The 56,580-nt window shown below is 53.4% G+C and carries 55 protein-coding genes and 3 pseudogenes (2 of these 58 only partly in view); 32 read left to right on the top strand and 26 right to left on the bottom strand.

All coding sequences use genetic code 11. The features are described 5' to 3' along the window. Positions 1-876, bottom strand: partial view of an HTH-type transcriptional repressor PurR gene (gene purR, locus ACETPC_RS08975; protein WP_380180547.1) — the 5' portion only. The gene continues 150 nt to the left of window position 1, outside the view; only the first 876 of its 1,026 coding nucleotides appear in the window; it begins with the start codon at positions 874-876; the stop codon falls past the left edge of the window. A gap of 312 nt (positions 877-1,188) precedes the next feature. After that, positions 1,189-1,986 carry a C40 family peptidase gene (locus ACETPC_RS08970; protein WP_380180546.1) on the bottom strand — a complete coding sequence of 266 codons (798 nt, stop codon included), beginning with the start codon at positions 1,984-1,986 and terminating at the stop codon, positions 1,189-1,191. Between the two features lie 360 nt (positions 1,987-2,346). Here ACETPC_RS08970 and ACETPC_RS08965 point away from each other — a divergent pair, with 360 nt between their 5' ends. Next, positions 2,347-2,685 (top strand): Grx4 family monothiol glutaredoxin, encoded by a 339-nt coding sequence (locus ACETPC_RS08965; protein WP_125289787.1) that lies wholly within the window; start codon positions 2,347-2,349, stop codon positions 2,683-2,685. 69 nt (positions 2,686-2,754) lie between these two features. On the opposite strand, the gene ACETPC_RS08960 is transcribed toward ACETPC_RS08965, so the two are convergent. From ACETPC_RS08960 to eptA, 5 genes are all read right to left on the bottom strand, one after another. Further along, positions 2,755-3,261 carry a DUF6622 family protein gene (locus tag ACETPC_RS08960; RefSeq protein WP_380180545.1) on the bottom strand — a complete coding sequence of 169 codons (507 nt, stop codon included), beginning with the start codon at positions 3,259-3,261 and terminating at the stop codon, positions 2,755-2,757. Between the two features lie 116 nt (positions 3,262-3,377). Next, positions 3,378-4,034 carry a ribonuclease T gene (gene rnt, locus ACETPC_RS08955; RefSeq protein WP_380180544.1) on the bottom strand — a complete coding sequence of 219 codons (657 nt, stop codon included), beginning with the start codon at positions 4,032-4,034 and terminating at the stop codon, positions 3,378-3,380. A 103-nt stretch (positions 4,035-4,137) separates the two neighbouring features. Next, complete coding sequence (gloA, locus tag ACETPC_RS08950) at positions 4,138-4,545, bottom strand: lactoylglutathione lyase (RefSeq protein ID WP_380180543.1); 408 nt, start codon at positions 4,543-4,545, stop codon at positions 4,138-4,140. A 167-nt stretch (positions 4,546-4,712) separates the two neighbouring features. Then, positions 4,713-5,813: an alkene reductase gene (locus ACETPC_RS08945; protein ID WP_380180542.1), complete on the bottom strand. Its 1,101-nt coding sequence runs from the start codon at positions 5,811-5,813 to the stop codon at positions 4,713-4,715. A 42-nt stretch (positions 5,814-5,855) separates the two neighbouring features. Continuing rightward, entirely contained in the window at positions 5,856-7,526 is a 1,671-nt protein-coding gene (eptA, locus tag ACETPC_RS08940; RefSeq protein ID WP_380180540.1) for a phosphoethanolamine transferase EptA, read from the bottom strand. Positions 7,527-7,659: 133 nt separating this feature from the next. On the opposite strand from eptA, the gene ACETPC_RS08935 reads away from it, so the two are divergent. Continuing rightward, entirely contained in the window at positions 7,660-7,899 is a 240-nt protein-coding gene (locus ACETPC_RS08935) for a DUF1289 domain-containing protein (RefSeq protein ID WP_380180538.1), read from the top strand. Between the two features lie 70 nt (positions 7,900-7,969). After that, complete coding sequence (gene sodC / locus ACETPC_RS08930; protein ID WP_380180537.1) at positions 7,970-8,488, top strand: superoxide dismutase [Cu-Zn] SodC; 519 nt, start codon at positions 7,970-7,972, stop codon at positions 8,486-8,488. 51 nt (positions 8,489-8,539) lie between these two features. Here sodC and ACETPC_RS08925 read toward each other — a convergent pair whose 3' ends face one another. The 4 genes from ACETPC_RS08925 to ACETPC_RS08910 form a co-directional block, all read right to left on the bottom strand. Continuing rightward, positions 8,540-8,869 carry a NirD/YgiW/YdeI family stress tolerance protein gene (locus ACETPC_RS08925; RefSeq protein ID WP_380180536.1) on the bottom strand — a complete coding sequence of 110 codons (330 nt, stop codon included), beginning with the start codon at positions 8,867-8,869 and terminating at the stop codon, positions 8,540-8,542. A 72-nt stretch (positions 8,870-8,941) separates the two neighbouring features. Beyond that, the gene (locus ACETPC_RS08920) at positions 8,942-10,939 is read right to left on the bottom strand and encodes an FUSC family protein (protein WP_380180534.1); all 1,998 of its coding nucleotides are present in this window, start codon (positions 10,937-10,939) and stop codon (positions 8,942-8,944) included. After that, positions 10,936-11,793, bottom strand: coding sequence for an efflux RND transporter periplasmic adaptor subunit (locus ACETPC_RS08915; RefSeq protein WP_380180533.1), 858 nt, complete (start codon positions 11,791-11,793; stop codon positions 10,936-10,938). The genes ACETPC_RS08920 and ACETPC_RS08915 overlap by 4 nt, the downstream gene beginning before the upstream one ends. Continuing rightward, positions 11,790-12,029, bottom strand: a complete 240-nt coding sequence (locus tag ACETPC_RS08910) for a DUF1656 domain-containing protein (RefSeq protein WP_380180532.1) — start codon at positions 12,027-12,029, stop codon at positions 11,790-11,792. The genes ACETPC_RS08915 and ACETPC_RS08910 overlap by 4 nt, the downstream gene beginning before the upstream one ends. 315 nt (positions 12,030-12,344) lie before the next feature. On the opposite strand from ACETPC_RS08910, the gene slyA reads away from it, so the two are divergent. Then, positions 12,345-12,782 (top strand): transcriptional regulator SlyA, encoded by a 438-nt coding sequence (gene slyA / locus ACETPC_RS08905; protein WP_380180531.1) that lies wholly within the window; start codon positions 12,345-12,347, stop codon positions 12,780-12,782. Between the two features lie 29 nt (positions 12,783-12,811). Here the strand turns inward: slyA and slyB are convergent, their stop codons facing one another. Continuing rightward, positions 12,812-13,279 (bottom strand): outer membrane lipoprotein SlyB, encoded by a 468-nt coding sequence (slyB, locus tag ACETPC_RS08900; protein WP_380181055.1) that lies wholly within the window; start codon positions 13,277-13,279, stop codon positions 12,812-12,814. Between the two features lie 272 nt (positions 13,280-13,551). Here slyB and anmK point away from each other — a divergent pair, with 272 nt between their 5' ends. The 5 genes from anmK to pdxY all read left to right on the top strand — a co-directional run bounded on the left by anmK (position 13,552) and on the right by pdxY (position 18,085). Beyond that, complete coding sequence (gene anmK, locus ACETPC_RS08895; RefSeq protein ID WP_380180530.1) at positions 13,552-14,673, top strand: anhydro-N-acetylmuramic acid kinase; 1,122 nt, start codon at positions 13,552-13,554, stop codon at positions 14,671-14,673. 19 nt (positions 14,674-14,692) lie between these two features. Then, entirely contained in the window at positions 14,693-14,998 is a 306-nt protein-coding gene (locus tag ACETPC_RS08890; RefSeq protein WP_380180529.1) for an MliC family protein, read from the top strand. A gap of 62 nt (positions 14,999-15,060) precedes the next feature. Beyond that, positions 15,061-15,714 carry a pyridoxamine 5'-phosphate oxidase gene (pdxH, locus tag ACETPC_RS08885; RefSeq protein ID WP_380180528.1) on the top strand — a complete coding sequence of 218 codons (654 nt, stop codon included), beginning with the start codon at positions 15,061-15,063 and terminating at the stop codon, positions 15,712-15,714. A gap of 134 nt (positions 15,715-15,848) precedes the next feature. Beyond that, entirely contained in the window at positions 15,849-17,123 is a 1,275-nt protein-coding gene (gene tyrS, locus ACETPC_RS08880) for a tyrosine--tRNA ligase (protein ID WP_380180527.1), read from the top strand. Positions 17,124-17,224: 101 nt separating this feature from the next. Then, positions 17,225-18,085 (top strand): pyridoxal kinase PdxY, encoded by an 861-nt coding sequence (gene pdxY / locus ACETPC_RS08875; RefSeq protein WP_380180526.1) that lies wholly within the window; start codon positions 17,225-17,227, stop codon positions 18,083-18,085. Between the two features lie 37 nt (positions 18,086-18,122). Here pdxY and ACETPC_RS08870 read toward each other — a convergent pair whose 3' ends face one another. The 4 genes from ACETPC_RS08870 to ACETPC_RS08855 all read right to left on the bottom strand — a co-directional run bounded on the left by ACETPC_RS08870 (position 18,123) and on the right by ACETPC_RS08855 (position 24,880). Then, entirely contained in the window at positions 18,123-18,863 is a 741-nt protein-coding gene (locus ACETPC_RS08870) for an NADPH-dependent oxidoreductase (RefSeq protein WP_380180525.1), read from the bottom strand. Between the two features lie 562 nt (positions 18,864-19,425). Further along, a complete protein-coding gene (locus ACETPC_RS08865; protein ID WP_380180524.1) occupies positions 19,426-22,827 on the bottom strand; it encodes an autotransporter outer membrane beta-barrel domain-containing protein in 3,402 nt (1,133 codons plus the stop codon). Between the two features lie 461 nt (positions 22,828-23,288). Then, positions 23,289-23,894: a glutathione transferase GstA gene (gstA, locus tag ACETPC_RS08860; RefSeq protein ID WP_380180523.1), complete on the bottom strand. Its 606-nt coding sequence runs from the start codon at positions 23,892-23,894 to the stop codon at positions 23,289-23,291. Between the two features lie 89 nt (positions 23,895-23,983). Then, on the bottom strand, positions 23,984-24,880 hold the full coding sequence (locus tag ACETPC_RS08855) for a LysR family transcriptional regulator (protein ID WP_380181053.1): 897 nt from the start codon (positions 24,878-24,880) through the stop codon (positions 23,984-23,986). A gap of 95 nt (positions 24,881-24,975) precedes the next feature. On the opposite strand from ACETPC_RS08855, the gene ACETPC_RS08850 reads away from it, so the two are divergent. After that, positions 24,976-25,593 (top strand): glutathione S-transferase, encoded by a 618-nt coding sequence (locus tag ACETPC_RS08850; RefSeq protein WP_380180522.1) that lies wholly within the window; start codon positions 24,976-24,978, stop codon positions 25,591-25,593. 2 nt (positions 25,594-25,595) lie between these two features. Further along, a complete protein-coding gene (locus ACETPC_RS08845) occupies positions 25,596-26,462 on the top strand; it encodes a pyridoxamine 5'-phosphate oxidase family protein (RefSeq protein WP_380180521.1) in 867 nt (288 codons plus the stop codon). Between the two features lie 275 nt (positions 26,463-26,737). Here ACETPC_RS08845 and dtpA read toward each other — a convergent pair whose 3' ends face one another. Continuing rightward, positions 26,738-28,201: a dipeptide/tripeptide permease DtpA gene (dtpA, locus tag ACETPC_RS08840; RefSeq protein ID WP_380180520.1), complete on the bottom strand. Its 1,464-nt coding sequence runs from the start codon at positions 28,199-28,201 to the stop codon at positions 26,738-26,740. A gap of 616 nt (positions 28,202-28,817) precedes the next feature. Here dtpA and ACETPC_RS08835 point away from each other — a divergent pair. The 4 genes from ACETPC_RS08835 to betA all read left to right on the top strand — a co-directional run bounded on the left by ACETPC_RS08835 (position 28,818) and on the right by betA (position 34,409). After that, complete coding sequence (locus ACETPC_RS08835; protein ID WP_380180519.1) at positions 28,818-30,269, top strand: flagellin; 1,452 nt, start codon at positions 28,818-28,820, stop codon at positions 30,267-30,269. A 310-nt stretch (positions 30,270-30,579) separates the two neighbouring features. Beyond that, the gene (gene betI / locus ACETPC_RS08830; RefSeq protein ID WP_380180518.1) at positions 30,580-31,176 is read left to right on the top strand and encodes a transcriptional regulator BetI; all 597 of its coding nucleotides are present in this window, start codon (positions 30,580-30,582) and stop codon (positions 31,174-31,176) included. 26 nt (positions 31,177-31,202) lie between these two features. Next, entirely contained in the window at positions 31,203-32,660 is a 1,458-nt protein-coding gene (betB, locus tag ACETPC_RS08825; RefSeq protein WP_380181051.1) for a betaine-aldehyde dehydrogenase, read from the top strand. 60 nt (positions 32,661-32,720) lie between these two features. Continuing rightward, entirely contained in the window at positions 32,721-34,409 is a 1,689-nt protein-coding gene (gene betA, locus ACETPC_RS08820) for a choline dehydrogenase (RefSeq protein WP_380180517.1), read from the top strand. A 71-nt stretch (positions 34,410-34,480) separates the two neighbouring features. On the opposite strand, the gene ACETPC_RS08815 is transcribed toward betA, so the two are convergent. Next, the gene (locus ACETPC_RS08815) at positions 34,481-34,702 is read right to left on the bottom strand and encodes a hypothetical protein (protein WP_380180516.1); all 222 of its coding nucleotides are present in this window, start codon (positions 34,700-34,702) and stop codon (positions 34,481-34,483) included. 275 nt (positions 34,703-34,977) lie between these two features. Between ACETPC_RS08815 and ACETPC_RS08810 the strand changes: the two genes are divergently transcribed. The 6 genes from ACETPC_RS08810 (at position 34,978) to ACETPC_RS08785 (ending at position 40,767) form a co-directional block, all read left to right on the top strand. Continuing rightward, positions 34,978-35,985, top strand: a complete 1,008-nt coding sequence (locus ACETPC_RS08810; protein WP_380180515.1) for an ABC transporter substrate-binding protein — start codon at positions 34,978-34,980, stop codon at positions 35,983-35,985. Beyond that, positions 35,982-37,010, top strand: coding sequence for a FecCD family ABC transporter permease (locus tag ACETPC_RS08805; RefSeq protein WP_380180514.1), 1,029 nt, complete (start codon positions 35,982-35,984; stop codon positions 37,008-37,010). Before ACETPC_RS08810 ends, ACETPC_RS08805 begins: the two co-directional genes overlap by 4 nt. A 2-nt stretch (positions 37,011-37,012) precedes the next feature. Then, positions 37,013-37,768 carry an ABC transporter ATP-binding protein gene (locus ACETPC_RS08800; RefSeq protein ID WP_380180513.1) on the top strand — a complete coding sequence of 252 codons (756 nt, stop codon included), beginning with the start codon at positions 37,013-37,015 and terminating at the stop codon, positions 37,766-37,768. Positions 37,769-37,870: 102 nt separating this feature from the next. Continuing rightward, positions 37,871-38,500, top strand: a complete 630-nt coding sequence (locus ACETPC_RS08795) for an NUDIX hydrolase (protein ID WP_380180512.1) — start codon at positions 37,871-37,873, stop codon at positions 38,498-38,500. A gap of 224 nt (positions 38,501-38,724) precedes the next feature. Next, complete coding sequence (locus ACETPC_RS08790) at positions 38,725-39,708, top strand: DUF1852 domain-containing protein (RefSeq protein WP_380180511.1); 984 nt, start codon at positions 38,725-38,727, stop codon at positions 39,706-39,708. Positions 39,709-39,735: 27 nt separating this feature from the next. After that, positions 39,736-40,767 carry a methionine synthase gene (locus tag ACETPC_RS08785; protein ID WP_380180510.1) on the top strand — a complete coding sequence of 344 codons (1,032 nt, stop codon included), beginning with the start codon at positions 39,736-39,738 and terminating at the stop codon, positions 40,765-40,767. Positions 40,768-41,289: 522 nt separating this feature from the next. On the opposite strand, the pseudogene ACETPC_RS08780 reads toward ACETPC_RS08785, so the two are convergent. After that, a pseudogene (locus ACETPC_RS08780) lies at positions 41,290-41,808 on the bottom strand (DUF2778 domain-containing protein). 584 nt (positions 41,809-42,392) lie between these two features. Here ACETPC_RS08780 and ACETPC_RS08775 point away from each other — a divergent pair. The 5 genes and pseudogenes from ACETPC_RS08775 to yajD form a co-directional block, all read left to right on the top strand. Further along, positions 42,393-42,613: pseudogene (locus ACETPC_RS08775) on the top strand (hypothetical protein); the annotation flags it as partial. A gap of 523 nt (positions 42,614-43,136) precedes the next feature. After that, positions 43,137-43,433 carry a hypothetical protein gene (locus tag ACETPC_RS08770; RefSeq protein ID WP_380180509.1) on the top strand — a complete coding sequence of 99 codons (297 nt, stop codon included), beginning with the start codon at positions 43,137-43,139 and terminating at the stop codon, positions 43,431-43,433. Positions 43,434-43,686: 253 nt separating this feature from the next. Beyond that, positions 43,687-44,886 carry a macrolide family glycosyltransferase gene (locus tag ACETPC_RS08765; protein ID WP_380180507.1) on the top strand — a complete coding sequence of 400 codons (1,200 nt, stop codon included), beginning with the start codon at positions 43,687-43,689 and terminating at the stop codon, positions 44,884-44,886. Between the two features lie 186 nt (positions 44,887-45,072). Next, positions 45,073-45,408, top strand: coding sequence for a cupin domain-containing protein (locus tag ACETPC_RS08760; RefSeq protein WP_380180506.1), 336 nt, complete (start codon positions 45,073-45,075; stop codon positions 45,406-45,408). Between the two features lie 138 nt (positions 45,409-45,546). Continuing rightward, on the top strand, positions 45,547-45,894 hold the full coding sequence (gene yajD / locus ACETPC_RS08755) for an HNH nuclease YajD (protein WP_336140667.1): 348 nt from the start codon (positions 45,547-45,549) through the stop codon (positions 45,892-45,894). Positions 45,895-46,005: 111 nt separating this feature from the next. Here yajD and ACETPC_RS08750 read toward each other — a convergent pair whose 3' ends face one another. Together ACETPC_RS08750 and ACETPC_RS08745 are read right to left on the bottom strand one after the other, a co-directional pair. Next, a complete protein-coding gene (locus ACETPC_RS08750) occupies positions 46,006-46,500 on the bottom strand; it encodes a glutathione peroxidase (RefSeq protein WP_380180505.1) in 495 nt (164 codons plus the stop codon). 249 nt (positions 46,501-46,749) lie between these two features. After that, positions 46,750-46,824: pseudogene (locus ACETPC_RS08745) on the bottom strand (LysR family transcriptional regulator); the annotation flags it as partial. A gap of 36 nt (positions 46,825-46,860) precedes the next feature. Here ACETPC_RS08745 and ACETPC_RS08740 point away from each other — a divergent pair. After that, on the top strand, positions 46,861-47,202 hold the full coding sequence (locus ACETPC_RS08740; protein WP_380180503.1) for a DHCW motif cupin fold protein: 342 nt from the start codon (positions 46,861-46,863) through the stop codon (positions 47,200-47,202). A 123-nt stretch (positions 47,203-47,325) separates the two neighbouring features. Here ACETPC_RS08740 and ACETPC_RS08735 read toward each other — a convergent pair whose 3' ends face one another. Beyond that, on the bottom strand, positions 47,326-47,682 hold the full coding sequence (locus ACETPC_RS08735; protein ID WP_380181049.1) for an ArsR/SmtB family transcription factor: 357 nt from the start codon (positions 47,680-47,682) through the stop codon (positions 47,326-47,328). 135 nt (positions 47,683-47,817) lie between these two features. Here ACETPC_RS08735 and ACETPC_RS08730 point away from each other — a divergent pair, with 135 nt between their 5' ends. The 3 genes from ACETPC_RS08730 (at position 47,818) to ACETPC_RS08720 (ending at position 51,900) form a co-directional block, all read left to right on the top strand. Further along, entirely contained in the window at positions 47,818-49,251 is a 1,434-nt protein-coding gene (locus ACETPC_RS08730) for an MFS transporter (RefSeq protein ID WP_380180502.1), read from the top strand. An 854-nt stretch (positions 49,252-50,105) separates the two neighbouring features. Next, positions 50,106-51,032 (top strand): hypothetical protein, encoded by a 927-nt coding sequence (locus ACETPC_RS08725; protein ID WP_380180501.1) that lies wholly within the window; start codon positions 50,106-50,108, stop codon positions 51,030-51,032. Positions 51,033-51,630: 598 nt separating this feature from the next. After that, positions 51,631-51,900 carry a hypothetical protein gene (locus tag ACETPC_RS08720; RefSeq protein WP_380180499.1) on the top strand — a complete coding sequence of 90 codons (270 nt, stop codon included), beginning with the start codon at positions 51,631-51,633 and terminating at the stop codon, positions 51,898-51,900. A 346-nt stretch (positions 51,901-52,246) separates the two neighbouring features. On the opposite strand, the gene ACETPC_RS08715 is transcribed toward ACETPC_RS08720, so the two are convergent. Then, on the bottom strand, positions 52,247-53,434 hold the full coding sequence (locus tag ACETPC_RS08715) for an MFS transporter (RefSeq protein ID WP_380180498.1): 1,188 nt from the start codon (positions 53,432-53,434) through the stop codon (positions 52,247-52,249). Between the two features lie 378 nt (positions 53,435-53,812). Further along, positions 53,813-54,088, bottom strand: a complete 276-nt coding sequence (locus ACETPC_RS08710) for a metal/formaldehyde-sensitive transcriptional repressor (RefSeq protein ID WP_380180496.1) — start codon at positions 54,086-54,088, stop codon at positions 53,813-53,815. Positions 54,089-54,191: 103 nt separating this feature from the next. On the opposite strand from ACETPC_RS08710, the gene ACETPC_RS08705 reads away from it, so the two are divergent. Together ACETPC_RS08705 and ACETPC_RS08700 are read left to right on the top strand one after the other, a co-directional pair. Next, positions 54,192-55,298, top strand: a complete 1,107-nt coding sequence (locus ACETPC_RS08705; protein WP_380180494.1) for a nickel/cobalt efflux protein RcnA — start codon at positions 54,192-54,194, stop codon at positions 55,296-55,298. An 11-nt stretch (positions 55,299-55,309) separates the two neighbouring features. Beyond that, entirely contained in the window at positions 55,310-55,489 is a 180-nt protein-coding gene (locus tag ACETPC_RS08700; protein WP_380180492.1) for a DUF1289 domain-containing protein, read from the top strand. Between the two features lie 327 nt (positions 55,490-55,816). On the opposite strand, the gene ACETPC_RS08695 is transcribed toward ACETPC_RS08700, so the two are convergent. Together ACETPC_RS08695 and ACETPC_RS08690 are read right to left on the bottom strand one after the other, a co-directional pair. Continuing rightward, entirely contained in the window at positions 55,817-56,434 is a 618-nt protein-coding gene (locus ACETPC_RS08695) for a LysE/ArgO family amino acid transporter (protein ID WP_380180490.1), read from the bottom strand. Positions 56,435-56,526: 92 nt separating this feature from the next. Next, a protein-coding gene (locus tag ACETPC_RS08690) for a B3/4 domain-containing protein (RefSeq protein ID WP_380180488.1) crosses the window boundary here: on the bottom strand, positions 56,527-56,580 show its end. Its footprint extends 636 nt past the window's final position; the window shows 54 of its 690 coding nt (coding positions 637-690); its start codon lies beyond the right edge, outside the window; the stop codon is at positions 56,527-56,529.

Raw genomic sequence — 56,580 nt, 5'->3', positions numbered from 1 at the left:
CTGATGCACGGTGGTCAACGCAGGCGTAAAGTAGCGCGAGTTGCGCACGTTATCATACCCGATCACCGAAATATCCTGCGGTACGCGCAGGCCCATCTCGTCGGCAGCGCAAATAGCACCCATCGCCATGACATCGCCGCCGCAAAATACGGCGGTTGGCCGCTGTTTTTGCGCAAGCAGCTGCTGCATGGCGCGATAGCCCGATTCCGGTTCAAAATCGCCCTGAACCAGCCACTCTTCGCGCAGGGTAATGCCCGCTTCCGCCAGCGCTTTCAGAAAACCTGCGTGACGGCCGCCGCCGGTGTTGCGCTCCATATGGCCGGGGATCACGCCAATATCACGGTGGCCACGGTCAATCAGGTAGCGGCCAGCCAGATAGCCGCCCTCAAAAGCGTTATCCAGGATAGTGTCGGTAAAGTCACCGCGCGATTCCCCCCAGTCCATCACTACCATAGGGATATTGCGGTGCTCTTCCAGCATGGTGATCAATTCATCAGGATATTCCGCGCACATCACCAGCAAGCCATCCACGCGCTTTTGCGCCATCATCGACAGATAGGCTTTCTGCTTTTCCAGTTCATTATGCGCGTTGCCAAGGATCAGGGTATAGCCCTTGGCGAAACAGCTGTGTTCCACGGCCTCGATGATTTCGGCAAAGTAGGGCGCTTCGCTGGAGGTCGCCAGCAGGCCGATAGTTTTGGTGTTATTGACCTTCAGGCTGCGGGCCACGGCGCTGGGCGAATAGTGCAGCGCTTTAATCGCTGCCCAGACGGCTTCCCGCGTCTCTTCGGCGACGAAGCGGGTTTTATTGATGACGTGGGACACGGTGGTCGTGGAGACACCGGCGCGTTTGGCCACATCTTTAATGGTTGCCATGGAAAAAGACTCCTGCGCTGTTCAGTAAGTCACTGAAAAGCGGTTTGTTAAACGTTTGCCTGGAATTATAAAAACCCTGATGTATTTGCGCATTTATTGTTGCGGAATGGTTACATCAGGAGGGGGTTCAGGGTAGCGTAACCGACCTGACGCCTGCGTAATACCGGCATAAGGGCCTGTTGCGCAACAAACCGTGGATTCTAACAAGAGCGGCGGCAGAAAACGAGAATTTTACCCGTTACGCAGGGAAAAAACCTTTACGGAAGGCGAAAAACAACGGCCCGTTGCGCCTGATGCGCAACGGGCTGTAATTCAGCGAATAGTTTTCGGCGTCATTACGCGGCGGGCGCCGACATAATGCTGCTCCCAATAATCTTCGCTTAGCGCGCTGACCTGAATATCCTTCCCGGTGCGCGGCGACTGGATAAATTTGCCGTCGCCCAGATAGACGCCCACGTGGTCAGCGGCGCCACGGCCGTTGATGCGGAAGAAGACCAGGTCGCCTTTTTCCAGTTCGCCGCGTTTTATGGAGGCAGCGTCTCGCAGGTGATACATCTCGTTGGCCGTACGGGGGATTTTAAATTTCACCAGATCTTTATAGGCGTACCAGACAAGGCCGCTACAGTCGAAACCGGTTTTAGGCGAAGTGCCGCCCCACAGATAGGGTTTGCCCAGCTGGCTCATCAATTTGTTCATCGCGGTTTCGCGTGCTTTCTGATAGCGCGCGCGGTGTGCCTTGCTGAGCTTAAGTGGCGAAGATGCCGAGCCGCTGGTCAGGGCTTCCGTTTCTTCGTTGCGCAAACGGTGACGGCCATAGCGTTTTTTAGGCGGCAGAGCGGCGGCGGCCACAGACTCTTTTTTGCGTAATTTATATTTGGGCGTGCGGCTTTTTTTGGTGGCAACTTCTTTGGCTTTACGGCTGCTGGTTTCTTTGACTTTGCGGGTGGTGGTTTTAACCGGGCGGCGCTTACGGCGATCGTCTTCGCGGGCGGGTGTAGCGCTGTCCGCCTTGTGGTGATCCGCTTTAACGGCAGCGTGAGGCGATGCGTGCGCCATGGACATAAACAGCTGGGCGAAGGCCAGCATGAACAGCGTGATGAGTAAACGCATCTTTACCATTAACAGTTTGTGCTCCCGCCAGAGGCAAGAGCATGGCTAAATAAGGAGAGCTGCGGCTGGGCAGTCAGTTAGGACAATTCTAATCGAACTCTTTACTAAAAAGTAAGGCCTTTTTTGTTTCAATCCTTACGAAGCGGTAAAAGCTGTAAAAATCAGCCAGTTCAACCGTTTATCTGCGCAAAATTAGCGCTGAAATTTGCAGTTAACGCAGCGTAAGCAGGCGGAAAATGGTATTTTAGCGTTTTGTTTTATAACCGTAGCGGCAGCGGGCGGCTGAAAATGAGATTTTCATCGCACGGGCAGACTCGCTACACTATACAGACACGTAGTAGCCGATTGAGGAAGGCATTTATGAGCACCATTGAGAAAATTGAGCGCCAGATCGCAGAAAACCCGATCCTGCTGTATATGAAAGGCTCCCCAAAACTGCCAAGCTGCGGCTTCTCCGCGCAGGCCGTTCAGGCGCTCTCCGCCTGCGGCGAGCGTTTTGCCTATGTGGATATCCTGCAGAATCCGGAAATCCGTGCCGAACTGCCTAAATATGCCAACTGGCCGACTTTCCCACAGCTGTGGGTTGATGGCGAGCTGGTCGGCGGCTGCGACATCATTATTCAGATGTTCCAGGCTGGCGAACTGCAGCAGCTGATCAAAGAAACGGCGCAGAAATACCCAAGCGACGCGGCTGAATAAGCCAGCGCGGCGTCTGCCATTGCGCAGGTTTAAACAAGCTGCACCTGAATCAATCAGGTGCAGCTTTTTTTATGGCGCGACTGCGCGGCTCAGCAGATTATAATTTTTTAACAGCAGCCAGGCGCGGCAAATAAAGAAACCGGTAATAAAGCCTGCTGAGGAAAACATCAGCAGCAGCTGCGGTAAGGGTACCGCCTGCTTATCGGCCCGTAGCGCCTCCTGATAACCCAAATAATAGCGTAAGAGAAAATAAGCCAGGGTAATAACCAGGATAACGGGCGTGCCGGGCGCAACCAGAGTGAGCTTATTTTTCCCCAGCCTGAAGCGTTGCGACTGCAACAGAGAATAGGATAACGCGGCACCGATCATAGCGCCCGCCAGCCAGGCCGCCATATCAGACACCAGATGCGGATATTGCATAAAGGTGTGCAGAGATAGTGCCAAAAACGCCAGCGGGGAAATTAACGCCCGTCGCGGGTTAACTTCGCGCGGGAAACAAGATTTGATGCTGAGCCAAAGTAATAAAATAAATAAAAGAAAAACCCACTTTGGGGTATGCGCTGCTATTTCCAACATAATCGCTTCCTGGCCGATCGGTGTTCCATTGATCGACAAGCATGCCACGTTGTTAGTTAAATAGTTTGAGCTACCACAAAGAAGCCCGGATTGACTGAATCCGGGCCGGGCAGGGTTTAGCTTTCGCTTTCTGTCTGCATCTCCGGCAGCGGCCAGCCGCCAAGGCGCTTCCAGCGGTTAACCAGCTCGCAAAACAGATCCGCGGTCTGCACGGTGTCATACAGCGCCGAGTGGGCTTGCGAGCTGTCAAAAGGCATCCCGGCTGCGGTACAGGCTTTCGCCAGCACCGTTTGTCCCAGCACCAGTCCGCTCAGCGCGGCGGTATCAAAGGTAACAAACGGATGAAAAGGGTTACGTTTCAGTCCGGCTCGCTCCGCTGCGGCGTTCATAAAATTCAGATCGAAGGTGGCGTTATGCGCCACCATCACGGCACGGTTGCAGCCCTGGTCTTTAATGCCCTTACGCACGGCTTTAAAAATAGCGTGCAGCGCTTCATATTCACTGACCGCGCCGCGCAGCGGATTTGACGGATCTATCCCGTTAAACGCCAGGGCTTCCGGCTGCAGAACAGAACCTTCGAACGGCTCAACGTGGAAATGAAGCGTTTCGTCTTTTTCCAGCCAGCCGTCGGCGTTCATTTTCAGGGTGACGGCCGCCACTTCCAGTAAAGCGTTGGTTTTGGCGTCAAAACCCGCGGTTTCAACATCGATTACCACCGGATAAAAACCGCGAAAACGGCTGCTGAGGGCGTTAAGTTCGTTCGATTCGGACATCAGGATCTCACAGGCGAAAATTGAGGGCGCATTATGGCAAATTTCGCTACGGGTTGCAGCAGAAGAAGGGGAAAGAAGGGTGCCTGAACGGCACCCTGACGCGTTACGCGCCCAGGCCGTGGCCCGCGTGTTTGTTTTCGATCAGTTCGATTTTATAACCGTCCGGATCTTCTACAAAAGCGATAACGGTAGTGCCGCCTTTAACCGGGCCGGCTTCACGGGTGACATTGCCGCCTTCGCTGCGAATGCGCTCGCAGGTGGCCGCTACATCGTCCACGCCCAGCGCGATATGGCCATAGGCGTCGCCCAGCTCATATTTATCCACGCCCCAGTTATAGGTCAGCTCAATCACCGCGCCTTCGCTCTCTTCGGTGTAGCCAACAAAAGCCAGCGTATATTTATATTCGGTGTTTTCGCTGGTGCGCAGCAGGCGCATGCCCAGCACTTTAGTATAAAAATCAACGGAGCGTTGCAGATCGCCAACGCGCAGCATGGTGTGAAGTAAGCGCATAACATCCTCTTTTAAACAAACGTTATCATCCGATAACAAGCATAGCCTGAATTCCTCCTCGCCCTGACGGCGGGAGAAATTCACAGCGTTACAGGATAGCAGCTATGGCTTAACGGAAACCAGGAAATGCGTGCTTTGTCCTGTCGCCCGGCGAGAAAACCTTCAGCTTACTTCAGCGTCGGATAGTCGGTATAGCCTTCCGCGCCGCCGCCGTAGAACAGCTCGGGACGCTGTTCATTCAACGGCGCGTTTTGCCGCAGGCGCTCAACCAGATCCGGATTGGCGATATAGTCGCGGCCAAAAGCTACCGCATCAATCAGGCCCTGTTCAATCAGCGCCGCCGCTTTTTCCGCCGTGTAGCCGCCTGCGCCGACGATAACGCCGGGGTAAGCCGCGCGAATCGCCTGGCGGAAGGCGTCGCTGTAAGGTTTGCCGCCAGCCCAGTCTGGTTCTGATATATGCAGATAAGCCAGCTTCCGCTTCGCCAGTTCACCAATGTAATAAAGCGCAGCGGCCTCCTGATCCTCGCCGTTATCCAGGCCGTTAAAAGGGCCGAGCGGCGAGATGCGAATACCGATCCTGTCTGCGCTCCAGCCGTCAATGGCCGCATCAACGACTTCCAGCGCAAAGCGGGTACGGTTTTCCACGCTGCCGCCGTAAGCGTCGTTGCGCTGGTTAGAAGCGGGCGCGATAAACTGGTGCAGCAGATAACCGTGCGCGGAGTGTAGCTCCACCAGATCAAAATCCGCCTCGCGCGCGTTGATCACGGCCTGACGGAAATCGTTGATTACATCATCTATCTCATCCAGACGCAGCTCGCGCGGCGTTGAAGTCGCTTCCCGAATGGTTCGACCTTCTTTATCGCGCAGCGAAGTACGGGTTTCAGCATTGATAGCGGAAGCAGAGACAGGCGCTTTGCCGTCCGGCTGTAGGCTACTGTGAGAGATACGGCCAGTGTGCCAGAGCTGCACGGCGCTGTGGCCGCCATCCTGATGAATGCCCGCGTTAATGGTTTTCCACGCAGCGATTTGCTGAGCGGTATGCAGACCCGGCGCGCCAGCATAGCCTTTCGCCTGGAAAGAGATTTGTGTGGCTTCGGTAATAATCAGCCCGGCGCTGGCGCGCTGGCGGTAGTATTCGCCCATCAGCGGCGTAGGGACATCGCCCGGCTCAACGCTGCGCAAACGCGTCAGCGGCGCCATAAAAATACGGTTGGGCGCTACGATCGCGCCGATTTTTAGCGGGGTAAAAAGCGTATTCAGCTGCATTAATCACTCCTGATAAAACGGCCTGCGCGCAGGCCAATAGGGTCAGTGACTGTTTAGCGTAGTCTGAATTGCGCTGGCGTTAGAAACGGCACGGCACGATCGGATCATATCCAGCGCTGGCTGATACTCTTTGGTTTCGACATTCAGCATGCCCAGCAGCGTATGAAAAACATTATCCTGGGAGACGGCAGCGGTGCTGGCCGCCCGTCGTAAGCATTCCTGATCGATGCCGTAAGCGTGGGCGTAATCCGGGGATAGCCATAGCAAAAAAGGAATATGGGTTTGCTGCGCTGGCGCAAACAGATAAGGCGCACCGTGCAGATACATGCCATGTTCGCCAAGCGATTCACCGTGATCGGAAAGATATATCAGCGCGACATTATATCGATCGCTCCGCGACCTGAGCAGGCTGATAGTTCGATCCAGCATTGAATCGGTATAAAGAATAGAATTGTCGTAGGTATTAACCAAAGCCTGTGGATCGCAGTCCTGAATTTGATTGCTGTCGCAGGTCGGCGCAAACTGACGTTGCTCCGCCGGATAACGACGATAGTAAGCGGGGCCGTGGCTGCCCATTTGATGCAACACGATCACCGTATCGTTTTTCACGCTATCCAGGTAATGATCCAGCCGCCAGAGTAGCGCATCGTCCAGACAGTAATCATGCTGGCACAGGCTGCTCAGCCGCCATTTCGTCATATCCGTATGCGGCACGCGATCGCAAGCGCCTTTGCAGCCGCCATCATTTTCCCGCCACAGTACGCTAATGCCCGCATGCGCCATTACATCCAGCAAACCTTCCTGATGATGCGCCAGGCTGGCGTCATAGTGCTCGCGCGGCATGTTAGAAAACATACAGGGCACGGAAATAGCGGTTTCAGTGCCGCAGGAAGTCGCATGCGGATAATAGATAACGTTATCTTGTGCCAGCGCGGGGTTGGTATTCTGCACATAGCCGCCGAGTGAAAAATCTTCTGCCCGCGCCGTTTCGCCCAGCACGAAAACCACCAGCGTTTTCTTTTTTTCCGCCAGAATCTGCGGGCCTTTATGCGCATCCTGACCGATTTTGACCAGCGCCGGGTCGCCGGAGAACCAGCGGTCGTCCGCATAGTGGCCGATGCTGCTGACGACGTTGGCGGGCGTAATCATTTTGATCAGCCCTTTATTATTGCGCACCAGCGAAGCGTAATCTTTATAGAACAAAGCGGCGATCAGAAGCACCAGCAGCAATGCCGCCAGCGCGGAGCCAGCACGAAAAGCCAGATTCATCCACCATGGACGGGCAGTATCGATATTAACCAGTAAAATCATCAGCGCAGGCAGGATGCCGATTAACGCCAGCCAGAGAAAATAGCGCAGGCTGAACAGCGAGGTGGCTTCCTGTAAATCGGTTTCGAACACGTTCTGGATCATATTGGTGTCGATTACGGTGCCGAAGCTATACATAAAATAATTAGCCGCCGCGCTGGCCAGTACCAGCACAATCAGCAGCGGCTTTCTTATCCACGGCAGTGCGCCAAGGCTGAAAATAAATACGAAGGCGCAAAACAGCACCACCGGCAGCGTAGCGGCGAAAACATAATCTCTCGCCGAGAGATAAGGAATAATCTCCCAGGCTCGCAGCAGGAAAACGGCGTTCAGGACAACGGTGAAAAACAGCGCGGCGTAAAAATTGAAAGCAATCTCATTGCAGCGTAGAGCAGTCAGCTTCATGGCAAATCGTCACGGATAAACAGAATACCGAGCATAACGTTGTTACTGTTTTGAAACTTTAACCGATACTCAACAATCCAAAGAGACTAACATTGATCTTACACTTTTAGCTTTTCTGGCATAAGGAGCGACGTTGGCCGAACAACTGGAGTTTTTTCCCGTCCCCAGCCCGTGCCGGGGAATCTGTCAGAGCGATAGCCGCGGCTACTGCCGTGGCTGTTTGCGCAGCCGCGAAGAGCGCTTTAACTGGATGAAATACAGCGACGCGCAAAAGCGGGAAGTGCTGCGACTGTGTCGGCTGCGCTGGCAAAGATTACAGCGTGCCGGTAAAAACATTGAGCCTGAAGAACCGGAACAGCCCTCGCTTTTTTAACTATTTTTTGTGCGCTTGCCGAATTAGCAGCCAGGCTTAGAGCTTGTGTGGCTAAATGTGAGGAAGTGTAATGAGACGTGTAACGCTGATTATGGCATCGCTGGCTTTTTGCGGGCTGGCTCATGCCGCCAGTGAAAAAGTCGATATTAAACTCGCCACGCCGGAAGGCGCGGGCGAAAGCATTGGTCAGGTGACGATAGAAGAAACGGCTTACGGCCTGAGCTTTACGCCGCAGCTGAAAGATCTGCCGCCGGGCATTCACGGTTTTCATGTTCATGCCAACGGCAGCTGCGAACCTAAAACCACCGACGGCAAAACCGTAGCGGCAGGCGCGGCGGGCGGCCACCTCGATCCGCAGAAAACCGGCAAGCATCTGGGGCCGTGGCAGCAGGGACATCTGGGCGATTTACCGGCTCTCTATGTAGCGGCAGACGGAACGGCGACCTATCCGGTGCTGGCGCCGCGCATCAAAAAGCTGTCGGAAATTAAAGGCAAGGCGCTGATGGTGCATGCTGGCGGCGATAACCATGCCGACCATCCTGAACCTCTCGGCGGCGGCGGCGGGCGTTTCGCCTGCGGCGTGATTTAATTACCGTAAAAGCCCGCCGCCTGCGCAGGCGGCGGCAGAGGATGCTTAACCTCAGTGCACCACGCTGATATGGTCAACCTCGATTTCGGTATGACCATCGTTTTTATCCACGTCGCCGACTACGCGTACCGTTTTGCCGATCGCCGCGCCGCTGTCTTCCCAGTCGTCATCCTCTACATCAATGCGGATCTTACCGGTGCTGTCTTCCAGCCAGTAGTGGTCGTCGTCGCCCGCGCGGCCGGTGATCTTGCCTTTCAGGATCACGTGAGCATCGTCATGCAGCGTTTTTGCCTCTTTGACGCTGACGGTTTTCGCCGCTGAATGAGCATAAAACGGCAGCGCAAAGGCCAGCAGCAGCAGGGGAGCCAGGTTTTTTTTCATCAGAATTCCTTATAGTGAATACTCCGTTTGAGCGCTGATAAGTATAAATGATAAACCCTGGTAAATGTAGTGTTATGGGCGCGCTTGCTGTAGCTGTGAGAGTGAACAGCAAAGCCGCCAGGCGATACCTGCCAGTTCCGTTTCGCTCTTAGTCCCGCCCGCCGCCAGTTTGTCCACGCTTTCGCGTAGTTCAGCCAGCGTTTCCTCCAGCGCGCCGTGCTGAATGCCTTTGCCGCTGATAATCCGGTGCAGGTTTTGTAATAAAGCCTCCCGCATCGCCAGAAGTTCAGGTGAATCGCTGCGCCAGTCGCGTAGCTGCCAGACAATATGCGAGCAGTTCAGCAATACCACGCCCCAGCGCAGTAGCCAGAGACGGGCCGGCTCATCGCGGCTGGCGTTCAGCTGATTGACCCGATAGTAGATTAACGACTCAAAACGGCTTTCGCTGAGATGCGGCCGACGGCTAAGCTGATCGAGAAACTCGTGGCGCAGCGCGCGGATATGACGGCGGCTGCGGCGCTTATCGGAGCTGGGCCGCAGGATAAGAAACGCCAGCCAGGCAAGCAGAACGCCGCAAACCTTGGCGATATTGTCATTGAGAAAGCTTTGATAGTCATAGGTAGGCGGGTTAGTAACCGCCAGAAACGAGCCGCCAAAAACAATCAGCTGGCCCCACAGCGCGGCACGCTTCTTTTGCTGCACCTTAAACAGCTGTAGCGTGACCAGCAGCGGAAACAAAAACAGCAAAAATTGCCATAGCACGCTGACCTGCACCATCAAACCAAATTTAATGATAAAGCTGAACACAGAAAGCAGCAGCAGCGTTTTCAGCAGTAGCGAAACGCTGCTGACGGGCGAAGGCACCGAAGAATAGAGCACGCAGCTGATAGCGGCCAACGTTAGCGCCGCCGCGCCGGAATCCCACTGCGTAGCAAGAGTAAAGGCGCAGCCCACTACAATCACGCTAAAAGTGCGCAGGGCGCTCCAGCTGGCTTCGGCGCTGTCGCTGCGTCGGGCCAGCGCGGGAACGACAGGCGGCGACAGGCGGGTTTCGGCGTCGGCCTGTTCAAACAGGCGCAGCCAGCGGCTGATGTTTAAATAAAGCCAGCAAAAATAGCGCAGGCGGTGCCAGAAAGCCTGATAGCGATAGTCGTTTTGTGCTGATGGTGCAGCTTCGGCGAGCAGCCGTGCCAGACGATACTTATCGCAGTCGGCGCGGCCCAGCTCATCCAGCAGCAGCGACAGCGTGCTAAAGAGCCGATCCGGCGCGTCGGGCCAGTTGAGCAGCATCCGGCGCAGGCTGGAAATCACGCTGGTCAGGCGCAGCTGCTGGTGCAGTACATAGTTAAGCACGTTGTTCTGGCGACGAAAGCGGTAGTGGCTCCAGAAAGCCTGGATCCGTAACAGGTTAAGCGTAAGGATCTGACCAATTACGTTTTCATGCGCGCTACGCACGTTGTCAGTTGTTTCACGCTGCAACAGCAGCCGACCGTGATCCAGCAGGCGTCCATGCATTTCCTTCAGAGATTTAATCAGCGTATCGCCATCCGAAGTGCTGGGCAGGATCATCATCATCAGGCCGCCGCAAAGAATGCCGGTAATCACTTCGCAAACGCGCGCCTGAGTGATATCCCACAGATCGCCGATTTCAGTGATATTAATGGTGGTAAAGACAATGATGGCGGCGGTGTAGCCCGCCAGCGAAAAGGCATAGGCGACGTTGTTCTGATAGTGATTCTGAATCCAGGTACAAAGCGCCAGCCAGCTGGCGATAGCCAGCGCAAACAGCCAGGGCTCGTTCAGCGTGTGGCCTGCAATCAGCAACGCTGCGCCTGCGCCCAGCAAACTGCCCGCAATCCGGCCCAGGCTTTTGCTGATTACGCCACCAACCGTGGGAAAGCTCACCACGGCGGCGGAGGTCATCGCCCAGTAAGGCTCGTCCAGCGCCAGCGCATAGGCGATGCTCAGCGCCAGGCACATAGCGATGGCGTTGCGCAACGCATAGCGCCACTGCCCGCCGGTTGCCTTAATCCACGGCAAGTTCTGCCATGCCAGCCACGTCAGATTCATGGCGCGATGGAAATAGTACAGGTGGTGCCCGCTACCAGCGGCAAATCTTCCGGCACCGAAGTCAGGCGAATACGCACAGGCACGCGTTGCGCAAGGCGCACCCAGGGAACGTTAGGTTTAATATCCGGGATCAGCGAAGTATCGCTTTCTACGCTCTGGTCATAGATGGCGCGGCCGATGCTCTCTACCTCGCCCTGTAGCACGCGGTTATCGCTATAAAGGCGTACGGTAGCCTTGTAGCCAGGCCGGATATGCCGCAGCTTGGTCTCTTCAAAATAGCCCATCACATAAAAAGAGTGGCTATCTACCAGCGCAAACACCGGCGTGCCGCTGGTGGCGTAGTTGCCGGGACGGACCACCAGGTTGCTGATCCAGCCGTCGGTCGGCGCGGTAATTTGCGTCTGGGCCAGGTTCCAGCGCGCCTGATCTAACTGCGCCTGCGCGGCCTTTGCCGCTGCGGCCAGGGATTTGGCATTCAGCTCCGCCGCATCCAGATCTTCGGCGGAAATCACATTGCGCGGCAGGCTCTGCCGCCGCCGCGATTCATGCTGCGCCTTCAGCAAATCGGCCTGCGCCTTCGCCAGCTGCGATTCGGCATCCTGCACCGCAATACGATAAGGCTCGGCGTCCAGCGCCATCAGCGGCGCGCCTTTGGCGACAAACTGGTTATCCTTTACCAGCAGCTTTTCAATCCTGCCGGAAACCTGCGGCGTGATATTGACCAGCTCGGCGCGTACCTTGCCGTCGCGTGTCCAGGGCGACTGCATATAGAAGTTCCACAGCCACCAGCCCGCGCAGAGCGCGGCAGCAAAAAAGATCAGGGTCGAGAAATATTTTAATGAGCTGAATTTCATACAAATGCCATAAGCAGCCACAGCGAAGCGCTGACGCAAAGGATAAACAGGGAAAGGTCGAGTAAAGTGGGATGCCAGATCTCGCCGGAGTAGATCCAGCCGCGCAGCAGCGGATGGATCAGCAGCCAGAGAAAGAAGCCGGCCAGCACGGCTTTAAACAGCGGCGGAAAAAAGAGCGAGGCGCCAAACACCAGATCGGTCAGCGGCGACAGCGCCGCCGAAAAAGCATAATTCACTAAAAGCACTCCCTAAGACTACTGAAGGTGAAGCGATGGAGGTCCTGTGGCTGGAGCAAAGCAGTACAGGCCATGGACGGGCTGTACTGAGCTACCATGGAAGGTGCTTTTTGCGTCTTTGCGGAAGAACCAGGCCCTCCTGAGCCGGCACCTGCATATTTTGTCATCAACCTCACTCCTTGTGACCTTTTTCACAGCATAGCAGCGAGTTGGCATTACGCTTAAGGTGAATGAGATTTGTAATGTGCCGGAGAAACTCGCAGAATAACCGGAATCAGGCCTGATAGCTAGCAAGCTAATTATAAGGAGAGGAAATTGGATACCCCATTAGGAACGGACCTCGCAAGATTAGTACGTATCTGGCGCTCGCTGATCGACCAGCGCCTGAAGCCGCTGGAGCTGACGCAAACGCACTGGGTCACGCTGCATAATATTCATCAGCTGCCGCCGGACCAGTCGCAGATCCAGCTTGCCAAGGCGATCGGCATCGAGCAGCCTTCGCTGGTGCGCACGCTCGATCAGCTGGAGGAGAAAGGGTTAATTACGCGCACAACCTGCGCTAACGATCGCCGCGCCAAGCGTATCAAGCTCACCGAAGAAGCCGCGCCGATTATCAGCGAGGTAGAGCACGTAATAGACGCCACGCGGGATGATATTTTGGCGGGCATCTCTCAGCAGGAGATCGATAAAATGGTCACGCTGATCGCCCGGCTGGAAAAAAATATCCTGGAACTGCAAAACCGGGATGAGTAAGGGAACCGGCGGACGCCGGTTCCTTGCTTTTAGCGTGGCGAAACGGTGATCTGGCTGCCGTTGGAAGCGAGCGCGACGCGCTGGCCCACAGCGAAACGGCTGGCGGCCTGCTTCTGTACCACCATGATGGTGTTGCCATCATCCTTGCGGATTTCCAGCTCGACGCCCTGAGTTTTGTTCATGGCGCCCTGAACACCCTGGCCAGCTACGCCGCCAGCAATAGCGCCAGCCGCCGTCGCCAGGCTACGGCCGGTGCCGCCGCCGACGGTGTTCCCCAGGAAGCCGCCGAGCACGGCACCGCCGATGGCGCCGATCACGTTGCTGTCATCGCCGCCCTGAATCTGTACCGGACGCACGCCGACCAGGGTGCCGTAGGTGACGCTCTGCACCTGTTTGGCTTCGGAGGCGCTGTAAACATCGCCGGAAAGCGTACTGTTATTGGCACAGCCTGCTAAAGTCACACCGGCCAGTGCCACGATCATCATGCGCTTCAACATCATCTAACTCCTTTCTTTATGCTTATGCTGCAGTCAATTGCGCAGCGATCAATAACCTAATTATAAGGTACAGGCAATGCCTGTAGTCCGATTACGCAAAAAATTGCTTTAAGAATAGCGCAGCCTGGCTCAACCGGGAATCAATGCCTGCGACGCCGTCGGCACAAAATTCTTTCATCATGTAAAATTGCACAGTTAATCATAGAATTGACGCACCGTTTTTGCGACGCTGTTACAAGGTTCGCAATTCCCACCGCGGGTAAGGGAGATCAATGAGATCGGGACGCTATATAGGCGTAATGTCAGGCACCAGCCTGGACGGCGTAGACGTGGTGCTGGCCGCCATCGACCAGCAGATGGTGGCGCAGCAGGCCAGCTACTGCCATCCCATGCCGCCAGCGCTGCGCGAGGCGATTCTGGCGGTCAGCCAGGGGCAGCAGCTAACGCTTTCGCAATTGGGGCAGCTCGATACGCGGCTTGGGCGGCTATTTGCCGAGGCGGTGCAGGTGCTGATCCGGCGAGAAGGGCTGGAGAAAGAAGATATTGCCGCCATCGGCTGCCACGGGCAAACCGTCTGGCATGAGCCGCTGGGCGAGGCGCCCAATACCCTGCAAATCGGCGATAATAACCAGATAGCGGCGCTGACCGGCATCACGGTAGTCGGCGATTTCCGGCGGCGGGATATGGCGCTGGGCGGCCAGGGCGCGCCGCTGGTGCCCGCGTTTCATCAGGCGATCCTGATGCATCCGGAAGAGAGGCGCATGGTGCTGAATATCGGCGGCATCGCTAATCTTTCGCTGCTGATCCCCGGCAAGCCGATCGGTGGCTACGATACCGGGCCGGGCAATATGCTGCTTGATGCCTGGATCTGGCGTCATCAGCAGCGGCCTTACGACAAAGATGGTGCCTGGGGCGGCAGCGGGCAGGTGGTTTATCCGCTGCTGCAACAAATGCTGGCGGATCCCTGGTTTGCGCTGCCTGCGCCCAAATCCACCGGCAGAGAATACTTTAATCCAGGCTGGATAGATCAGCAGCTAACCAACTTCCCGGGCCTGTCGCCGCAGGATGTGCAGGCCACGCTGGTGGAGCTGACGGCGATGACTATCGCGCAGCAGGTCATGCTCTGCGGCGGCTGCGAAAGGCTGCTGGTTTGCGGCGGCGGTGGCAAAAATCCGCAGCTAATGGCACGCCTCAGGGCGCAGCTGCCCGGCACTGAAGTCGGCACCACCGACGAGGCGGGGATCAGCGGCGACGATATGGAGGCGCTGGCGTTCGCCTGGCTGGCTTACCGTACGCTTTCCGGCGAACCGGGCAATCTGCCTTCCGTCACCGGCGCGCGAGAAGCTTCCGTGCTCGGCGCGATTTTTCCAGCCAATATTCAGCGCTACCGCTGACAACCTGAACGGAGCCACGATGAAAAAAAGCTTTTCGCTCGTTGTTGTGCTGCTGCTGAGCGGCTGCCTCTCCCATCCGCCCGATCAAGTTAAAAAGCTGCACTATCGCTGCGGCACGCTGCCGCTGACGGTGCTGCTTGATAACGGGCGCCAGCAAATTAACCTTATTCTGGACGGCAATCCGCTGACGCTGAAGCAGCAGCCTGCCGCTTCCGGCACGCGCTATGCCAATGATCAGTATGTTTTCTGGTCAAAAGGCGACGGGGCTTTTATTGAACGCAACGGCAAAGTTATCGTTGACGACTGTCGCCTTGATAAAGGTTAACTCGTTGAAATTGGTTGTAATCAGGCGCACAATGCCCTGACTCTGATAGCGGAAACCCCATCATGAATGACGACAGCCTGCAGCAGATAGCTCATCTGCGCCGTGAATACACTCGTGGCGGCCTGCGCCGTAAAGATTTGCCTGCCGACCCGCTGGCGCTGTTCGAGCAGTGGCTCGGCCAGGCGGTGGCGGCGCAGCTTCCCGATCCCACCGCCATGAGCGTGGCGACCGTGGATGAACAGGGCCAGCCTTACCAGCGCATCGTACTGCTCAAACACTTCGACCAGCGTGGCATGGTGTTTTACACCAATCTTGGCAGCCGCAAGGCGCATCATCTGGAGAACAACCCGCGTATCAGCCTGCTTTTTCCCTGGCATATGCTGGAGCGTCAGGTAATGGTTCTTGGGCGCGTTGAAAAACTGTCGACGATCGACGTGATAAAGTATTTTCACAGTCGCCCGCGTGAGAGCCAGATCGGCGCCTGGGTCTCGAAGCAGTCGAGCCGCATTTCGGCGCGTGGCGTGCTGGAAGGCAAGTTTCTGGAGCTGAAACAGAAATTCCAGCAGGGCGAGGTGCCGCTGCCGAGCTTCTGGGGCGGCTATCGCATCGTGATAGAGTCGATGGAGTTCTGGCAGGGCGGCGAACATCGCCTGCATGACCGCTTTTTCTACCAGCGCGAAGGCGAAGCCTGGAAAATCGATCGCCTGGCGCCCTGATTGCGCGAAATAATCCTTTAAGCGCTGGCACAGAGCCCGCCAGCGCTTTATTCTATACCCCTTTTTTTCATCCGCTAGCCGGCGGATAGCTGTGTACCAGCAAAGGTGCAGACTTTTTTTACACGGAGTCACAGATGGGCAGCAGTAACCTGATTAAACAATTGCAAGAGCGTGGCCTGGTCGCCCAGGTAACGGATGAGGAAGCGTTAGCAGAGCGGCTGGCGCAAGGGCCAATCGCGCTCTATTGCGGCTTCGATCCGACCGCGGACAGCTTGCATTTGGGCCATCTGGTCCCACTTCTCTGCCTGAAGCGCTTCCAGGATGCCGGACACCGTCCGGTGGCGCTGGTAGGCGGGGCGACCGGTCTGATCGGCGATCCAAGCTTTAAAGCGGCCGAGCGCAAGCTGAACACGGCGGATACCGTTAACGAATGGGTTGAAAAAATCCGCGGCCAGGTCGCGCCTTTCCTGGATTTCGACTGCGGCGATAACAGCGCCATCGCGGCCAACAACTATGACTGGTTCGGCGGCATGAACGTGCTGACTTTTCTGCGCGATATCGGCAAGCACTTCTCCGTTAACCAGATGATCAATAAAGAAGCGGTGAAGCAGCGCCTGAACCGTGACGATCAGGGCATCTCCTTTACCGAGTTCTCCTATAACCTGCTGCAGGGCTACGACTTTGCCTGCCTGAACGAGCGCCACGGCGTCGCGCTGCAGATCGGCGGTTCCGATCAGTGGGGCAACATCACTTCCGGCATCGATTTGACCCGCCGCCTGCACCAGAACCAGGTCTTCGGCCTGACCGTGCCGCTGATCACCAAGTCCGATGGCACTAAATTCGGCAAAACCGAAGGCGGCGCGGTCTGGCTGGACGCGAAGAAAACCAGCCCGTACAAATTCTACCAGTTTTGGATCAACACGGCCGACGCCGACGTTTACCGCTTCCTGAAATTCTTCACCTTTATGAGCATTGAAGAGATCAACGCGCTGGAAAAAGAAGATAAAAACAGCGGCAAAGCGCCTCGCGCGCAGTACGTGCTGGCGGAGCAGGTTACTAAGCTGGTGCATGGCGAAGAGGGTTTAATCGCCGCGCAGCGTATCACCCAGAGCCTGTTCTCCGGCAGCCTGGCAGAGATGACCGAAGCGGACTTCGAGCAGCTGGCGCAGGACGGCATGCCGTTCGTCGAGCTGGAGCAGGGGCAGGATCTGCAGCAGGCGATGGTGGATGGCGATCTGGCACCGTCACGCGGTCAGGCTCGCAAGCTGATCGAGTCGAAAGCAGTAAGCATCAACGGCGCAGTACAGCTGGCGGCGGATTATGCTTTTGCAGCAGAAGATCGCCTGTTCGGCCGTTTCACGCTGCTGCGCCGTGGTAAAAAGAACTACTGCCTGATTGTCTGGAAGTAACTGTTCCGGCAGGCAGGAGCCGACCAGCTCTTAACGGAGCTGGTCATCATAAAGAGTTATTCTTTGATAACCCCGCTTATATTTGTCCTGGCAAGGTCTTAATGAAAAACATTCTTTCCGTTCAGTCGCACACCGTTTTCGGCCATGCCGGTAACAGCGCGTCTGAATTTCCTATGCGCCGCCTTGGCGCAAACGTTTGGCCGCTGAATACCGTACAATTCTCTAACCATACCCAGTACGGCCAGTGGACGGGCGTAGTGATGCCCGCCAGCCATCTGACCGATATCGTCAGCGGCATCGCGGCCATTGACCGCCTGAAAACCTGCGATGCGGTGCTGAGCGGCTATTTAGGCTCGGCAGAGCAGGGTGAACAGATTCTGGAAATCGTGCGCCAGGTAAAAGCGGCCAATCCCGATGCCTGGTACTTTTGCGATCCGGTAATGGGCCATCCTGAAAAAGGCTGTATCGTTGCGCCCGGCGTGGCAGAGTTCCATGCCAGCAGCGCGCTGCCCGCGAGCGATATTATCGCGCCAAATCTGCTGGAGCTGGAGCTGCTCAGCGGCCATGAAGTCACCAATGTGGAACAGGCTGTGGCTACCGCACGCGAGCTAATCGCCAAAGGGCCGAAAATCGTGCTGGTTAAACATCTGGCGCGCGCGGGCCAGCGTAGCGATCGTTTTGAAATGTTGCTGGTGACGGCAGACGAAGCCTGGCATATCAGCCGCCCGCTGGTGGATTTCGGCGTACGTCAGCCGGTAGGCGTTGGCGATCTCACCAGCGGATTGCTGCTGGTGGATCTGCTACACGGCCTGTCGCTGAAAGCGGCGCTGGAGCATATTACGGCGGCAGTCTACGAAGTAATGCTGAAAACGCATGAAATGGGCGAATATGAACTGCAGCTGGTGGCGGCGCAGGATCGCATCGCTAATCCTCAGCAGCATTTTGACGCGGTAAAACTGTAAAAACAGCGCCGGGCGGCGGGCCAGCCCGGCGTGATAATTACTTGTCGTTGCCGAAGCCCTGCTTCAGCAGCGCAGGCAGTACTTCCGGGAAATAAATATTCTGGTAGTAGCCGGCAACGCTTTCGCTCCAGCTTTCGCCGTCCGCACGGCCAATGTTTTGCCAGTGCTGCACCATCTCCTGATTGTAAGCCGCAATATTCTCTTGCAGACCTGCGGTGCTGTAAGTTTCTTCATGACGGAAGGTGCTGAGCGGCAGGCGCGGTTTCTGATGAGCAGGCTCGTCAACGTAGCCAATCGCCAGACCCACCACCGGGAAAGTATATTCAGGCAGCTTGAGCAGCGAGATCATCGCCTGCGGGTCACGGCGGATACCGCCAATCGGCACGATACCCAGCCCTTCCGCACGCGCGGCCGTCATTACCGCGCCCAGCGCGATACCGATGTCCGTTGCGCCAGAGACCACGCTTTCGATACTTTGATGGGCAATCTGCTCTTTGCCGATCGCTTCTATTGCCTGCTTGCTCTTTAGCATATCCAGTACGAAGGTGATAAACAGCGGCGCTTTAGCGATCCACGGCTGGCCGCCGGCGATAGCGGCGAGCTTCTGGCGCGCTTCGGCGCTGCGAGTAACAACCAGCGAAACCTGCTGCGAGTTTACCGAAGTGGGCGCGCGGTATGCGGACTCCACTAAACGATCGATAACGGCGTCATCAATAGCGCGTTCGGTAAAGCTGCGCTCGCTTTTATGTGCAGTAAGAATATCAATAACAGAACTCATAACGCCTCCTGGTTTAATTACCGCAGAGTATAAGGCTTTGCCATCCGGCGGTTTAACACCTTATGCGCTGGCGGAAAGCCCGTGTCCGCTTTAATCAGGCACAAAAAGGCCCTGCGATGCAGGGCCAGAGGTTGATGATAAAGTATTTCGGTGCAGGCTCAGGAGGGCCTGTGTCTTCCGCAAAGACGCAAAAAACGTCGTCCATGACAGCTCAGTACGGGCCGTCCATGGCCCGTAATGCTTTGCTCCAGTCACAGGCCCTCCATCGCTTCAAGTTTGTCAGCAGTCTGAGGCCCTGCTATGCAGGGCCACAGGCTATTGACAAAGATAACAAAACTCAGGCGAGCTTCTGTTTTCTACAGCTACAGGACAGCTTTATAGCGGCAGAGGCTGAGCGGATAAGCGGACCGTTTGGCGCATGGACGCGCCAACCGAGCCTACATGGAGGTATTAACGGCGTGTCCGTGTTCCGATCTGCCTCTGCTGCTCTGTCACTGATTTAAACGCGACTGAAGGGGTTTATTTGCCATTGTGGCCTGAAAGAGACAAGCCCAGGCGGCGATTAGAACTGATATTCCAGCCCCAGATTACCGCTGTAGCCTTCCAGGCCCGCGCCAAAGCTGTGCGAGTAATTCACCTGAGCAGAAGCGCGAAGCTGCGGCGTCAGTTGGCCGCTGAGTCCCGCCCCAGCCTGCCAGTGGTTGCGCCGCATTTCCGGCTTTAGCGTTTCTCCGTTCATCTGTACGCCCGGCGTCGCCCCCAGCCACTGCACTACGTCCGCCTGGATATAAGGTTTAACAGCCGCGTGGTTATAAGAGAGACGTACTCCCTCGCGCAGTTGGCCCAGCAGCAGATCCTGAGACTTTAGCTTTACGCCTTCGATCTTGCTTTCGCTAAAGTTGAGATATTGTGCACTGGCCTGCAAATGAGGCTCCAGCGTAAAACTCTGGCCCAGCATTACCGGCAGGCCGGTATCCGCAGAGAGAGTGACTCCGTAGCTATGGGTTTTGCCGCTGGTCAGGCTGGAGAACTCATTGCTGTAGCGTGTCGCCTGCATGATGCCGTCTATGTAAGCGCCGCTGTCGTGCAAGGCCGTCAGATAGCCGCCAACGCCGTAGGCCCGCAAGCTGTTTTTACCCACATCTACGGAAAGCTCGGGACGAATATCGCGCGCCTTGTCCTTGTTGCCGCTGCGCTGATGGCCGATGGTTGCCATTGGCCCGGCGTAGAGATGCCAGTTGTTGGCCAGATTGCGCTGCAACAGATCGCCGCCGAATTGTACATAAGCGGTATTAACATCATAGGCGAAGCGTCCGGCACTGTAGCGTTCGTGGCTGGCCGCTATCCTTCCCCAGACCGCGTCATTTTTATAGGCGGACTCGCGGGCATGCCAGTTGCCAGCAGTGGCGAAACCGTAAGTGGCGTTCAGCAGGGGCGAGACAATATAGCCTGCGGTTTCCGGACGATAAGCGGTGACGGCGGGCGTTTCGCTGGCAGAAGCAGGAGGAGGGCTGTCGTTATCATTCTGCGTTGGCGTATCGGCACTGCCGGGTATTACCGGCGTCAGCGAGGACTGAAGATACCAGTCATGGTCGCTAACCTTATTCAGCACATACTGATAGTTGCCTGCGACCAGAGTGTTGCTCTGCGTAAAGGAAGCAGCCTGCGCATCGCCCGCTACGTTAATCACCGGAATGCCAACGCTGGTGGCCGCGCCCGTGCCGCCCTGATTGTTGATGGTCACGCCATAGCTGCCGGAAGCATTACCCCCAATCAGAATTTTATCCGTAGCCGAGCTGTCATCGCCCAACCGGGTATTCAGCACAAAAGAACCGGAGCCGGAAAGGTTGCCATTGACGTTCAGCGTTGTAAAAGAGGATGGGGGGCTAAAAACAAGAGTACCGCCGTTCTGCGCCAGGGTATCAACGCCGGAACTGCCGGTTAACAGCCACCTGCTGGCGCTGTCCAGAGTGAGCTGGCTAAGGCCGGTAGCGGCGCCGTTCAGCACTGAGCCGTTGGTAAGAGCCAGATTGATAGTGCCGCTGCTTGCCAGAATGTCTCCTTCAATTTGACTATTATCGGCGGCAATATTAACCAGAGGCGTTTCGCTGGCGTCTGCAGATGCTGTAACGCTCCTTATCGCAATGCCGTTGCCGCTATAAAGCGTTGAGCCGTTTTTTAACGTCAAATCCAGCCCATCGCCTGCTGTTTCGCCTTGCACGTAAACAGCGTAGCCGGTGCTGCTAAGCGACGTATTATCCAGCGTTATACGATTTTCTGGCCCTGAAACGCTAAGCCCGATAGCCTCGCTGCCTTCGCCAGAAATTTTACTATTACGAAAAGATAATTCAGACTGGCTGCTGGCTAAGGCATAAGTCCCTTTGCCGGAAACTTTTAACGTTAAATTATCTGCGGATACCGCAGCGGCATTTATAGCGGACAAACCGGTAGATTGATCGCCAGAAGTGACAACTTCGGTATTATTAATCTCAAGCGTGGATGAAAGAACGTTAAGGCCCAGGCTGCTCTTTCCTGCCGTAAAGACCGCGCTGTCATTAATAGTGGCGCTACCGCCTGAGAGATAAAGGCCATAAGAAGATTCGCCCTCGGTCGCCAGCACCGAAGCGGAAAGAGAAGCTTTGCCTTTATTCACCATAAGGGCATGGCTGCCGTAAGTACCCTGAGTTTTAATATCGACGTCATTCAGTATCAGCGAGGTATTTGCCATGCCTGCTACGCCCATAGCATTATCGCCAGAGGTGAGGATGTCAGAATGGGTAAGCGTGATAACACCTTCTCTTTCGCTGCTGCCGAAGGCTACAACGCCATGACTTTTCGCACCTGTTGTCAGGAGAGTAAGCCCATCGCCGGTGGTGTTCACGCTGCTGGTCAGGGCGTAGCTGCTTGTTCCCGAGGTGCTCAGCACGCTGTTTTCAAGTTTGGCAGTGCCGAACTGCGCATTTACCGCATGGGCATAGTCGCCGCTGGTGCTGATAGTGGTCTCTGCGGCATCCAGTGAGGTTGGTTTATCCTCACCGCCAGCCAGCCAGATGCCTTCGGCATAATTGCCAGATGTTTTGTATTCGCCGCCGCGAATAACGGTAGCGGAATTTTGATTGATAGCGACCGCATAAGCGAAGTCGCCGCTGGTAGCGACGTTAACATTGTTTAACGTCATATCTCCGCCCATTGCCAGCAGCCCATACATAACGGAGTTAATAGTGCTGTCATGCAACGTTAAAGTACTTCTAATCTCAGTTCCGCTAACGAGTATCCCTCCCATTGAGGTCGAGGCGGTGCTGATAGTGATATTTTTGCCGTCTAAATGCCCATCACGGGAAGTAATGGCATAGTCGGCGCTTTCGCCTTGCAGAGCAATATTGATATCTTCAAGCGTAGCGCTGGTGCGGTTAAGATTAATGGCGCCTCCGCGAAAGTTATCAGCGCTGCCGGTCAGGGTCAGGTTGTTAGCCTGCAGCGTGCTGTCTACCAGATAAATGGCTTCTCCGGCGTAGCTTGACGATGACAGCGTAGTATCCCTGACGGTGATAGCCGCCTTGTTACCGTAAATCGCATATCCGGCCTGCTGACGAAGAAGCCCGGCGGTAATAATAGTGCTGCCGTCGATAATAGCCGAGCCATTATCAACCCTTACGCCATCAGAAGAATGCCCTGAGGAAATTAGCGTAGCCTCATTTAACTCAAGGGCCGCACCATCGCTAATCCAGGCATTAGCCGTAGCGGCAGCCGTGGTCTCGAAGACTAATTCTTTATTGGTGATTAGCTGGCTGCCGCTTCCTGCCGCCTGCAAACCGTAATCGAGCTGTTCAGTTGCCGAGTAGCCTGAAGTCACCTGAAGCGTGGAGCCATCGGTTACTCTCCACGGCGAAGCCGCAACAGCTGTTAAGGGGAAAAGCGCCAGCGTAAGCAGGCTAAGAGGAAATCTTTTCACTGGTGTAGTCATAGTGCATCCTTTCGTAAAATTGACTGGTAAATATCGGGCTCACCGGTTTTTAAATAAATGTAAAACTTAGAGTTAAATGACAAATAAAAATAATGAATTAAGAGATAAGCCTGAAAAGCAGGCTTATTAATTATCACAATATTACCGGTAGGGTTATGCTAATGGATATGATGATGCTCAGGAAGTGCTTTTTAATAAAAGATCATGCAGATGATTCTGAGTGAATATCAGGCTTAATTCTTATTTTGTTAATTTAAATATAATTAAAATAAGATGATTTGATGTTATTTAAAATGGTTTTGTTAGTTTTTTCAAAAACAGTGATGTTAAAATAATTTTATTCTCGCCGGAGCGGCTCGCTTGCAAATTTAATAAAAATAATCATGCCGTAACAATCCTGGCGCGGCAGACTGGTTCGGTAGCCGGAGCTGCTCTGAACCAGCCTTAAGCCGCCAGCCGCCTCAGCTTAATCCTTCTGCCGCCAGCGCCGCCGCTACGTGCGGTCGCGCCGCTACCCGCTGAAACCACGACGCCAGCGAAGCGAAATCGCCGATCTCCAGCTTCAGGGACTTCGCCCAGCGCGTCACGGTAAACAGATAGGCATCGGCCACGGTAAAGTGCAGGCCCAGCAGCCATTGCTTGTCTTTTAACTCGCTATCGACCCAGGCAAATTTTTCAACCAGCTGCTGCTGCAGCAAGGTTTTATAGTCATCGGGCACGCCTTCGCCAAACAAGGGTGAAAAGCTTTTATGCAGCTCCGCTGAGATATAATTCAGCCATGCCAGCGTCTGATAACGCGCCAGCGATCCCGTAGGCGCGAGAAGCTGACGATCGGGCTTAAGGTCGGCAAGATACTGTACGATGGCTACGCCTTCGGTCAGCACATTACCATCATCAAATTGCAGCGCGGGCACTTTACCTTTGGGATTGAGCTGGCGGTAATTCTCATTTTGCTCGGTGAGGCCGGCAGCGGTATCTACCTTTACCAGGGTGAAATCAAGGCCCGTTTCCAGCATCACGATATGCGGGGAAAGCGAACAGGCGCCGGGCATAAAGAAAAGTTTCATGGCTTGCTCCTTTTGGCTGAATGGCGAATTACTTTAGCTTAATGCCAACCGCTCAAAAAGACAGCAGCGCGTACGCTTATCACCCAGAATTAATTATCTGCGCTGAAACAGGCGAGTTCGGGCAGCGAAGCGCGGGCCAGATCCCAGAAGGCGCGCACTCTGGCGGGCATATACTTAACATTTTGCGTCACCAGCTGTACCGGAACGGCGGCAGAACGAAATGCTGGCAGGACTTCACGCAGCGAGCCCGTCTGTAAATCTTCATAAACCTGATAAGAGAGCAGGCGGGCAATGCCTTTTCCGGCACGGGCAGCGAGCAGCTGCGTTTCTACCTCGTTAACTATCAGCCTGGGTGTTATACGGATGCGCTCCTGTAAGCCGTTGGCGAAAAAACGCCACTCTTTATGCGATGAACCGCCGGCAATTAAATGATGAGTAGCCAGATCGGCAGGCGAGAAGGGGACGCCCTGCTGTGCCAAATAGGCCGGGCTGGCGACCAGCAGACGCTGCACGCGGCCAACTTCAACGGCGACCAGCGAAGAATCCCGAAGCTGGCCGATACGCACCGCCATATCCAGACCTTGCTCGATCAGATCCTGATAGCCGTCGCTGAGCTGTAAATCGATCTGAATATCCGGATAGCGCTCAAGAAAAGTCAGCAGCAGCGGAACGATATGCCTGCGGCCAAACTGCACCGGCGCGGTAAGGCTTAGCTGGCCGCTGAGCGGGCTATTATCAGCGACGGAAAGCGCCTGCTGATAAGCATCAAGAACGCTTTTAGCGCGTTCAAAAAACGCCAGGCCCGAAGGCGTGGGCGCCACACGGCGAGTGGTGCGTTCGATTAGCTTGCAGGCCAGCCGGTTTTCCAGCGCGGCCAGCGTTCGGGTTACCGCTGCCGGAGAACGCCGCAGCACGCGGGCCGCAGCCGCCAGGCTGCCCTGTTGCACCACAGCGACAAAGACCGCCAGCTCGTCGATTTTATCCATCACTGTTTCGCTTTCTGGAATTATGAATTGCTATTTTTGCTTGTTTACGCCGTTTTCAGCAAGAGTAAGCTAAAGCAAACCTGGAGGAGAAGAGAATGGCTCAATTAACGCTTTACGGTACTGAACTTTCCGGCCACGTGCACCGCGTCCGGCTGCTGTTATCCATGCTGAAGCTGTCGGCAGAGTGGCGGGAAGCGGGCGCGGAAGAGAGAAAAAGTCCTGAGTTTCTGGCACTGAATCCGCTCGGCCAGGTGCCGGTATTGGTCGATGGCGACATTGTTATTGCCGACAGCAATGCGATTTTGGTTTGGCTGGGAAAACGCTATGCGCTAAAGAGCCAGTGGCTGGGAGCGGATCTTTATCAGGAAGCACAGATACAGCAGTGGCTGGGCAAGGCGGCAGGCGAAATTCGCTATGGCGTTGCTTCGGCCAGGCTAATCAAACAGTTCAATACGCCGGAAAATTACGAGGCGGCACTGGCTACGGCACATAAATTTTTACCACAGATGGAGGCGCATTTAAGCGGAAAAAGCTGGCTGGTGGGCAACAACGCAACTATTGCCGATCTGGCCTGCTATGCCTATGTTGCCTGTGCGCCGGAAGGCGGCATCGCACTGCGTAACTATCCCGCTATTCGCCAATGGCTAAAAAATGTCGAAGCGCTGCCGGGCTTTATCGCGCTGCCGTCATTGCCGCATCCACCGGAGGCGTAATAATGTTTCATCCTGGCGAACTTAAGGCGCAGCAAAAAGCGGGATTTACGCCGCCAGCCGCTGCAATTTATACGGCTATGCCGCAGCAGCACCGTTTGTTCTACGCCGGGCTGAGTCAGTTTTACTTTAGCGTGGCCGGGGCAGACGGCTATCCTGTAGCGGGTATTTTGCAGGGTGCGCCGGGTTTTGTGCAGGCTCTGGATGAAACCCATCTGCGGATAGTCAGCGGTGCGCTAAATACTTTTCCCGGCTTCCCGGAGCTGCGTCCCGGCATGGCGGCGGGTGGGCTTGGCCTGGATTTTTCTAACCGTCGGCGTAACCGGGTCAATGGCGTGATAGAAAGCGTGACGCCGGATTTTATTACGCTTGCCGTGCGTGAAAGCTTTGGCAACTGTCCGCAATATATACAGCGGCGAAACCTGCCGGAAAGCGAGTCGCAGCGGCTGCCGGAGAGTGAATTGCTCGTTTCGCTGGATGCGGATGCGCGCTATCTTGTGGCTGCCGCGGACACCTTTTTTATCGCCAGCCGAGCGCCGGAAGCGGGTGCCGATATCTCGCATCGCGGCGGGCCGCCAGGCTTTATCGGGCTACAGCAAGGAAAACTGAAGATCGCGGATTATGCGGGCAACCGTTATATGAACACGCTGGGGAATTTGCTGCTGGAGCCGCGCTGCGCCTTACTGATCCCGGATTTCCATCAGGGTGCAGCACTGCATATTCAGGGCAGGGCAGAGATTATCTGGCAACAGGCGGAGCGCTATCTGCTGGTTACGCCAGAAAGGATCACGCGGCTTCGCCAGCTGCTGCCCGCTGCCGGGCTGGCCGTGGAGTATGCCGCTTCCACGCTGGCCATCAATAAAAAAGGGTGACATCGCGTCACCCGAGACTGCTGACAAAGCTAAAAAAGCTTGAGTGAACATCTGTTTTTTACAGCAACTCCGCAGCTTGATAGCGGCAGAGGCTGAGCGGATAAGCGGACCGTTTGGCGCATGGACGCGCCAACCGAGCCTACATGGAAGTATTTACGGCGTGTCCGTGTTCCGATCTGCCTCTGCTGCTCTGTCACTAATTTAAACGCGGCCTGGGGTTTGTCATCAATCTGGGGTGACATCGCGTCACCCTTTTTTCCATTCAGCGCAGACTATTAGTCCAGCGTCATGCGGTTCAGCTTAGGTGCGGTCAGCAGCATCAGCACGGCAATCACGCCGGTTACGATACCAATCTGTAGGAAGACATCGCCGTAAACGTGCAGCGATTGCAGCGGATCGGTGATATTTTCCGGCACCGCCATCATATTCGCCACTTTACCGGCTACCATAGCCGCGCCTGCGGTGGTCAGGAACCAGGAGCCCATAATAAAGCCCATCAGGCGCTGTGGTACCAGCTGCGCCACCATTGCCAGACCCAGGCCGGAGATCATCAGCTCGCCGACGCTTTGCAGCGCATAGCTCAGGATCAGCCAGCTCACGGAAACGATGCCCAGTTCGTTGGCGAATTTAGCGCCCAGCGGCAGCACCAGGAACGCGATAGAGCAGAGCACCATACCCAGCGCAAACTTATGCGGCATCGGCAGGCGGTCGCCCATTTTGTTGTAAATTGCCGCCAGCAGCGGGCTGAAAATCATAATCCAGAACGGGTTCAGCGCCTGATACTGTTCAGGCTGGAACGCCAGACCCAGAATGCTGTGCTCCACGTTGCGGATAGCAAAAAAGTTTAGCGAGGTTGGCATCTGCATATAGAGCACGAAGAAAACAATCGCCTCTACCATCAGCAGAAACGCCACGATCATTTTACGCCGCGCCGCGCCCTGCAGGGCGAAGGTCTCTTTAGCGAACACCAGCACTATGCCTGCTGCAATCGCCGCCAGCACCAGACGGGCTATATCCTGGTGATGCAGCATCCAGGTCGCCATAACCACCAGTGCGACGATACCGATCAGCGTTGCCAGCAGTTTACCCATATGCAGCGGCTGGAAATCAGGCTTAGAGCCGTGGTCTTTCACCCAGCGACGGCAGATCATAAAGTTGACCAGCGTAATCAGCATACCCACGAAAGAGAGTGAGAAAGCGATGCTCCAGCCGTAATGTGCCGCCAGCCAGGGCGTAGCCAGCATAGAGAAAAACGAGCCGATGTTAATAGCCATGTAATACATGGTAAAAGCGCCGTCCAGGCGGGGATCGTCTTTCTCATAGCAGGTAGAAAGCAGGGAAGACGGGTTTGCCTTAAACAGGCCGTTACCCACGGCGATGGTCGCCATGCCGATATAGACCATGCTGACATCGTGCCCTGACCAGGCCACCAGCGCATAGCCCAGCGCCAGCACCAGCGTGCCCAGCACGATAACGCGTTTGGTGCCGAGCACCTTATCGCCCAGCCAGCCGCCAACGGCGATCAGGCCGTAGACCAGCGCGCTAAAAGAGGCGAACAGCGTAATCGACTGCTCTTCGGACATACCCAGCATTTTGACGAGGTAGACCGCCATAATGCCCTGTAAGCCGTAATAGCCGAATCGCTCCCAAAGCTCAATTGAAAAAATCAGATAGAAGGATCGGGGCTGTTTAAAGGCGTTGAGACTGGTTGTCTCGGGATGTTTGTTTGCAGTTGACACGGATACCTCTGGAGTCAATCGCCTGATTTGCAGCGAAAATTAAGCTGTTTTAAATCAGGACGGGCTTTAGCCGCATAGTTATAAATTCGGAAAATTGGCGATTAATTTCGCCGATTGTTAGCTATCAGGCAAGCGTTTTTTCAAATCAGGCTGGATGCTGTTTTAATAGTGTTTACATTAGGTAAAAAGAAGAGAGGTAGATTAAAATGCTGCTGTAAGGCAGCTAAATAATAGATTGAACTGTAAAGAGATTAATAACTACTCACTAAGCGAAACTAACAACCTGCATGCTTTTCGCCAAGGATTGTTTTAAAACGGCAGGTTTAAGCAAAATTATGTGTGGTTTATGCAAAAAAAATAGCAGTAAATAGAGATTTATCACATTCTTTACTGGTGGGTGGTGCCTAAAATCACGCTAAAATCTTACGCCTGCACCGAAATGCTTATTTATCGCTGTAAAATAACTGGTTAGGGCAGCCAGCAACGGGTGCTCTGAAAAATCTCCTGAGCGTGGGTCAACCTGCGTTTCCCCCCTGTGTAAAGATCCAGCAAAAAGCTAAAGCCCCTTTGCCGCGCGCCGATAATCCTCTCACCTTAATAATTGTGCAGAGTAACGATGATAACGATTAATAATAATGAGACTGCCCTCGCTACCGGCAACGCCCGAGCGTCGAATAGTTCGCAGCTCGCGCAATCTATTGAGCGGCTTTCTTCCGGTTTACGTATCAACGGCGCTAAAGACGACGCGGCGGGTCAGGCTATTGCTAACCGTATGCAGGCTAACGTCAACGCCGACAGTGTTGTAACACGCGGTCTGAACGACGCCATCAGCTATGCGCAGACGGCGGAAAGCGCGCTGGGCAATATCAGCGATATGCTAATCAAGGCCAAAACCCTGGCGGTGCGCGCCGCTAACGGCACTCTGTCAGAAGCTGACCGCCAGAGCTCCAATAAGGAATATCAGCAGCTGCTGGCAGGCATCAACGGCATCGCCAGCGGCACCGAGATATTCGGCCAGTTCCCGCTGGCGACCTCCACGCCGGAACTGCCGCCGGTGCTGCTGGGCAATGTCGCACCTATCGGAACCAAATTCCCGGTGGCCGGGCAAAACTATTCGTTTACCTCAGGCGTGATCTCGCTGGCCTATATCCCGGCTGGTACCACTAATCTTTCTATTACCATCGACTCGTTCAGTATGGACGATGACGTGCAGCTTTTTACGCGCGATGGTAAGCATCTGGCGGGCACGCCAGTCGACGGCAGCGATCCCGACTACACCTGGGTCAGCAAAGGCATTACCGATGACGCCTCTGCGACCAGCAAGCTGATGACCGTCAGCAACGGGTTTAACAGTGGTGCCAGCTATGACGCTTCCGATCTGAACCAGGGCGGATCTTCCTGGGCGCTGAACGGCAGTGAAACCACCAGCTACAACGGTATGAACATCACTTATAGCGGTGATGGCGACCGTTACGAAGATGCTTCTACCGGCGCGGCAAACGACGGCACCATCACCAGCAACTCGCAGGAGCGGCTGAGTATTGATAACGTCAGCGAAGATTTGATCGTAGTCGTAGTAGGCAACGGCTCATTTAGCAGCAACCTGACCTGGGGCTCGCTGCCGCAGCCGACGACTACGCCAGCCGTGCCGCCGAAGCAGAGCCAGCCCTTAGAGGTGATTACCAGCGCTAACTATGGCCAGCCGATCCAGTCCGATACGCTGGGGCCGACGCCGTCCGATACCAAAACTTTGGGTCTGGACAACACCAGCCTTCTCTCCGATAGCGCAATACGTACTACGATGAGGGCGCTGGACGCGGCGCTGAACAAGGTCAATAGCTACCGTTCTGACTACGGTTCAAAAATCAACCGCTATGAATCGAATAAGTCGGTGCTGTCACAGCAAAGCATCGCTACCCAGGCGGCGCAGAGCCGCATTCAGGATGCGGACTATGCGCAGGAAGCCAGCGAGCTGGCGAAAGCGCAAATTAAAGATCAGGGACAGAACGCAGTCATGAAGATGGCTAACCAGTCGGCGCAGAACGTGCTGACGCTGCTGCGTGATTAAAGCCGGAAAGGGGCTGGCCCGGAAGCCCCTTTTATCGGGGAACCGCCGAAAACCGCAATTACCTACGAGCAAGGAACCCAGGTTTCAACCACCCTAAACTGCACTTGCATTATTTCCTGCTCTACCAATCATACCGATACAAATAAATTTTCATTAATTTCAACATTTTAAATCATTTTCATTTTCTCCCTGTTGTAAAAATTGCGTTTAAAAAAGCCATAGATGTTACCTCTTTGTTTATTATTGATTGAACGTTCAATATAAAAAGGCTACAATCCCCTTTATTCAATAGCTGAAACCGATTAAGCCGATGCCAAAAGTTGGAATGAAAGCGATTCGTCAGGCGCAGCTGATCCACGCGACGCTGACGGTGATTGACCGTGTAGGCCTGGCCGATGCCAGCCTGGCGCTGATTGCGAAAGAGGCGGGCGTATCGACCGGGATTGTCAGCCACTATTTCGGCGACAAAAACGGTCTGCTTGATGCCTGTATGCGCCAGATCCTGTTGGATCTTTATACGGCAGTAGAACATCACCGTGGCCGTGCTGCCGATGAGCCGGAAGCACAAATCCGCGCCATTATTGACGGCAACTTCGACGTGTCGCAGATCGCCGGGCCGGTGCTGAAAACCTGGCTGGCGTTCTGGAGCAGCAGCCTGCACCAGCCGGATCTACAGCGTTTGCAGCGTATTAACGATCGCCGCCTGCATTCCAACCTGACGGCGCAGTTTGTCAGAGCGTTGCCGATTGAGTCGGCCCGTGCGGCGGGCGCCAGCATCGCGGCGCTAATTGATGGCCTGTGGCTGCGCATGACGCTGGCACCGCAGCCGATGGCGCAGGGGCTTGAAGAAGCCCGTCAGCTTTGTTACCAGAATCTCGCGCTGTGGCTTACCCGCCCGGCGACCTAACCCCCAAAGGAGGAGACATGGCCGATATGCAACGCCGTGGACTTTACATCAATGGCCGCGAAGAAGCGGGTCATGGCGAAACATTTACCACCATCAATCCCGCCAATGGCGAGGTATTGGCTGAAATCACCTCGGCCAGCCAGGAAGATATTGACCGCGCGGTAGCAACAGCCGAAGCCGGTCAGCGTATCTGGCGCAGTTATACGCCAGTCGAACGTAGCCGCGTACTGCTTAAAGCCGTTGCTATTCTGCGTGATCGCAACGATGAGCTGGCGGCACTGGAAACCGCCGACACCGGCAAGCCGCTAAGCGAAACCGAAGCGGTGGATATCGTCACCGGCGCGGACGTGCTGGAATATTACGCTGGTCTGGCTGTAGCGGTAGAAGGCGAGTCCATTCCGCTGCGCGATAGCGCACTGGTCTATACCCGCCGCGAGCCGCTGGGCGTTTGCGCTGGTATTGGCGCCTGGAACTACCCAATTCAGATCGCTATGTGGAAAAGCGCGCCTGCGCTGGCGACCGGCAACGCGATGATCTTTAAGCCCAGCGAAGTCACGCCGCTTACTGCGCTGGAGCTGGCTAAAATATTTACCGAAGCAGGCCTGCCGGATGGCGTGTTTAACGTGGTGCAGGGCGCGGGCAGCGTTGGTCAGGGCCTGAGCCAGCATCCAAAAATCGCCAAGGTTTCCTTTACTGGCGAAGTCGGCACCGGCAAACGCGTGATGGCGGATGCGGCGCTGGCAAACCTCAAGTCGGTCACTATGGAACTGGGCGGCAAATCTCCGCTGATTGTTTTTGAAGATGCCGAGCTGGAACGTGCCGTAGATGGCGCGATGATGGCTAACTTCTACAGCACCGGCCAGGTCTGCACCAACGGCACTCGCGTTTTCATCCACCGCTCGATTAAAGCGGAGTTCGAAAAGCGCCTGCTGGAAAAAATGGCCGGCATCAAATGCGGCGATCCAACCAACCCGGAAACCAATTTTGGCCCGCTGGTGAGCGAAGAGCATTGCCAGAAAGTGGTCTCTTACCTGGAAATCGGCAAGCAGGAAGGCGCTCGCGTGCTGGCTGGCGGTTCACGTATTACCGAAGGCGAGATGGCTAAAGGCTGCTACGTTGAGCCAACCGTATTTACCGACTGCAACGACGATATGCGTATTGTGCAGGAGGAAATCTTCGGGCCGGTGATGAGCATACTGGTCTTCGACGACGAGCAGGAAGTGATTGAGCGCGCCAACGATACCGAATATGGCCTGGCGGCTGGCGTTTTCACTACTTCGCTGAACCGCGCGCACCGCGTTATCCATCAGCTGGAAGCGGGTATCTGCTGGGTTAACAGCTGGGGTGAATCGCCTGCACCAATGCCGGTTGGCGGCTACAAGCAGTCCGGCGTAGGGCGCGAAAATGGCCTGGAAACGCTGCATCACTATACGCGCACCAAATCCGTACTGATTGAAATGGGCGACTATCCGTCGGCGTTCTGATCGTCGTTTCGTTACAACATACTTTTGCTGCGGCGCAGGCCGCAGCCTTTTGGAGGTTTAATGCAGAAATTTGACTATATCATCATTGGTGCCGGTTCCGCCGGTAACGTTCTGGCGACGCGACTGACTGAGGATGCTGACGTATCGGTACTTTTACTGGAAGCAGGCGGCAAGGATCACCGCTGGGATTTCCGTACCCAAATGCCAGCCGCTTTAGCCTATCCCTTACAGGGCAAACGCTATAACTGGGCTTACGAGACCGATCCTGAGCCATATATGAACAATCGCCGCATGGAGTGCGGACGCGGCAAAGGGCTGGGCGGTTCCTCGCTGATTAACGGCATGTGCTACGTGCGCGGCAATGCAATGGATTACGACAACTGGGCCAGCAAAAAAGGCCTGGAAAACTGGTCCTATCTCAACTGCCTGCCTTACTTCCGCAAAGCGGAAAAGCGCGATATTGGTGAAAATGACTATCACGGCGGCGAAGGCTACCTGAGCGTGACCACGCCGAAAAAAGGCAACAACCCGCTGTTCCGTGCCTTTATCGATGCGGCAGTGCAGGCCGGCCACCATGAAACCGACGATATGAACGGCTACCGTCAGGACGGCTTTGGCCCGATGGACCGCACCGTCACGGCGCAGGGCCGTCGCTCCAGTACCGCTCGCGGCTATCTGGACGTAGCTAAGCAGCGTTCAAATCTCACCATTATTACCCATGCGCAGACCGACCGTATTCTGTTCGAAGGCAAAACCGCTACCGGAGTTTGCTGGCTGCGCAACGGCAAGATGGAACAGGCTTCAGCCACCCGCGAAGTGCTGCTATGCGCGGGCGCAATCGCTTCTCCGCTGGTACTGCAACGTTCGGGCGTTGGCCCGGAAGAGTGGCTGCGCGAATTCGATATTCCAGTGGTACACGCGCTGCCGGGCGTTGGTCGTAACCTGCAGGATCACCTGGAAGTTTATATGCAGTTCCGCTGCAAAAAGCCGGTCAGCCTCTATCCCTCGTTACAGTGGTGGAACCAGCCAGCAATTGGCGCGGAGTGGCTGTTCAGCGGTACCGGCATCGGTGCCAGCAACCAGTTTGAAGCGGGCGGTTTTATCCGCAGCGATGATAAACCAGACTGGCCGGACCTGCAGTATCACTTCCTGCCGGTTGCCATCAACTACAACGGCAGCAGCCCGGTGAAAGAGCACGGTTTCCAGGCGCACGTAGGCCCGATGCGTTCTATGAGCCGGGGCCGCGTGAAGCTGACCTCGAAGCATCCAGCGGCCGCGCCGTCGATCTTCTTTAACTACATGTCGGAAGAGCGCGACTGGGAAGAGTTCCGTAGCGCGGTACGCCATACGCGTGAAATTATGCGTCAGCCTGCGCTGGCAGAATATTGCGGCGAAGAGATCCAGCCGGGCGCAGCGGTACAGAGCGACGAGCAGATCGACGCCTTTATCCGCGATCATGCCGAAACGGCCTACCACCCATGCGGTAGCTGCGCAATGGGCAATGACGAGATGGCAGTAGTAGATGCGGAAGGGCGCGTACATGGTATGCAACGTCTGCGCGTAGTGGATGCTTCTATCATGCCGCAGATTACCACCGGTAACCTGAACGCGCCGACGGTAATGATCGCCGAGAAAATGGCCGATGTCATCCGTGGACGTACGCCGCTGGCCGCTTCAAAAGCGGACTACTACAAGCTGCAGCGTGAAAAAGCGGAAGCGGAGCTGGTGCAGGAAGAAGGTCTGGCCTGATAGCCGATCCGGTTTGCTGAAAGCAGCCGGATATTAAAAAGGTCGCCCGCGGCATGCGGGCGACTCATGTTTTATTTCTGCTCCTGCTGCTTAGCGTTAGCTTCTTTCTCTTTTTTATTCGCCTTATGATGACCTATAGCACATCCCGCAGCGGCACCCGCTACGCCGTGATGAGCAACATGGCCCGCCACGCCGCCTACAGCTGCGCCTTTAAGGCAGCCTTTTGCTTCTGCCTGAGAACTCATTGCCAGCAGCATTCCGGCAGCAACAGCGATAATTGACAGTTTTTTCATAGTCTTGCTTCCTTGAATTTAAATAGACAACCGGTAGTGACTATAGTCTGGCTACGCCATTTAACTTTATGTTCGTCATAAATTTAAAACTTGTTTACCTGCCGTTACGTTTCAGATTGCAAAGTGTCTCTGTTAGCTGCATCCGTTGGTTGAAATCCGACCAGCTCAGGCGAATTGGTCTGGCTATGCCTGGCACGTAAGCATTTGCTTAACCTTGACAGTAAAATTCACTCAGGGCATATTGTTATGTTATAACATAACCCTAAAGCGAAACCATGAAACGATTTTTTCCTTCAGTACTGGCGGCGGTATTGGCGCTGCCTTTAGCTCAGGCCAATGCCGCCAGCTACCCATTGACCCTTGAAAATTGCGGTATGCAGGAGACTTTCCCCCACGCGCCTTCACGAGTGGTAACCATTGGCCAGCATGAAACGGAGCTGATGCTGGCGCTGGGGCTGGAAAAGAACATCGCAGGTACCTCCGTCTGGTTTGGCGCTTTACCTGCCGGGCTGGCGGCCCAGGGCAAAAACGTGCCGCGGCTGGCTGAAAACGCGCCAGGATTCGAAGCCGTAGCTGCCCGCCATCCTGAGCTGGTGCTGGCGCAATATAGCTGGCATGTCGGCCCGCAAGGCGAAGTAGCGACCCGTCAGCAATTCGAACAGTTAGGCATCAGAACCTGGATTTCTCCGGCTGACTGCATGGGAAAAGCAGTTACGGCAACCTCAAACGGCGATGGCGCGCGCTCAGTGCCTTACTCAATTAATATTATCCTTGATGAGATTTCGGCGCTGGCTCGCATTTTTGATGTACCTGCGCGCGGCGAGGAACTCAGGCAGGAACTGTTGAACCGTATTACAGCCGCGCAGCGGCACCGGGCATCTGCTCCGCTTAAAGTGGTTTATTGGTTTTCCAGCACGCGCCTGAAAGGCGATCCCTGGGTGGCGGGTAGTAAAGGCGCGCCGGGCTGGATTGATAAAACGCTTGGGCTGACTAACATTATCGATTCTGACGAAGAGTGGCCGGCGGTCACCTGGGAACATATCGTCAAAGCTCAGCCGGATATTATCGTTATCGCCAGTATGGAGAGGCGTCTGTACCCGGCTGATGACGTAGCGACTAAAAAACAGTTTCTGGAAACCGATCCCGTGACGCGCGAAATGCCAGCGGTCAAACAAGGCCATATCGTGGTTGTACCGGCTATGTCGCTAAACCCGTCAATGCGTAACGTCGAAGCGGTTGAACTGATCGGCCAGCAGATTAACGCTTTCCAACAAGCCAGATGAGCAGTCGATCTTTTCTCTACTGGCGAACCGGCGCGCTCGTTTTTGTCGGCTTTCTGAGCCTGCCATTGATGATGACAGTAGCTGCGACGACCGGCGATATTCCGGTTAGCTTCGCTACTGCTGTACGGGCGATAACTAATGGCCTTGGTATAACGCATTATGACCTGCCTGCGGTGGAAGCTGGCATTGTCTGGCAGTATCGACTGAGCCGGGCATTGATGGCGGTAAGTAGCGGTGGCGGTCTTGCATTATGCGGGCTGGTATTACAATCGCTGCTGCGCAACCCGCTAGCCGATCCTTATCTGCTGGGTATTTCTGCTGGTGCCTCAACCGGTGCCGTCAGCGTCATGCTGCTTGGCATTGGCGGCGGCGCAATCACAACCGGCGTAGGGGCGTTTAGCGGAGCCTGTCTCGCATTTATGCTGATTGTGCTGCTATCTGGCGGCATGCGTGACAACGCGGCCCGGATCATCCTTGCCGGTATCGCCGGTACTCAGCTATTTAATGCGCTGACCTCGTATATTGTCAGCACGGCGGCCAACGCCGAACAGTCGCGCGGCGTTATGTTCTGGCTATTAGGGAGCCTGAGCGGGGTACGCTGGGCAGATGCGCTGCTCTGTTTTGCCGTAGCGGCAATGGGTCTACTGACAGTAATTTGCTATGCCCGCTCACTGGATACCTTCGCTTTTGGCACCGAAGTTTCTGCAACGCTTGGCACAAGAGTATTGCGGGTACGGGTGATTTTACTGCTGACCACTGCTTTGATTACCGCCGTGATTGTCAGCGCTATCGGAGCGGTAGGGTTCGTTGGGTTGGTTATTCCGCATATCACACGCATGATTGTCGGACACAGACATCTGGTCACGATTCCTCTCGCTTTCCTGGCGGGCGCCCATTTTATGCTGCTTGCTGACCTGGTATCGCGCACACCGATTAATCATCAGGTTCTGCCGATTGGCGTGGTAACGGCCCTGGTCGGCGCGCCTGTTTTCGCCCTGATTTTGTACCGTAGCCGGGAGAAATAACTATGCACATTATGATTGATAAGCTGAACGTAACGCTTCAGGCACGCAAGGTTTTATCAGACATTAGCTTTGTCGTAAAACGGTCGCAAACGGTAGGATTGCTTGGCCCTAATGGTTCCGGGAAATCTACGCTAATTCGCGCTATGGCTGGCGTGCAGCCCTGCGCTTACGCCGGGATGAAAATTGGCGGGACGGCGATCGGTAATTTGAACCGACGCGAGCTGTCGCGTACGCTTGCTTTTGTGCCGCAGCATGCAGAATCCGCTGCGGAAATGAGCGTGATCGACATTGTCCGTCTTGGCCGCACGCCTTACCGCAATGCTTTTTCTCCATGGCGTGAGGAAGACCAGGCGGCTGTCCAACAAGCGCTGGCGATGATGAAACTGGAAGCGCTGGCGCAAAGGCCCTGGCAGCGTCTTTCCGGCGGTGAACGCCAGCGCTGCCAGATAGCCCGTGCGCTGACGCAGCAGCCCGATATTCTGCTGCTGGATGAGCCAGTCAATCATCTGGATATCCAGTTTCAACTGGAGCTGATGCGGCTTATTACGGCCTTGCCGATTACCGTTATTGTAGCGCTACACGATCTGAACCTGGCCGCTAAATATTGCCAGCATCTGGTAGTGCTACAGCAGGGTGAGGTAGTGGCAGCCGGTGAGCCTGCGGCGGTGCTAACGCCGGAGTTAATCCAGTCTACCTGGCAGGTCGATGCCACCATCCACCGCACCGAGCGGGGCATGATGAACATTCAGTATGCCTGAGTTGCAGCTTTTAACAGGAAGGTTATAACTATCGATCAGTGTCCATTCGATATTGGTGCGGTTGCGCGCCAACTACCCTTATATAAGCAAACCGGAGGAACCGTGCCAGAAGCCCTTAACGAAAATGAACTTATCCTTATCGCCCAGCGGTTACAGGCTATTGCCCAAACGGGGCTGACCTACACTAAAGACATTTACGACAGTGAAAGATATGAAAGCCTGATGCTTATCGCTGAACGGCTTCTCTCTGCCCGTTTCGATCTGCCAGAGGAGGCGCTTAAGGCCTTACACAAAGCCGAAAATGGCTACGCAACGCCCAAAACGGACGTCCGCGCAATTATTCTTAATAAGGGAAAGCTCCTGCTGGTGCGCGAATCTGACGACGGCGGCTGGAGTCTGCCCGGCGGCTGGGCGGATGTCGGAGACAGCCCCGCAACGGCAATTATCAGGGAAGTGCGGGAAGAAACAGGTTTAACAGCCAGAGTAAGCCGCTTGCTGGGCGTTTGGGATCGCAATCAGCATGGTCATCCTCCTTATCCCTGGCATGTCTATAAGATGATATTCCTGTGTGAGGTGGTCGGTGGCGAACTGGCTATCAGTCACGAATCCCTGGATATTCGTTATTTCGATCCTGAAAATCTGCCGGAGCTTTCCCTGACGCGAATAGTACCGGAAGAGATTGAAGTCAGCATTCGTACTGCGCGCGAAGACAGCCCGACATGGTATGACTAAGCAAGCGCTATGGCATAAAAGTGAGGGCAGGTCATAACGGCGATCCTGCACCGCCATCATGAAATTCCTTCATGTTCGTTGAAAACATATCACTTTTCTTCAACCAGCGACTGAGGCATAAAGTACACATTGCTTATAACCATCGCTGATATGAGGGCCTTAAATGAAACAGCAAAATTACAAAACCCTCATAGGTCGGAAATAAAATCGGGACAGAGAAAACGATGAACAACGAATTTGCCTTTACCGTAAAAAGCCTGCGCTTTGACGAAAATTATAATCCTTCAGAGAACACGCGGATCACCACTAACTTCGCTAACCTGGCCAGAGGCAGCAAACGCCAGGAGAACCTGCATAACGCGCTGGTGATGATCGACAACCGCTTTAACTCTCTGGCGCACTGGGACAACCCAAAAAGCGATCGCTACGCCGTAGAGCTGGATATTATTTCCGTTGGCATGAATATCAACGCGGCTGGCGAAGGCAAAACCTTTCCGGTGATCGAAATATTAAAAACCAATATCCTTGATAAAAAAACCAATCAGCGCATTGAAGGCATTGTTGGCAATAACTTCTCTTCCTATGTGCGGGATTACGATTTCAGCGTATTGCTGTTGGATCATAACAAAGATAAAAACGGCTTCAGCACGCCGGCTAACTTTGGCGATCTGCACGGCAATATCTTCAAGGCTTTCATCAACTCAGAAAGCTACAAAGAGAACTTTAGCAAGCCGCCGGTTATCTGCTTAAGCGTTTCCAGCAAAAATACTTACAATCGTACCGGTAATCAGCATCCCGTACTGGGCATTGAGTATGAACAGCATGAGTCTTCGTTGACCGACCATTATTTCGCGAAGATGGGGCTGAAGGCTCGCTACTTTATGCCGCCGAACAGCGTTGCGCCTTTAGCGTTTTATTTTGTCGGCGATTTGGTTAGCGATTACAGCAACCTGGAGCTGATCGCCACCATCAGTACCATGGAAACTTTCCAAAAGATTTATCGCCCGGAGATCTATAACGCCAACTCTCCGGCAGGAAGCTGCTATCAGCCCAGCCTGAACTATCAGGACTATTCCTTAACGCAAATTGTTTACGATCGAGAAGAGCGCAGCCGACTTGCTATTGAGCAGGGTAAGTTTACGGAAGAGCAGTTCATCAAACCTTACCAAACTGTGCTTGAGCAATGGTCTGCTAATTTCGCGCTTTGATTCATTAAAATTATAAGGTCACCTGTGATGAAAAAATTATTACCTACATCTACCGCCGGCAGTCTTCCTAAGCCTTCGTGGCTGGCGCAGCCTGAACAGCTTTGGTCGCCCTGGAAACCAGAAGGTCAGGATCTCGTTGACGGTAAACTGGACGCGCTGCGTCTGTGCCTGGACGATCAGCTAAAAGCGGGCATTGATATCGTCAGCGACGGCGAACAAACGCGCCAGCATTTTGTTACCACCTTTATCGAGCATCTGGAAGGTGTTGATTTCGAGAAGCGCGAAATCATGAAAATTCGTAACCGCTATGAGGCGAGCGTGCCGTCGGTGGTGGGCGAGGTTGCCCGCCGCAAGCCTGTATTTGTTGAAGATGCTAAATTCCTGCGCCAGCAAACCAGCCAGCCGATCAAATGGGCGCTGCCTGGCCCGATGACCATGATCGATACGCTGTATGACGGCCATTACAAAAGCCGTGAAAAACTGGCCTGGGAATTCGCCAAAATCCTGAATCAGGAAGCCAAAGAGCTTGAGGCGGCGGGCGTGGATATTATTCAGTTCGACGAGCCTGCTTTTAATGTCTTTTTCGACGAGGTTAATGACTGGGGCATCGCCGCGTTAGAAAAAGCAGCGGAAGGGCTGAAATGCGAAACCGCCGTGCATATCTGCTACGGCTATGGCATCAAAGCCAATACGGACTGGAAAAAAACGCTGGGCACCGAATGGCGCCAGTATGAACAAGTGTTCCCTAAGCTGCAAAAATCGAGCATTGATATCATCTCGCTGGAGTGTCAGAACTCTCATGTTCCGGTAGAGCTGATTGAACTGCTTCGCGGTAAGAAAGTGATGGTTGGGGCTATCGATGTGGCGACCAATACTATCGAAACGCCGGAAGAGGTGGCCGCAACGCTGCGCAAAGCGCTGCAGTACGTCGATGCCGATAAGCTTTACCCGTGCACCAACTGCGGCATGATCCCTTTGCCCCGCCACGTGGCTAACGGCAAGCTGGCCGCGTTAAGCGCAGGCGCAGAGATCGTACGCAGAGAACTGCTGGCTAAATAACGCCGTTAAAACGTAGAAAACTCAGTCCGGGTTAAGCGATTCGCTAAAAGCTAACCGGACTGAGCGCTGGTTTTACTGGTAATAATCACCGATTGAATACTTTTCCTGAAATTCAGGCATCTCTCAAGGCCCATAATATTCTTGAAATCGGTATTTTTTTACCTGTTGCCTCTGAAGCTGGCATAGCAGATTTAAATCCCTGCTGTTGACCTTTCATTCCAGCTATCGGTAAATTGGATATTGCCATCAATGAGTTGCCACATATAAGGGGGGGTGGCATTTTAGTTTCTCCTTACTTTATTAAAAAACCGCATTGACAAAATATAAATCAGGACTGTAACTGATAAGACTACAATAAAACCTGTATAAAAATAAACCTCATACACTATTTCGGGATTTATATCATTACTGATTAACTCCGAAATTTTTTTTACGAAGTCGTAGCTAATATAATTTTCTGGCTTTCCGATTATCCGGCCGACGGTAATCATAAGTGCCAAAAAAGTAATGACTTTTATTATTTTATTTACAAGTATTCCAGCCAGGATCTCTTACCTCAATACAACCTCGGGCCATAAGATTGCGCATGCAAGGAATAAGTACAGGATCGGTATTCAAAAGAGCATCGCGAATTCTTTTGTAGTCAGTGTCGTAAGGAATGGTGATACAACCTTCCGAGCGTGTGCCGGGGTGAAGCCTGAATAAACCGCGTTGTACACTCTTTACCCAGGTGCTGTCATCAATGCCAATCTCGTCACGATACAGCGCAAACCATTCGTCTCGTCCAAAGGTTGTGCCGTAAACGACATGGTTAAAAGTATCCTGAATTTGTGTTTTTGCTTTTGAGAAAAAACCACCGCCTCCACGTTCAACAACCCAATATTTGCCCGGTGGCAAAGGGCCGTCGCCCTTTACAGCCGCGCAGGAAGCGTTATTACGATAAACGCCGTTTCAAGAAAAGGCCACGAAAACACCAACGCCATATAAATTTAATGGCGCGTAGTCTGCACCGCCCAGCAGCATCTTTCCCTGAATCACCATAAATCCTCTTAACCCATGAGTGTTATGTGGATTATAAGGCTGCTTTATTTTTAATCAATCTAAAAGTAAAATATTTTCTAATTACTGTTAGCAGAATCAATTACTTAAATACGTATACCAGTCTCTGGAGCGGGTTTATCCTTTTATATCCTGTGTACCAGGAGAACAAGGCAGCACATTTTATGTATGCTGTGGCATTACATCATTTTGACTAATTCACCTTAAAGGCCGTTCCCGGCCTTCAGACTGCTGACAAAGCTAAAAAGCTTGAGTGAACATCTGTTTTTTTAAAGTAACTCCGCAGCTTGATAGCCGCAGAGGCTGAGTGGATAAGCGGACCGTTTGGCGCATGGATGCGCCAACCGAGCCTACATGGAAGTATTTACGGCGTGTCCGTGTTCCGGTCTGCCTCTGCTGCTCTGCCACTGATTTAAACGCGACCTGGGGTTTGTCATCAACCTCTCGTCCATCTGATTTATAGTCACCAGATTGGCAAAACCGGCACCTCATTTCTGTAGGGTTGCCGCATTTTTCACACCCCATAAATTATCTGATGCGAATAAGCCGACGCCTGGCGTCAGCCCACTATTATGCAGGATAAACAGGCTATTTTTCCCCGCCCTCCGTATCCGAACTGGACGGCTGTCAGCGTTACCTGGCTGGCAGGTTTGATTCCAAGATTAAGGTCATTGCCCGGATCCCGGCACATCAAAAAATAAAAATCCGCTTGCTGCCCGCCGCTGACGTTCGGGGCATCAGTCAGAGCGGGCAGCGCACAAATCGTCCGCCGCTCTCTACGGTTTAGTAAAGAGCCAAACTGAGAAACCGATTGATGGTCATCGGCGCTTCGCCTCTATCAGCAGGCAAAGGCATTTTCTTTTATGACGTTGTCCGAATAAGCCCGAAATCAGCGCATGATTTTTTTTGCCAGGCTTCCTTGCATTCTGGCGATATTGAACTACATTCAATCGGCGCCAGTGTTATTCAGGCGTTGGTTGGCCGATAAAATAATCAAAAATTCTACAGTTTATTGATTTGACCGGCGTTAATAACGGGCTGCGCTGAGCCGCTCGTATTATGCTGTAGCGTCGCTGAACGGGGACGTTTCCGCACGGCGCAGCATCGGCCAACTCAAAATAAAAAACTTTATTTTATCCCTGCTACAGGGGTTACTTAATTTAGCCTTTGAGAATTAAGGCTATACACAGCATTTCAAGGAAGTCACAGTGTTAAATTCCTCTTATTACTATGTTTGTGCTCATGCTGACTCAGAGCTTACCTTGCATGGCAAAAATTGCCGCAGGCTGCAGCAGGAAGGACAGACCTTTTTGGGTTCGTTTTATTATTATCATCAGGCGATGACCGTGGCTAAAGGCCGTTACGCCGCCATTAAACCTTGCCAGCTCTGCTCTGGCGAGCAGCAAAGCTGCTTCCGGCAGGAGGCCAGCGCTAAAGCTGTTAAGCCAAAAGCCGCCAGCGCCAGGCCGCGAACCTGTGCGGCGCTGCCCGCTAAGGCCGCAAAAAAGCGTCAGAAAAGCGGCGAGTGCCTTACGCCAGCGCCGGTGCCAAAAGCAAAAGGCTATGTTAACCGCGTGCCCAGAAAGCATCTACCCGAGAACCTCTGATCCGTTCCGAATCGTTCTCTTTGTTTCTATAACAGCGGTCTCACGTATTTTATAGAGTTTATTTACTGTAAAAGCTAAGACTGATGGGCGATTAAACTAACGCTGGGTAAAAATAACGACAGGGCATTATCCAATTAATCCGATATTTGCTTTCCTTTATTGCTGTAATACGCCTTTAAAGGAATGATGGAATGCTGCTTATAGGGGCTGGCAGGGATTGTCTCTGCCTGTCAGGCATTTTATCGGAGCGAGTATGGAATTACGTGTTGAGGTAAAAAGCAGCAGGCCGCACGTGGCGATTTTTAATTGCGCCGAGCAGGGTCATGTCAATCCCACACTGGGCCTGGTCAAAGCGCTGGTGGCGCGGGGATACCGGGTCAGCTATACAACGTCGGCTGAATTTGCGCCTTTACTTACTGCCTGCGGCGCAACGCCAATAATCTATCAGCCCACGTTTAGCAAAGAGAAACCTCGCCCGGAAGATATGGGCCACGTAGTGGTCGAGCTGGCGAAAGAGGCGACGCTGACCTATGACACGCTGTTTAACACCTTCGTTAACGATCGCCCGGATATTATCGCTTACGGTCCGTTAAGCTGGCTGGGGAAAATATTCGCCGCCCTGTGGGAAATCCCTTCCATCGCGCTTAATCCTACTCATGTAAGCTATCAGGGGCAGTCTGAAGAGTGGCTGGGAATAACGGGAAACGCGTGGCCCTGTTTGCCGATCCTCGATTCCCTGCTGCATAAAAAAGGGGTAATGCTTGATCTTCCCGCTTTGTTGTCCCGCCATGACAACGTTATTGCCTTTATTCCACGCGGCTTTCAGGAGAAGGCGGAGACGGTCGATCCCAGAGTAATCTTCGTCGGGCCTGAAATTGTCGAGCGGCCCACAGAGAACAAATGGGTGCCGGTACTACAGCCGCGTCCTGTGGTAGTGGCCTCATTAGGCTCTGTTTATACTAACCAGCGCGATTTTTTCAACGCCTGTATCACAGCGTTCGCCAACACTGAATTCTATCTGATTTTGTCCATTGGCCGCTACGTAACGCCTGAGGAACTGGCGCCGATAACGGCCAATATCGAAGTCCACGCGCAGATCCCTCAGCTTGAAGTGCTGCAAACGGCCAGCCTGTTTATCACGCACGCCGGCATGAACAGCCTGATGGAGGCGGCGCATTTTGGCGTGCCGGTTATCGCCGTTCCTCAGCAGGCGGAACAGCGGCTCAATGCCAGACGCCTTCAACAGCTGGGGCTGGGCCTCTATTTACCTCGAGAAACGGTCGATGCGGAAGGGTTGCTTGCCGCCGCGCGCGCGCTTCACAGTAGCGAAATTTGCCGGGCGCAGATTGCAAAATTTCAGCAGCAGCTGAAAGCGGCTGGCGGTGCCGACGCGGCAGCCGATCTGTTCGATCGCGTTTTGGCCGGCACCCAGCTTCGTAACCAGGCGGTATAACAGAGTCGCATAAAAAGCGCGCGGCAGACTAACCGTGCTGCGCGCTATAAAATGGCTCCCACTAGCTGGCCAGCAACAGGATTTAAAACAGCTTGCTGAACAGCTGCGGCTGATTGCCAGCCAGCTTGAGTAGGCTGCGCCGCCGGGCGTTCTGTAAGGCAGAGATAAACGAACGGGAAAGCACTAATGATTTCAAAAGAGAATGCGGAACATTACCTGTGGGGCGATAAGTGTGACGGCTGGTACCTGGTAAATCGCAAAGATATGCTGGTTATACACGAGAAAATGCCGCCCGGCACCGCTGAAACCCGCCACTTTCACTCCGTTGCCAGGCAGTTTTTCTTTGTGCTGGAGGGCACGCTTACTATGGAGCTTGAAGGTAAAGTCCATACCCTCAGCCGCCAGCAGGGGCTGGAAATTCCTCCCGGAGCAAAACATCAGGCCAGAAACGACACTGCGTCACCCGTAGAGTTTATGGTCATTTCTCATCCAACCACTCGCGGAGATCGTACTGACCTTTAAGGCTACTGTCAGCGCTGGCTATAGAGTAAAGGTTGAAGGAGGCGATGAGGAAAAGCTGACGCAGCAGGCAACTTCCTTTATCTTATGGGCAAACTGGCCTGCGCCAGTAAGGCTAAACTTTTTAAGGTAACAGCAACAATGGCTTTGATTCCAAAAAACTACGCGCGGCTGGAAAGCGGCTACCGCGAGAAAGCACTGAAAATTTATCCCTGGGTATGCGGACGTTGCGCGCGCGAGTTTGTTTACTCAAACCTGCGTGAATTAACCGTCCACCATATCGATCACGACCACACCAATAACCCGGAAGACGGCAGTAACTGGGAGCTGTTGTGCCTCTACTGTCACGACCACGAACATTCCAAATACACGGAAGCCGATCAGTACGGCACCAGCGTGGTGGCAGGCGAGGACGCGCAGAAAGATGTCGCTGCGGCTACCTACAATCCTTTTGCCGATTTGCAGGCGATGCTGAATAAGAAAAAGTAGTTATCAGGCTATTTTCAGAGCAGGGCGGGCCGATGGGTGGAAGGGAAGGTCCGCTTTGAGCGGCAGCGGACTTTGCTTTTATCTGGATATAATCACGCCTGCACAGTGAAATTACAAAAGCTTCTGGCTTTCAAGCGCAGCAAGAATTGTGGCTTCCATTTTCTCTGGGGGAGTGATTGGTGCAAAACGTTTAAGGGGTTTACCATCGCGTCCGATCAGGAACTTGGTAAAGTTCCATTTGATCCGTCCGCCGAATACGCCGGGCAATTCATCTTTAAGATACCGAAACACCGGGTGGGTTGACGCGCCGTTGACCTCCACTTTTTCGAACATTGGGAAGCTTACCCCATAGTTGATGTGGCAGGTTTGCGCGATTTCCTCAGCTCCGCCAGGTTCCTGTTTACCGAACTGATTGCAGGGAAAACCAAGTACTACCAGCCCCTGATCGGCGTACTTTTTGTAGAGGGATTCAAGGCCTGCATACTGTGGCGTAAATCCACAATGGCTGGCGGTATTAACCACGAGAACCAGCTTGCCAGCGTAGTCGGACATAGGGATGGGTTGTCCCTTCAGGCTGGTGGCATTAAGTTGATGAAAAGTGGTCATATCGACATCCTCAGTATTACCCACATCGTGTAAGACAGGATAAAGACTTATCGAACGGAATTACACATTCTCTACGTTGCTGCCGAAACAAAGTGGGCTACGCTTTGGGCGAGAAGCGGATGTTGGCAAGATCTTACTTACAAAGTGGTGGCTTGCTCAGCAATTGTGTGCCGGAGAGGCAGTGACAGTTCCCTTCAGCAAACCCAAGCTTATATTGGGGCAAAATTTTATGTGGTCATAGAGAACGACTTATGTCACCAAAGATATATTGCTCAACGCCTGCTGCATAAAATCGATGAGCGCTCTTGTTTTAGCAGGCAGGTAAACGTCAAAGTTCTTATTGACATGGAGAAGCACAGAATGAAGATGCAGGCATTTGCTTTTGGTACAACGAACTGGGATGAAGTCGAAAGAACAGAGCATCCAGGGGAAACCGGCACCGCCTACTGGCGTACACAGTTCTTTGGTAACGAGCCCAATCAAATCCGCGTACGTATGGTTGAGTATACGCCAGGTTACCTCGCGGATCATTGGTGTCGAAAAGGACATATTCTTTTCTGCATAGAAGGTGAGTTAGAAACAATGCTCGAAGATGGACGAGAATTCGTCCTGAAAGCAGGAATGAGTTATCAGGTTGGGGATAACGCTGAACAACACCAGTCAAAAACCACTACAGGTGCAAAACTTTTTATTGTTGACTAACTTTTTTGCAAACCGATCGCAGTATCTTCCTCTGTTATTACAAAACGCATATATGCGCTGTATGGTCCGCTTTATGCTAAAGCGGACTTACGCGTCCAGTTCACTTCATCTTTTATATGCCTGCTATTCCGCTGGAAGGGGTGGCAGATTCTTTGTTGTCGACTCCTGAGTTAAAGCATCGTTGTCTACCGCACCCAGCAGGGCATCGAGAAGGCCGGGAAAGCGGGCATTCAGGTCTTCCCGACGCAGCGACAATAAATTTTCGCGCCCGAAGGGACGCTGGCGGATGACACCGCTGTCCCGCAATACACGCCAGTGATGGGTCAGCGTTGATTTGGGGATACCGCTCAGCACGGCGCTACAGGCGTACTCACCTCCACCAGCCAGCACTCGTACTACAGTCAGACGTAGCGGATTTCCCAACGCGGTCAGCACGTTTTCAAGACGTATTTCTTCAGTATCAGGATGGTTAGCAATCATCTGGTTTCTCGTCAGGTCAGCCATGAAATGTCATTTTACCTGAACTTATATCAGTTGACTAATGTACGAGTATATACATACATTAATTGTACGTATGTACTCGTACTTTAGTTTAATCTGCATGGAGATTGCTTAATGACTATTGCCTCACCGGTTTCAGACGGCCCTCGTTTACAGCACTGGAGCCTTGCGCTGCTTGCGTTCGCCCAGCTTATCTACTCTTTGGATATCAATATTGTGTTTGTGGCTTTGCCAGAGATTGGTACGGGGCTGGGATTTTCAGAGCACACGCTTCAGTGGGTAGTCAGTGCTTATACGGTCTGCTGCGGAGGATTTTTACTGCTCGGTGGACGGGCTGCGTATCTTCTGGGACAGCGCCGCGTATTTATTGGTGCTTTGTGGTTGTATGCGCTCTCTTCGCTTGCCGGTGGGTTAGCGTGGAGCCCTGCTGTCATTGTAATTGCGCGAGCCGTACAGGGCATAGGCGCTGCCATGCTGTTTCCATCTACGCTTTCGCTTATAAACAGAATTTTTCAGGAAGGCCCTTCACGCAACAGAGCGCTGGCTGTCTGGGGCGGTGCGGGAGCAAGCGGCCTGACGCTGGGATCGCTGGCCGGAGGTCTGCTCACCAGTTTTTATGGCTGGCCAGCAGTATTTTTCGTTAACGTGGTACTGGCAGCGGTCGCGATCGCTGCTGCTTATTACATCTTACCGAAAGACAGTTTCCGGAACGAAAGCCGTAGCTTCGATTTTCCGGGTGCTTTGACAGTAACCGTGGGAGCAACTCTGCTGGTTTATGCTCTGGTTCAGGGACCGGAAGACGGCTGGTTTTCAGCACATATTCTTTTATCACTGATTCTGGCAGCTATAGTGCTGTTGCTGTTTGCTGCCATTGAGTCGCGCAGCCCCGATCCACTGATGCCGGTTCGTTTATTCAGAAACCGCAGTCTGGTCACAGGCATGGTGATTACGTTTATTTATATGGGAACCTTTGGTGCGCTACCTTACTTTCTGACGGTTTTGTTTCAGAGCGTTATGGGGTACAGCGCTCTACAAACCGGACTGGCATTTATTATTCCTTCGCTAGCCATTTTTGCCGGAACGCAGCTTGGAGCCCGACTGGCAAATTGGCTGCCGGTGCGCATGACATTACTGGCCGGTTTTTTAACCGGGATTGCGGGAACGCTGGCGCTGGTACCGGCAGCCTTTTCAGGCGCGTCTTATGCCGAAATATTGCCTGGCCTGATTATTTCAGGCGCAGGGCAGGGAATTGTGTGGACGGCAATGTGGATAGCAGCCGGCTCTGGCGTCAGGCATAACGAACAGGGGATCGCTTCAGGCATGGCTTCTACAACGCTGAACGTGGGTAACGCTATCGGTATCGCTTTGCTGATAGCTTTCTCCGGAAGCGGGGTTGAAAATCTGCAGCGGGAAGCGTCCGTAAGTAGTCATGAAAATGCCTTACAACTTGCTTTTTATCTTGCTGCGGCCGGACAGATGGTGGGACTTATTGTTTCCCGTCTGGTGCCTTTTAAAGCTGCGACTGTGGTATCGGCAGAAACAACGTAACCGGGGCTTGTTCTGTAACAGGCGTATTAAAGACCTGCTCACAGGCAGGTCTCCCTGACGGTAATTGCAAGCTTGCGTTAACTCAGAATGACAAACTTTACGTGCCAGTGTGCCAGCCTGTATTTGGATATCAACTTCTGACACTACCCAGCGCCTGATAATAACCCAGGCAGGGTTAAAAGCAATTGTGAGGCTACTTCTTATTTTAAAAAAGGAAAAATATCTGATAGTCTGTAAGGCCAACGAGTATCTGATACTTTAGATGCGCCGTCGCAAAACCTGGGCAAAAAGTGTTTTTAATGTTTATCGCAGGATATTAATCGGCATAAGGCTATGCATATGAGAATCTACTGGACTTTGAAGAGTATCCCTGAACTTTCGCATTTATCCTCCCGGGAACGTAGAAAACGATGGCGCAGTGTTTACAGGTCAGCTTTCAGACACCTGGAAACATGGTCCGGGCTGGCGCTGGTAGGTATTTTAGGGGGTGTTGGGTCTCATTTTTTTGGTCCTGTTGGCGCGGCTGCACTGGCCGGAGCAGGCGGTTTATTTTACAGTCAAATAGTGATTTATGTTGCCCGAAAATATTACCGACAACGGCTGCTGGGTAAAATAAGCTGACGCCCCAATATTTTGCAATTGGCAATCTCTTTTGGCAACGGGCTTTAGTATATCTCCCTTGATAAATACTATCCAAAACCAGAATTAACACTGTCAGAGTAAATACGAAATGCAGGTCGCCACTCCCGCTGTGAATCCGGCAGACGTCTTTCGATTTGTCGGGCCGAAAGATAACCACGCTCTGATGCAAAAAAGCTTAAGATAAGCAAGAGGCATGAAGCTAAAGGACAGACATGACAGCATATTCAGTCTCTGATGCGGCCAGAGATTTACGTCCGGTCTTAGATAAGGCGCCAGCTGGCGCTGTAAACGGGGAGTGGTTCTTTGTTATAAAACAGGCTGGCGTCTCTTCGCAATCCGGAGGCTATATGCATGCAGACGGGAGTCACATTGCAGCAGGCGAGCTCGCCTTTCAGAAAATCCAGAAGGTCGTCGAGAAACTCGAAGCATCACGGATACAGCCTTTTAATAAAGTTATTATTCGCTGGAGAAGGCCTAAAATACCGTTAATGCGAGGTCGCGTTACGGTTGACACAATATTCGATGAGGCAATCGTGCCGCGCGGCCCTCACGACCCCGTTTATGAGGCTGCCGCCGTCACAAGGCGAGCATTCTGGAAAATGTATGGCGACGTGTCAGGTGACTTTGCTGCTGAACAGCGGGATGCAAACATACACAATCAGACGAAATGGTTCGGGCCTCATCGTCGGGTGCTTAGCATTCAGGGCAGCACCAAATTAACGCTGGCCACCGATGGCCTCTCAACGCCCTGGGCTGGCATTGCAGAGCCGGAAAACGGCGTAGGATGCGAACTTTTCATGGAATCGGATGTTGCGGATATTACCCGTCATCCGATTGATAATTGGGCTCCTCTATTAATTGGCGTAGGAGATCTTGTTGCTGATGGCTTTCAAATCGCTGCCGATGTTGAAAAATATGGCGCAATTCTGTTTTGTACTCTTACAAACGATTATAAGCCAATGACCCGCATCATTCTAAGCCGTGATAGCCGTCGAATTGAGGGTTTGCCATTCGGTTCAGTTCCGCTGATCCGTGTAACGCCGATTGCAGAGGCAGAGATTGAACATCAGGATCAATCCGATGAATGGGCCTCAAACGCAGCAAGACATGCACTAGCGGAACGGCAAATAAAAACGTAGACGATTATCACGTTGGCAAAGGGACCAATCATCTTTTTGCAGAAAGCTCAACACCGAATGCTCGAACTTTGTTCAGCTTTAAGCGAGGAGCGGAGGTTCGCAGTTGTTCTTATAACTGAGAAAGACATTACTTGCATTTCTGTATCTTAATAAATGCGGAACATGCCAAAGGTTCCTCACTTTATTTGGCCATTTTGATTGTTTGAGAGTGGTTCCCGTTGCCTCCTCAGCAAAGTTCTGGAGCGAGATGCTGATGTCCAGACTAGTTAGTGAAATTCGCCAGGCTTTCGGCCACTACTGATAGCTTTCAGGCTACCGTCGTCGTTAAGAAGGTCCAAAACGTCGATCTGCTCGATCCCAACCAAGCACCGGAGCACATAATTAGCAACGATACCCACATCTTCATTGCGCTTAGTTTTGAGTCCGATGATTCTTTTTGGGATGACAGGTTTACGGATATGGTACAGCTAGCAGTCTTGTCATTGTATCCCGTTTGAATAGTCAGTCACGCTTGTAGGGTTTAAATCGACGAGGTATTCGCGACAGGAGATTTCTTTTTTGTCAGTGATGCCATTGTTCTTTATCAGGAAGGTGATGAGTGAAAGATATACTTTTTGTGATGAGCTTGATTGAAGATCATCATATGGTGTCATTAACTTTTGGCGTCTTATCTGCAATTTTATGGATTAAATCTGCCACAGCAAAAGTTGAGACAGGCAAAAAAATTGTCATGGTCATATATGAAGATCCCGAACTTAATGTAAATCTCCATGATTTTTTCGCCACTGCGCGGCTTCAATCTAAGTACAATTCATTTGCGGCATTGTCTGCGGCTGCAACAGCGCTATTCCAGATTCTTGGTTTGTAATGCTGACCTGACCCTAATCTTAGATACAACGATCAGTTAAGAATGTCGGTTTGATTTATGTTGCCTGCAAATATTACCGGCAATGGCTGCTGAGTAAAACAAGCCGACATCCCGTACTTCATAATTTTGCGGGTAGCAATCGCTTCCGGAGACGGGCTTTAATGTACCTCTGCCGGTGAATATTATTCAAACCCAGAATAAACCCGGTCAGAGTAAATACGAAATGCAATCCGCTTTGAGCGAGAAGCAAACCGCAAATAAAATCCCTTCAACTAAAGATGAATTTGTTGAAGGGGCAAGAGAGACTCAACCGTTACAAGTCTGAGCATGACCGTCAGGCACAGGTTTACACAGGCTTTTCTGGTACAAAACGAGTCACCACGAGCGTTAACACGCAAATCACCGCACCGGCATAAAATGTTGAAGCGGAACCCCAGATGTCCCATAGCAGCCCTGCACCCAGGCTGGCAAGCAGTAACGCCAGTCCGCTCAGCAAATTGAAAAATCCAAACGCCGTACCGCGAAGGTCTGAAGGTGCTGTCTGCGCAATCATAGTGTTCAGCAGGCCCTGAGTCATGCCCATATGCACACCCCACAATGCCACGCCGATGATAATCCCTACCCAGGAGTGACTCAGAGCCAGCACTATATCGGCCACGATAAGCACAACGAGACCCATTTGCAGTAATCGCCTGTGGCTGATGCTGTCTGATAAACGCCCGAACGGATAGGCTGTTAATGAAAAGACAATGTTCATGGCGACCATAACAAGGGGAATGAAAGCCAGTAGGATATCGACTTGCTGGGCCCGAAGAACCAGGAAAGCTTCACTAAACCTGGCGAGCGTAAATATTGCGCCAAGTCCTGTTACCCACCAATAGTCTCTGCCCAGCCTCTTCAGGTTTTCCTTTTTTATCGGGTTAGTTCTGACTGTAGCAACCGGCGTGCGTGGTTCATGCAATCCGAAGAATAACAGGGCAACGGCCAGAAATGCCGGCACGACGGCAACCCAGTAAACGGCGCGGAAATTATCACTCCATAAAAGCATCAGCCCCACGGCCAGCAGAGGGCCAAGGAACGCACCCACAGTATCCAGGGACTGGCGCAGGCCATAAGCCGCTCCTCTGATCTCGGGCGGCGTCACATCTGCAACAAGAGCGTCTCGCGGGGCGCCCCGGATTCCTTTCCCGACGCGGTCTATCATGCGCGCGCTAAATATCATCCCGGAAGTTGAGGCCAGCGCAAACAGCGGCTTGCTAACTGCACCAAGGCCATAGCCAGGTACGGCAAGCCCTTTACGTTTGCCGATATAATCGCTGATAACGCCAGAAAAAACTTTGACGCACAGGGCCGTTGCTTCAGCCAGTCCCTCGATTAGTCCAATGACCACAACCGGCGTTCCCAATGCTGTTGCCATGAAAAGCGGTAGAAGGCTGTGGATCATTTCAGAAGAAACATCCATCAAAAGGCTGACAAAACCAACAATCCAGACGCCACCGGGAATGCGCCGCAATGTTGAAAATCGGGTACCCATTTCATCTCCTTTGAAAACGAAAAATGCTATTAAACCTCACCTGGTTTTACATAGTAATGAGAATCATTTTTTTATAAATAAAGGAGGCTTTCAGGCCGGAGCTTCAGATTGCGCCTTCATGCTTAGATAAGTTAAACGTCCGTTTCTGGCACAAAGCACCCATAAGCACTGCATGGTCCGCTGTGATCGAAAAGCGGACATTACAAGCGAACCGTTAATGTTTGCATAAAGGCCACTATGGTTTTCTCTGATTTCCCGATGCGCCGGGACTTCAGCCCGGCTGTGCTAACCGGGTTAGCTTTGCCAATAATCGACATGACATATGTAGAAGTAAATGGCATAAAAATTGTGCAGCGCTTTCTACCTGCGGCAGGAAAGTTACTTCATGTAGGAACGTATCACCGCCACTATCTCATCAAGGTCTTCTTTTCGTTCCTGTTCAGACGCTTTTTCATCCATCAAATGTTCCCTGATATGGCCTTCCAGTAGCTCACTCATTAGTCCATTAACTGCACCTCGTACCGCTGCTACCTGCTGGAGGATCTTAAGGCATTCCTGGCCGGACTCCAGCGCAGTTTCAAGGGAAGTTGCCTGACCTTTGATACGGCGCACGCGGGTAAGCAGGCTCTTCTGATTCTTTAGTGTATGTCCCATTGCCGATCTCCTGTTGATCAGGTTGTATACTGGGGTATAGTATATTGGTTCAATTTTACGGGCCTTTTTGGCCGTCTGCAACTTATCATGACCGGGTCACGACATGAATGATTTTTCCGCGTTGCTGAGCCAGGGCACTTCCAGTGCTTTGTTGTTTATACCCAGCGCAATAGTGTTGGGCGCACTTCATGGCCTTGAACCTGGCCATTCAAAAACGATGATGGCGGCCTTTATTGTGGCCATCAGGGGGACAGTGAAACAGGCTGTCATGCTGGGGCTGGCGGCGACGCTTTCGCATACTGCCGTGGTCTGGCTTATTGCTATGGGAGGAATGTATATCAGCCGACAGTTTACCGCTGAGACAGCTGAACCATGGCTTCAGCTAATCTCTGGCATCATCATTTTGCTTACCGCCGTCTGGATGTTCTGGCGCACCTGGTCTGAAGCGCGGGAATGGCAGAAAGGGCAGCGTGAAGGGCATCATCATGAGCACGATGAAAGCCACCTCATTGATACCGGCCACGGTAAGGTCAAACTCGCCATCGATGAGTCTGAAGGCCCTGCACGATGGGTCATTACCATCCTGACGGGCCATCAATGGACGGAAAATGACGTAAAAGTGACGACCAGTCGCAAGGATGGTTCAAGCCAGATGTTCTGCTTTAACCAGCAGAACGGATCGCTTGTTTCTGAAGACGTCATTCTTGAGCCGCATGAGTTCAGTGCTCGCCTGGAGCTGGGGCATCGTAACCATGTTCACGGTTACGACGTTGCATTTCATGAACACGATCATGCAGAGCTGGAAGGGCTTGAGGTTGGCTCTGCTGAATATCAGGATGCCCACGAACGTGCTCACGCCGCCGATATTCGCCGTCGGTTCGACGGGCGTGAAGTCAGTAATATGCAGATCCTTCTTTTTGGGCTGACAGGCGGGCTGATCCCTTGCCCGGCGGCGATTACTGTTCTGCTCCTGTGTATTCAGGTTAAACAATTTACTCTCGGCGCAGCTCTGGTTGTCTGCTTCAGCATTGGATTAGCGCTGACTCTTGTCACAGTAGGCGCTGGCGCAGCGCTGAGCGTACGCCATGCCAGCAAGCGCTGGAAAGGCTTTGGCGACATTGCCCGCCGGGCACCTTATTTTTCCAGTGCACTGATTGCGATGGTCGGCCTGTATATGGCCTTCCATGGGCTTAACGGTTTGAACGTATAAAGAGGTATAAAATGGCAGTTAAATCTCCCTGCATCGACCAGTGCGGTTTTACAGGTAAAAATGGATGGTGTGAAGGCTGCGGACGGACGCGCAAAGAGGCGCAGGAATGGCGCAAGTTGTCACCGTTCCACCAGAAGGCAATTGAGCGAGCTCTTGCAGGCCGAATGAACATACTGCGCATGAAACCATAATAAACCGGGTAAATCAAAAGCCCGACATCCAAAACTGACGGGATGGTGAACCAGCAGGTCAGCTGACTACTTAGCAAAACGCGATGTATCTGCTTAACGTTTTCTTTGTACTATTTGAACTTCATCTGTGCCTGCTGGTTATGCCATTTCGCTTAGTCACGCCGAATGTCCGCTCCTGGCACGAAGCGGGCAGGACGCTGCACAAAGTCCGCTGTGAGCGAAGAGCGGACATTCATGTTGCACAGTATTGAGGTGGTTACGTTGCAAAAGGGACTTTAAATGGCAGCAGACAAAATTATACTGCTGCCAGACATAGCCTTATCCTTTTCAGTGAATGGGATTTGCAATTAGCATGATGCTGAGAGAAAGCATGAACAGGGCTATCGCAGCATCAAGCGCGCGCCACGCAACGGGCCTGCGAAAAACCGGCTGAAGAAATCGCGCGCCGAATGTCAGGGTGGTAAACCACACCACGCTGGCAATACAGGCCCCAAGGCCAAACATCCACTTGCCTGCGCCAGGATAACGTGTGGAAAGACTGCCAACGAGCACCATTGTGTCCAGGTAAACGTGTGGATTCAGGAACGTAAAGGCCATGCAGGTCAGAAGCACTTTTTTACGGCTTCCGGCACTTTCGTCAGCAGGCTTGAGCGCCACCGCACCTTTTATGGAGCGCCACGCCGCCATCAGCCCATACACCGCCAGAAACGCCGCGCCTGCAAAACGCAGCACCTGCAGCAGGCCAGGCCACGCCTGCACGAGTCGGCCAATACCCGCCACGCCCGACAGGATAAGCACAATATCGCCCAAAGAGCAGATGGCCACGACCAGCCAGACGAAGTTGCGCTGAAGCCCCTGGCGCAGGGCAAATGCATTCTGTGCGCCAATGGCCATAATGAGGCCGGCACCGGTGGCAAAGCCGGCCGGAATTGCAGATAAGTACATATATCACTCTGAATAAGGTCTGGAATAAGCGCGGGCTGCGTCCGCGCTGGATAAGCCGGGATTTTTGTGCCGACTCAGGAACAAAGAGAGGGTCAGGATGCTTCGATAAGCGACACGCTGTACTGCAGGCCTGACATCATGGCGTC

Source organism: Pantoea sp. sgz302252 (genome assembly GCF_042610525.1).
Taxonomy (GTDB): domain Bacteria; phylum Pseudomonadota; class Gammaproteobacteria; order Enterobacterales; family Enterobacteriaceae; genus Erwinia.
Note: the sequence above shows the minus strand (reverse complement) of the source record. Positions and strands in the feature narration are given on the sequence as shown.

Bases quoted from the DNA above. Each gene is read 5' to 3' on its own strand.
- ACETPC_RS08970 (WP_380180546.1), bottom strand. From the start codon at position 1,986: ATGCGTTTACTCATCACGCTGTTCATGCTGGCCTTCGCCCAGCTGTTT.
- ACETPC_RS08965 (WP_125289787.1), top strand. From the start codon at position 2,347: ATGAGCACCATTGAGAAAATTGAGCGCCAGATCGCAGAAAACCCGATC.
- ACETPC_RS08960 (WP_380180545.1), bottom strand. From the start codon at position 3,261: ATGTTGGAAATAGCAGCGCATACCCCAAAGTGGGTTTTTCTTTTATTT.
- rnt (WP_380180544.1), bottom strand. From the start codon at position 4,034: ATGTCCGAATCGAACGAACTTAACGCCCTCAGCAGCCGTTTTCGCGGT.
- gloA (WP_380180543.1), bottom strand. From the start codon at position 4,545: ATGCGCTTACTTCACACCATGCTGCGCGTTGGCGATCTGCAACGCTCC.
- ACETPC_RS08945 (WP_380180542.1), bottom strand. From the start codon at position 5,813: ATGCAGCTGAATACGCTTTTTACCCCGCTAAAAATCGGCGCGATCGTA.
- eptA (WP_380180540.1), bottom strand. From the start codon at position 7,526: ATGAAGCTGACTGCTCTACGCTGCAATGAGATTGCTTTCAATTTTTAC.
- sodC (WP_380180537.1), top strand. From the start codon at position 7,970: ATGAGACGTGTAACGCTGATTATGGCATCGCTGGCTTTTTGCGGGCTG.
- ACETPC_RS08925 (WP_380180536.1), bottom strand. From the start codon at position 8,869: ATGAAAAAAAACCTGGCTCCCCTGCTGCTGCTGGCCTTTGCGCTGCCG.
- ACETPC_RS08920 (WP_380180534.1), bottom strand. From the start codon at position 10,939: ATGAATCTGACGTGGCTGGCATGGCAGAACTTGCCGTGGATTAAGGCA.
- ACETPC_RS08915 (WP_380180533.1), bottom strand. From the start codon at position 11,793: ATGAAATTCAGCTCATTAAAATATTTCTCGACCCTGATCTTTTTTGCT.
- slyB (WP_380181055.1), bottom strand. From the start codon at position 13,279: ATGTTGAAGCGCATGATGATCGTGGCACTGGCCGGTGTGACTTTAGCA.
- anmK (WP_380180530.1), top strand. From the start codon at position 13,552: ATGAGATCGGGACGCTATATAGGCGTAATGTCAGGCACCAGCCTGGAC.
- ACETPC_RS08890 (WP_380180529.1), top strand. From the start codon at position 14,693: ATGAAAAAAAGCTTTTCGCTCGTTGTTGTGCTGCTGCTGAGCGGCTGC.
- pdxH (WP_380180528.1), top strand. From the start codon at position 15,061: ATGAATGACGACAGCCTGCAGCAGATAGCTCATCTGCGCCGTGAATAC.
- tyrS (WP_380180527.1), top strand. From the start codon at position 15,849: ATGGGCAGCAGTAACCTGATTAAACAATTGCAAGAGCGTGGCCTGGTC.
- pdxY (WP_380180526.1), top strand. From the start codon at position 17,225: ATGAAAAACATTCTTTCCGTTCAGTCGCACACCGTTTTCGGCCATGCC.
- ACETPC_RS08870 (WP_380180525.1), bottom strand. From the start codon at position 18,863: ATGAGTTCTGTTATTGATATTCTTACTGCACATAAAAGCGAGCGCAGC.
- ACETPC_RS08865 (WP_380180524.1), bottom strand. From the start codon at position 22,827: ATGACTACACCAGTGAAAAGATTTCCTCTTAGCCTGCTTACGCTGGCG.
- gstA (WP_380180523.1), bottom strand. From the start codon at position 23,894: ATGAAACTTTTCTTTATGCCCGGCGCCTGTTCGCTTTCCCCGCATATC.
- ACETPC_RS08855 (WP_380181053.1), bottom strand. From the start codon at position 24,880: ATGGATAAAATCGACGAGCTGGCGGTCTTTGTCGCTGTGGTGCAACAG.
- ACETPC_RS08850 (WP_380180522.1), top strand. From the start codon at position 24,976: ATGGCTCAATTAACGCTTTACGGTACTGAACTTTCCGGCCACGTGCAC.
- ACETPC_RS08845 (WP_380180521.1), top strand. From the start codon at position 25,596: ATGTTTCATCCTGGCGAACTTAAGGCGCAGCAAAAAGCGGGATTTACG.
- ACETPC_RS08835 (WP_380180519.1), top strand. From the start codon at position 28,818: ATGATAACGATTAATAATAATGAGACTGCCCTCGCTACCGGCAACGCC.
- betI (WP_380180518.1), top strand. From the start codon at position 30,580: ATGCCAAAAGTTGGAATGAAAGCGATTCGTCAGGCGCAGCTGATCCAC.
- betB (WP_380181051.1), top strand. From the start codon at position 31,203: ATGCAACGCCGTGGACTTTACATCAATGGCCGCGAAGAAGCGGGTCAT.
- betA (WP_380180517.1), top strand. From the start codon at position 32,721: ATGCAGAAATTTGACTATATCATCATTGGTGCCGGTTCCGCCGGTAAC.
- ACETPC_RS08815 (WP_380180516.1), bottom strand. From the start codon at position 34,702: ATGAAAAAACTGTCAATTATCGCTGTTGCTGCCGGAATGCTGCTGGCA.
- ACETPC_RS08810 (WP_380180515.1), top strand. From the start codon at position 34,978: ATGAAACGATTTTTTCCTTCAGTACTGGCGGCGGTATTGGCGCTGCCT.
- ACETPC_RS08805 (WP_380180514.1), top strand. From the start codon at position 35,982: ATGAGCAGTCGATCTTTTCTCTACTGGCGAACCGGCGCGCTCGTTTTT.
- ACETPC_RS08800 (WP_380180513.1), top strand. From the start codon at position 37,013: ATGCACATTATGATTGATAAGCTGAACGTAACGCTTCAGGCACGCAAG.
- ACETPC_RS08790 (WP_380180511.1), top strand. From the start codon at position 38,725: ATGAACAACGAATTTGCCTTTACCGTAAAAAGCCTGCGCTTTGACGAA.
- ACETPC_RS08785 (WP_380180510.1), top strand. From the start codon at position 39,736: ATGAAAAAATTATTACCTACATCTACCGCCGGCAGTCTTCCTAAGCCT.
- ACETPC_RS08765 (WP_380180507.1), top strand. From the start codon at position 43,687: ATGGAATTACGTGTTGAGGTAAAAAGCAGCAGGCCGCACGTGGCGATT.
- ACETPC_RS08760 (WP_380180506.1), top strand. From the start codon at position 45,073: ATGATTTCAAAAGAGAATGCGGAACATTACCTGTGGGGCGATAAGTGT.
- yajD (WP_336140667.1), top strand. From the start codon at position 45,547: ATGGCTTTGATTCCAAAAAACTACGCGCGGCTGGAAAGCGGCTACCGC.
- ACETPC_RS08750 (WP_380180505.1), bottom strand. From the start codon at position 46,500: ATGACCACTTTTCATCAACTTAATGCCACCAGCCTGAAGGGACAACCC.
- ACETPC_RS08740 (WP_380180503.1), top strand. From the start codon at position 46,861: ATGAAGATGCAGGCATTTGCTTTTGGTACAACGAACTGGGATGAAGTC.
- ACETPC_RS08735 (WP_380181049.1), bottom strand. From the start codon at position 47,682: ATGATTGCTAACCATCCTGATACTGAAGAAATACGTCTTGAAAACGTG.
- ACETPC_RS08730 (WP_380180502.1), top strand. From the start codon at position 47,818: ATGACTATTGCCTCACCGGTTTCAGACGGCCCTCGTTTACAGCACTGG.
- ACETPC_RS08725 (WP_380180501.1), top strand. From the start codon at position 50,106: ATGACAGCATATTCAGTCTCTGATGCGGCCAGAGATTTACGTCCGGTC.
- ACETPC_RS08715 (WP_380180498.1), bottom strand. From the start codon at position 53,434: ATGGGTACCCGATTTTCAACATTGCGGCGCATTCCCGGTGGCGTCTGG.
- ACETPC_RS08710 (WP_380180496.1), bottom strand. From the start codon at position 54,088: ATGGGACATACACTAAAGAATCAGAAGAGCCTGCTTACCCGCGTGCGC.
- ACETPC_RS08705 (WP_380180494.1), top strand. From the start codon at position 54,192: ATGAATGATTTTTCCGCGTTGCTGAGCCAGGGCACTTCCAGTGCTTTG.
- ACETPC_RS08700 (WP_380180492.1), top strand. From the start codon at position 55,310: ATGGCAGTTAAATCTCCCTGCATCGACCAGTGCGGTTTTACAGGTAAA.
- ACETPC_RS08695 (WP_380180490.1), bottom strand. From the start codon at position 56,434: ATGTACTTATCTGCAATTCCGGCCGGCTTTGCCACCGGTGCCGGCCTC.